The 48146-nt window shown below is 63.5% G+C and carries 47 protein-coding genes and 1 pseudogene (1 of these 48 only partly in view); 25 read left to right on the top strand and 23 right to left on the bottom strand.

Features of this window, described 5'->3' with window-relative positions:
* Nucleotides 1-213: 213 nt before the first annotated feature.
* A pseudogene (locus U1738_RS06470) lies at nt 214-333 on the bottom strand (S-adenosylmethionine:tRNA ribosyltransferase-isomerase); the annotation flags it as partial.
* Between the two features lie 669 nt (nt 334-1002).
* Between U1738_RS06470 and U1738_RS06465 the strand changes: the two are divergent.
* Together U1738_RS06465 and U1738_RS06460 are read left to right on the top strand one after the other, a co-directional pair.
* Nucleotides 1003-2742: a transferrin-binding protein-like solute binding protein gene (locus tag U1738_RS06465; RefSeq protein ID WP_332788180.1), complete on the top strand. Its 1740-nt coding sequence runs from the start codon at nt 1003-1005 to the stop codon at nt 2740-2742.
* Between the two features lie 45 nt (nt 2743-2787).
* Nucleotides 2788-4089, top strand: a complete 1302-nt coding sequence (locus U1738_RS06460; protein WP_443026972.1) for a surface lipoprotein assembly modifier — start codon at nt 2788-2790, stop codon at nt 4087-4089.
* A 154-nt stretch (nt 4090-4243) separates the two neighbouring features.
* Here the strand turns inward: U1738_RS06460 and U1738_RS06455 are convergent, their stop codons facing one another.
* The 6 genes from U1738_RS06455 to U1738_RS06430 all read right to left on the bottom strand — a co-directional run bounded on the left by U1738_RS06455 (nt 4244) and on the right by U1738_RS06430 (nt 9239).
* Nucleotides 4244-4573 carry a barstar family protein gene (locus tag U1738_RS06455; protein ID WP_332788178.1) on the bottom strand — a complete coding sequence of 110 codons (330 nt, stop codon included), beginning with the start codon at nt 4571-4573 and terminating at the stop codon, nt 4244-4246.
* Between the two features lie 724 nt (nt 4574-5297).
* Complete coding sequence (queA, locus tag U1738_RS06450; protein ID WP_332788177.1) at nt 5298-6335, bottom strand: tRNA preQ1(34) S-adenosylmethionine ribosyltransferase-isomerase QueA; 1038 nt, start codon at nt 6333-6335, stop codon at nt 5298-5300.
* 31 nt (nt 6336-6366) lie between these two features.
* Nucleotides 6367-7116 (bottom strand): peptidylprolyl isomerase, encoded by a 750-nt coding sequence (locus tag U1738_RS06445; protein WP_443026986.1) that lies wholly within the window; start codon nt 7114-7116, stop codon nt 6367-6369.
* Nucleotides 7117-7478: 362 nt separating this feature from the next.
* Nucleotides 7479-7985, bottom strand: a complete 507-nt coding sequence (coaD, locus tag U1738_RS06440) for a pantetheine-phosphate adenylyltransferase (protein WP_332788176.1) — start codon at nt 7983-7985, stop codon at nt 7479-7481.
* A gap of 109 nt (nt 7986-8094) precedes the next feature.
* Entirely contained in the window at nt 8095-8994 is a 900-nt protein-coding gene (locus U1738_RS06435; RefSeq protein WP_332788175.1) for a polyprenyl synthetase family protein, read from the bottom strand.
* 5 nt (nt 8995-8999) lie between these two features.
* Entirely contained in the window at nt 9000-9239 is a 240-nt protein-coding gene (locus tag U1738_RS06430; RefSeq protein WP_332788174.1) for an exodeoxyribonuclease VII small subunit, read from the bottom strand.
* Nucleotides 9240-9368: 129 nt separating this feature from the next.
* Here U1738_RS06430 and U1738_RS06425 point away from each other — a divergent pair, with 129 nt between their 5' ends.
* On the top strand, nt 9369-9692 hold the full coding sequence (locus U1738_RS06425) for a hypothetical protein (protein WP_332788173.1): 324 nt from the start codon (nt 9369-9371) through the stop codon (nt 9690-9692).
* Nucleotides 9693-9888: 196 nt separating this feature from the next.
* A complete protein-coding gene (locus tag U1738_RS06420) occupies nt 9889-10656 on the top strand; it encodes a PAS domain S-box protein (protein WP_332788172.1) in 768 nt (255 codons plus the stop codon).
* Here U1738_RS06420 and U1738_RS06415 read toward each other — a convergent pair.
* From U1738_RS06415 to U1738_RS06395, 5 genes are all read right to left on the bottom strand, one after another.
* Nucleotides 10616-12223 (bottom strand): long-chain-fatty-acid--CoA ligase, encoded by a 1608-nt coding sequence (locus U1738_RS06415; protein ID WP_443026985.1) that lies wholly within the window; start codon nt 12221-12223, stop codon nt 10616-10618. The genes U1738_RS06420 and U1738_RS06415 overlap by 41 nt on opposite strands.
* A 153-nt stretch (nt 12224-12376) precedes the next feature.
* Nucleotides 12377-12574, bottom strand: a complete 198-nt coding sequence (locus U1738_RS06410) for a hypothetical protein (RefSeq protein ID WP_332788170.1) — start codon at nt 12572-12574, stop codon at nt 12377-12379.
* 67 nt (nt 12575-12641) lie between these two features.
* A complete protein-coding gene (locus U1738_RS06405; RefSeq protein ID WP_332788169.1) occupies nt 12642-14249 on the bottom strand; it encodes a sensor domain-containing diguanylate cyclase in 1608 nt (535 codons plus the stop codon).
* Between the two features lie 222 nt (nt 14250-14471).
* A complete protein-coding gene (clpA, locus tag U1738_RS06400; RefSeq protein ID WP_332788168.1) occupies nt 14472-16787 on the bottom strand; it encodes an ATP-dependent Clp protease ATP-binding subunit ClpA in 2316 nt (771 codons plus the stop codon).
* A 141-nt stretch (nt 16788-16928) separates the two neighbouring features.
* The gene (locus U1738_RS06395; protein WP_332788167.1) at nt 16929-17126 is read right to left on the bottom strand and encodes a DUF1192 domain-containing protein; all 198 of its coding nucleotides are present in this window, start codon (nt 17124-17126) and stop codon (nt 16929-16931) included.
* Between the two features lie 75 nt (nt 17127-17201).
* On the opposite strand from U1738_RS06395, the gene U1738_RS06390 reads away from it, so the two are divergent.
* The 12 genes from U1738_RS06390 (at nt 17202) to U1738_RS06335 (ending at nt 27656) form a co-directional block, all read left to right on the top strand.
* On the top strand, nt 17202-18203 hold the full coding sequence (locus U1738_RS06390) for an NAD(P)H-quinone oxidoreductase (RefSeq protein ID WP_332788166.1): 1002 nt from the start codon (nt 17202-17204) through the stop codon (nt 18201-18203).
* 74 nt (nt 18204-18277) lie between these two features.
* Nucleotides 18278-18889, top strand: a complete 612-nt coding sequence (locus U1738_RS06385; RefSeq protein WP_332788165.1) for a YqiJ family protein — start codon at nt 18278-18280, stop codon at nt 18887-18889.
* A gap of 5 nt (nt 18890-18894) precedes the next feature.
* Nucleotides 18895-20580, top strand: coding sequence for a flotillin family protein (locus U1738_RS06380; protein ID WP_332788164.1), 1686 nt, complete (start codon nt 18895-18897; stop codon nt 20578-20580).
* Between the two features lie 108 nt (nt 20581-20688).
* Nucleotides 20689-20976 (top strand): GIY-YIG nuclease family protein, encoded by a 288-nt coding sequence (locus U1738_RS06375; RefSeq protein ID WP_332788163.1) that lies wholly within the window; start codon nt 20689-20691, stop codon nt 20974-20976.
* Between the two features lie 232 nt (nt 20977-21208).
* Entirely contained in the window at nt 21209-22099 is an 891-nt protein-coding gene (locus U1738_RS06370) for a UDP-2,3-diacylglucosamine diphosphatase (RefSeq protein WP_332788162.1), read from the top strand.
* 5 nt (nt 22100-22104) lie between these two features.
* The gene (locus U1738_RS06365) at nt 22105-23130 is read left to right on the top strand and encodes a glycosyltransferase family 4 protein (protein ID WP_332788233.1); all 1026 of its coding nucleotides are present in this window, start codon (nt 22105-22107) and stop codon (nt 23128-23130) included.
* Between the two features lie 119 nt (nt 23131-23249).
* Nucleotides 23250-23927, top strand: coding sequence for a cell cycle transcriptional regulator TrcR (locus U1738_RS06360; protein ID WP_332788161.1), 678 nt, complete (start codon nt 23250-23252; stop codon nt 23925-23927).
* A 58-nt stretch (nt 23928-23985) separates the two neighbouring features.
* Nucleotides 23986-24276 carry a GIY-YIG nuclease family protein gene (locus tag U1738_RS06355; RefSeq protein WP_332788160.1) on the top strand — a complete coding sequence of 97 codons (291 nt, stop codon included), beginning with the start codon at nt 23986-23988 and terminating at the stop codon, nt 24274-24276.
* A 142-nt stretch (nt 24277-24418) separates the two neighbouring features.
* Nucleotides 24419-25513 (top strand): MBL fold metallo-hydrolase, encoded by a 1095-nt coding sequence (locus U1738_RS06350; protein ID WP_332788159.1) that lies wholly within the window; start codon nt 24419-24421, stop codon nt 25511-25513.
* Between the two features lie 189 nt (nt 25514-25702).
* Entirely contained in the window at nt 25703-26569 is an 867-nt protein-coding gene (locus U1738_RS06345) for a dienelactone hydrolase family protein (protein WP_332788158.1), read from the top strand.
* A 16-nt stretch (nt 26570-26585) separates the two neighbouring features.
* On the top strand, nt 26586-27209 hold the full coding sequence (locus U1738_RS06340; RefSeq protein WP_332788157.1) for a glutathione S-transferase family protein: 624 nt from the start codon (nt 26586-26588) through the stop codon (nt 27207-27209).
* Nucleotides 27210-27260: 51 nt separating this feature from the next.
* Nucleotides 27261-27656, top strand: coding sequence for a hypothetical protein (locus tag U1738_RS06335; protein ID WP_332788156.1), 396 nt, complete (start codon nt 27261-27263; stop codon nt 27654-27656).
* A gap of 48 nt (nt 27657-27704) precedes the next feature.
* Here the strand turns inward: U1738_RS06335 and U1738_RS06330 are convergent, their stop codons facing one another.
* The 3 genes from U1738_RS06330 to U1738_RS06320 all read right to left on the bottom strand — a co-directional run bounded on the left by U1738_RS06330 (nt 27705) and on the right by U1738_RS06320 (nt 30005).
* Nucleotides 27705-27917, bottom strand: coding sequence for a DUF1289 domain-containing protein (locus U1738_RS06330; RefSeq protein ID WP_332788155.1), 213 nt, complete (start codon nt 27915-27917; stop codon nt 27705-27707).
* Between the two features lie 11 nt (nt 27918-27928).
* Complete coding sequence (locus tag U1738_RS06325) at nt 27929-29428, bottom strand: DEAD/DEAH box helicase (protein ID WP_332788154.1); 1500 nt, start codon at nt 29426-29428, stop codon at nt 27929-27931.
* Between the two features lie 106 nt (nt 29429-29534).
* A complete protein-coding gene (locus tag U1738_RS06320) occupies nt 29535-30005 on the bottom strand; it encodes a hypothetical protein (protein ID WP_332788153.1) in 471 nt (156 codons plus the stop codon).
* 219 nt (nt 30006-30224) lie between these two features.
* Between U1738_RS06320 and U1738_RS06315 the strand changes: the two genes are divergently transcribed.
* From U1738_RS06315 to U1738_RS06305, 3 genes are all read left to right on the top strand, one after another.
* A complete protein-coding gene (locus tag U1738_RS06315) occupies nt 30225-30977 on the top strand; it encodes a PEPxxWA-CTERM sorting domain-containing protein (protein ID WP_332788152.1) in 753 nt (250 codons plus the stop codon).
* Nucleotides 30978-31114: 137 nt separating this feature from the next.
* Nucleotides 31115-32566, top strand: a complete 1452-nt coding sequence (locus tag U1738_RS06310) for an FAD-binding oxidoreductase (protein ID WP_332788151.1) — start codon at nt 31115-31117, stop codon at nt 32564-32566.
* A 65-nt stretch (nt 32567-32631) separates the two neighbouring features.
* The gene (locus tag U1738_RS06305; protein ID WP_332788150.1) at nt 32632-33414 is read left to right on the top strand and encodes a SapC family protein; all 783 of its coding nucleotides are present in this window, start codon (nt 32632-32634) and stop codon (nt 33412-33414) included.
* 320 nt (nt 33415-33734) lie between these two features.
* Here U1738_RS06305 and U1738_RS06300 read toward each other — a convergent pair whose 3' ends face one another.
* The 3 genes from U1738_RS06300 to U1738_RS06290 form a co-directional block, all read right to left on the bottom strand.
* Nucleotides 33735-35846: a TonB-dependent receptor gene (locus U1738_RS06300; RefSeq protein WP_332788149.1), complete on the bottom strand. Its 2112-nt coding sequence runs from the start codon at nt 35844-35846 to the stop codon at nt 33735-33737.
* A 102-nt stretch (nt 35847-35948) separates the two neighbouring features.
* Nucleotides 35949-36731 carry a GIY-YIG nuclease family protein gene (locus U1738_RS06295; RefSeq protein WP_332788148.1) on the bottom strand — a complete coding sequence of 261 codons (783 nt, stop codon included), beginning with the start codon at nt 36729-36731 and terminating at the stop codon, nt 35949-35951.
* A 10-nt stretch (nt 36732-36741) separates the two neighbouring features.
* Nucleotides 36742-37893: a DNA cytosine methyltransferase gene (locus U1738_RS06290; protein WP_332788147.1), complete on the bottom strand. Its 1152-nt coding sequence runs from the start codon at nt 37891-37893 to the stop codon at nt 36742-36744.
* A gap of 123 nt (nt 37894-38016) precedes the next feature.
* On the opposite strand from U1738_RS06290, the gene uvrA reads away from it, so the two are divergent.
* Entirely contained in the window at nt 38017-40899 is a 2883-nt protein-coding gene (gene uvrA / locus U1738_RS06285) for an excinuclease ABC subunit UvrA (RefSeq protein WP_332788146.1), read from the top strand.
* A gap of 6 nt (nt 40900-40905) precedes the next feature.
* On the opposite strand, the gene U1738_RS06280 is transcribed toward uvrA, so the two are convergent.
* The 5 genes from U1738_RS06280 to U1738_RS06260 all read right to left on the bottom strand — a co-directional run bounded on the left by U1738_RS06280 (nt 40906) and on the right by U1738_RS06260 (nt 43621).
* A complete protein-coding gene (locus U1738_RS06280) occupies nt 40906-42006 on the bottom strand; it encodes a hypothetical protein (protein WP_332788145.1) in 1101 nt (366 codons plus the stop codon).
* Between the two features lie 26 nt (nt 42007-42032).
* Entirely contained in the window at nt 42033-42695 is a 663-nt protein-coding gene (locus U1738_RS06275) for a hypothetical protein (RefSeq protein WP_332788144.1), read from the bottom strand.
* Between the two features lie 217 nt (nt 42696-42912).
* Complete coding sequence (locus U1738_RS06270) at nt 42913-43068, bottom strand: hypothetical protein (protein WP_332788143.1); 156 nt, start codon at nt 43066-43068, stop codon at nt 42913-42915.
* The gene (locus U1738_RS06265) at nt 43068-43337 is read right to left on the bottom strand and encodes a DUF5615 family PIN-like protein (protein WP_332788232.1); all 270 of its coding nucleotides are present in this window, start codon (nt 43335-43337) and stop codon (nt 43068-43070) included. Before U1738_RS06265 ends, U1738_RS06270 begins: the two co-directional genes overlap by 1 nt.
* 50 nt (nt 43338-43387) lie before the next feature.
* Nucleotides 43388-43621, bottom strand: a complete 234-nt coding sequence (locus U1738_RS06260) for a DUF433 domain-containing protein (RefSeq protein ID WP_332788142.1) — start codon at nt 43619-43621, stop codon at nt 43388-43390.
* Nucleotides 43622-43836: 215 nt separating this feature from the next.
* On the opposite strand from U1738_RS06260, the gene U1738_RS06255 reads away from it, so the two are divergent.
* The 5 genes from U1738_RS06255 to prfB form a co-directional block, all read left to right on the top strand.
* Entirely contained in the window at nt 43837-44088 is a 252-nt protein-coding gene (locus U1738_RS06255) for a hypothetical protein (protein WP_332788141.1), read from the top strand.
* Between the two features lie 306 nt (nt 44089-44394).
* Complete coding sequence (locus tag U1738_RS06250; RefSeq protein ID WP_332788140.1) at nt 44395-44832, top strand: hypothetical protein; 438 nt, start codon at nt 44395-44397, stop codon at nt 44830-44832.
* A 77-nt stretch (nt 44833-44909) separates the two neighbouring features.
* Nucleotides 44910-45329: a hypothetical protein gene (locus U1738_RS06245; protein ID WP_332788139.1), complete on the top strand. Its 420-nt coding sequence runs from the start codon at nt 44910-44912 to the stop codon at nt 45327-45329.
* Between the two features lie 92 nt (nt 45330-45421).
* A complete protein-coding gene (locus tag U1738_RS06240) occupies nt 45422-47959 on the top strand; it encodes a penicillin-binding protein 1A (RefSeq protein WP_332788138.1) in 2538 nt (845 codons plus the stop codon).
* Nucleotides 47960-48020: 61 nt separating this feature from the next.
* On the top strand, nt 48021-48146 hold the beginning of the coding sequence (gene prfB, locus U1738_RS06235) for a peptide chain release factor 2 (protein ID WP_332788137.1). The gene runs 1002 nt beyond the window's last position; the window shows 126 of its 1128 coding nt (coding positions 1-126); the start codon lies at nt 48021-48023; its stop codon lies beyond the right edge, outside the window.

Genomic DNA, 48146 nt, shown 5'->3' with positions numbered 1-48146 from the left:
ACCGGCCCGCTCATGCTCTATAATACCACCGGGCCGACCACCCGATACGGTAGCTGGGGACAGCACGATTTTACCGGCCAATCCTCTCCAAAGCGCCGCGCCATCATCGACGCGGCCACAAAACGCTGAACATCGGGCGCAAGCCGTGCCATCTTCGGCGGCTCCGGCAGACCGGGCGGGATTGGCCCGGCCGCTGGACCTATTAAGGGCGTTTCAAGGCAAGAGCAGCGACGCGTCCCCGTAGGAGTAGTATCGGTAACCATGCTCAATGGCATGAGCGTAAGCCGCTTGCATCCGCTCCCGTCCCATCAGCGCTGAGACCAACATGAACAGATTTAGAGTAGACTCGGTAATTTCCTATAAAATACATGCGTTAGGTGCTTAAAACGATCGGCGTCGAAAATCTTCACCCACCAAAATCCAAAATTTGGCCGGGATGATCGGCGACGGCGTTTCCTATGCAAAGCGCTTTAGCTCAGTCCAAATCCCGCAACTGGCCTACCATCCGCCACTCGTCTGAATGGTGACCGCCATCCCGATTTGCGTTTAAAATGCATGGATGCGAGAGGGCGGGCGTCCCGGTAGCCACCCTCAGACCCTCGGCGGTTACCTGGGCACCGCTTTACCTTATCGAGCAATCCGGGTGCCGGTTTGAACGCAGCGAAATGTCCGATTGTCGTGGAAAGTGCCGTCAAAGCACCTGATGGCTCATCCCCTCACGCCGCCCGGAATTGTCAGAGATAGACGACAAGCAGACCTGCGGAAAAGATTTCGGTGATCCATAACAATGTCGGGTCTTCAACTCGCAACTCCGAACGTACCGTGCGCGGAAGGCACCAATCGAAAATCCCACCGTGAAAACTATCTTTCCGACCGGCCGAGAGTTAGGTGCGGAGCTTAATTGACGTCGAAAATCAACATGCTATCGCTACAAAAAGCGGAGGGGTCTGTATGCGGTGGGGTCGAATCGAACTTTGGGCGACTGGCGTCGCGTGCCTTGGATTGGCGGCATGTGGCGGGGGCGGCGGTGTTGGCAGCCCATCAAGCATCGCCCCAATTCCGACGCCAACACCCACACCGACCCCGACCCCGACACCCGCCAATTCGACGATCACCAACCTGCAGGCCAATCAGGTCTTTGCGGTAGATGGTGCAAGTGCGACCACGGCCATTGATCTGACCGCGAAGACGATCACCAGCGCAAGGACGACGCCATCCTCGATCCAGGTCAGCTACGATGCATCTGCGCGCAGCTACACCGTGACGACTACCGGACGATCGCAGACATTCCAGCCGACGGACGCTCAGGCCAGCACGACCGTGGGAGAGACGCGCTACATTAAGAATAATGGCACGAGTAACGACTATCTCACGCTGGTGACGACGCCGTATAGCGGCACTACGACGAACCGGTATGCGGGCCTCGGATACTGGCAACGTAATACCTCGTCCGCAGGCATTCAAAACACTACTCTCGACTCTTTCGTCTATGGTTTGGAAACCGCTAGCGGCGCAGTGCCCCGTACCGGTAGTGCAGGATACGTCACCGACAATTTCGGCTTCGTCACTATTCCGGGTAAGGCTCCGCTCGCCTTCACCGGAGCCGGAACCTTTAATATCGATCTGGCGCTCGGTACGTTCGTCAGTTCGGCTTATGTATACGAATATGAATTGACCAGTGCTCGCGCGCAGAGCGGCGGAGGCATTCAGTTGACGGCCGGCGGACATTTGGGAAGCGACAATCACTTCACCGGAAATGTGACCTACAGCGACACCTACGCTACGATGTCGGGCACTATCGCCGGTCGTTTCTACGGTCCTGGCGCGGAGGAGCTCGGGGCGTCGTTCAGCGCCGACAATGGCACCGGAGCCGCCGTGACGGGATCATTCACCGGTCAATCCAGCGGCACCGTTCCTGCGGTCAACGTGTCGATCACCAACTATGTCGCGGACCAACTCTTCTACACCAGCCAAGCGATGCTTTCGATCGCTCCTGCCCGGACGGGCGGCAAGGCGATCAACTACAGCACGTTGATCGGACAAGTTACGCGCCGAAAAGATGGGAGCGTTTCATTCGTTCCGGGCAATTCAAGTTATTCCAATTCGACATTTCTGGCGAGCGATCAGGTCGCCGACGGTCGTGCCAATTACGTCACGTACAGCAAAACCGTGAACGGCACGACGACCACGCTGTCCCTGTTCAAGCCGGGATCGACCAATTCGGAACTGGCATTGACCTATGCCGGGTTCGGCAGCTGGGCCGGTGGTGCGGCATCGGGCTATGATTCGTTCGATGGACGTGTCTATTTCGCTTATGGCATCACCACGCCCCGAGATCTGCTTTCGCGGCGGACCGGAACCGCAAGCTATAGCGGTGTGGCGCATGGGGCCGGGGCGACACCGGACGGCGCATTGTACGATGTTTCCGGGACGTCCCGTTTCGGCGTGGATTTCAGCGCACAGAATTACAATGGATCGCTGCAGTTGACCGCGACGAAGGCTACGGGCGGCACTCGTGACCTAGGAAGTTGGACCTTCGCCGACAGGCTGGCTTATGGGCAGTTGATCACAACCAATCTGTCAGGGCCAGCAGGTTCGGCCGGTGCGTTGGGTTCGATCACACCGCAATTTTACGGACCAGACGGCGAAGAGATCGCGGCGACATTCGCGCTGCAGACCGGCTTGCAAGGGGCGGCGGATACATTGTCCATTGTCGGCGCCACGGTCGCGAAACGGCAGTAGCCACACGGCATGCTATTGCCAATTTCAGTGTCATCGCTTGCTGCGGTGATTTTGCCGATCGCCCTGCAAAGTGCGAGCGTGTGTGACGACACGGCGGTGCAGACGCAAAAATTGCAGGCGGTGGAGGTCTTCGCGCTGGCTGACCGCGCGTTGCGTGAAGATCGCTCGGCCGAAGCCGAAGCGCTCTACCTAGCCCTTACCCGTGATCCGGACCTCGAAATCCGGACCGAGGCGCGCTTTCGTCTGGGCATGATACTCGCCGGTCAAAAGCGTTATCGGGACGCCGCTCTGGTCTTTCGCAAATTGCTCGACGAAAAGCCCGGGGCCGCGCGCGTTCGGCTCGAACTTGCTCGGGCGTTGACACTGATGGGTGATCCCGATGGTGCCCGACGACAGTTGCGACAGGCACAGTCGGCCGGGCTGCCGCAAGACGTCGCGACCGTCGTCGATCAGTTCGCCAATGCGTTGCGCTCGACCAAACATTTCGGGGGTTCAATCGAACTCGCCCTCGCGCCGGACAGCAATATCAACCGGGCGACGAGCGCGAAGACGCTCGACACGGTCATCGCTCCGTTGACGCTGGATCGCGATGCACGAGAGCGATCGGGTCTCGGCGTGAAACTCGGTGGGCAGGGTTATGTTCGGCAGGCGTTGGGCTCAACTATCTCCATGCTCGGCCGCGTCTCGGCCAGCGCCAATTTGTATCAGCAAGGGCGCTTCAACGACGTCTCGGTGTCGTTGGCCGCCGGGCCGGATGTGACGCTCAACACAGGCAAGGATCGCATCCAGCCCGCCGCGATCGCGTCGAACCGGTATTATGGCGGCGCCCTCTATGCGCAGACGCTGGGCGGCACGGTAAACTGGACTCATGCAGTTGGCAGGCGTGGCCAGATACAGGTCGATTTATCGGGCGCGCAGTCGCGTTATGCCCTGAATGATTTACAGAGCGGCGCTCTCTACAATGGCGCGCTCACGGTCGAACGCGCGTTCACGCCGCGCTTCGGAGCGAGCCTGACCCTGTCGGCCGATCGCCAGTCTGCGAACAATCCCGGCTATGCTACGCGGTCGGGAGGAGGCTCGGCCCTGTTGTGGCGCGATTTGGGGCGGGCAACCATTTACGGGACGCTGAGCTATCGCCATCTCGGCTCGGACGAGCGCCTATTTCTCTATCTGCGTTCGAGGACAGACGATTTTGCACGGATCGGAATCGGAGCATCTTTCCGCAAGCTTTCCCTCGCGGGCCTCGCCCCGGTAATGCGCTTGGCCTACGAACATAATCGCTCGACCGTCGGCATCTACGATTATCGGCGCGCTTCAGTTGAATTTGGCGTCACGCGCGCCTTTTGAAAAGAGGATCGATCGGGTGAACGAAAGGCGGCTAACCGGCAAGCACGTCAACACGCTGGAACGGCGACAATTGGGGCGTTTCTGGCCTGTCCGCTTTCGGAAAGGCGGCCGAGCGCACGGAATGTCGCATTGTGGTGGAAAGCTGAACGGCTGCTTAGGGGCGGTCATCAAGGAAAGCGGACACGTTATCGGCAATCTCCAAGGACGCTTGATCGGAAGTGATATGCGTCACGGCTCCATATCGGCAAAGTGCGGAGAACGCCTCGATCAGTTCATCAACGGCCACCTCGCTTGCCTTGTCCAAACCTGTCACCTCGATGCGCAATGGCAATGTTACTTCGTTTATATCTCCGACGATCATGGAGTCGATCAGAGCAGGTATGCTTTCTCCATGCCAGTCCGGAGCCCCCAGCTTCCGTAGGAGAGCGTTGTAAAAATCAGGTGGCGTCTTCCAATGTCGGGCATCGAGTTTGACGACGTTCATAGCTCTCGCTTCCTAGCTTTGGGAACCACCATGCTGGATCAATGCCGGCTTAGGAGCAACTCGCTCCAATGCCTAAACGTCTGGCTTTGGGCGTATTGGAGAAATAGCCTCCGCAACTTGCAACCTTCGCGGCAGCGGCGGCGAGCTCACAGCGCGCTTCCATAACAAGCCTATCAACCAACGACCAGTTAAGTTGGCTGAGAAGTGCTCTCAGTGCAGCTGAAGAGGCAATCGGATTGATCAGCTGCGGCGCTGTACAGCCGTGGCGGGAGAGACTGGCCGCCCGGATCATCTTTCGTCGCTAGTTTCTCGCGGAGACAAGTAAGCGCGAGCACTTCGTAGGCGATCCCAAAGATGCGAGCGACCGGGATGAGGAGCACGGCGTGCCCCAGTGCCACCTGACCGCTACGAAGCACTCCGAGTGCCCGCCGGCCCGTCATTTCTAAATCGAGGCGGCCGCAGGGAGTACCCACGTGGGCTCCCAAACCACAACGACCCTACCTCGATCGCCGCTGGATCCCTTGTGGATATGGCATAAAGAAGTTGGTGCGCTTACAGGTCTCGGAACTGTGACTCCCGCCTTGCGAAGGCGAGGTTAGCGCCAAAGCCACTTTAAGCGGTAAGTCGTGGTCGGCCATTTGAGTTCCCTTCCACCAAGGCACCCACGCGACGCCCACCGGAAACGGCTTTCAAAAGGCTCCCACCTAAACCTACCGAAGGCGCCTTACGGAAGGAGCAGCGACGCGTCCCCGTAAGAGTAAAATCGGTAATGATTTTCAATGGCGTAAGCGTAAGCCGCTTTCATCCTATCCACGCCCATCAGCGCCGAGACCAGCATGAACAGGGTCGATCGCGGCAGGTGGAAATTAGTCATGAGTCCGTCCACGCCCTTGAAGCGGTAGCCGGGCGTGATGAAGATGGCGGTGTCGCCTTCGAAGGGATGAGCCAGTTGATCGTCGCCGGTGGCGCTTTCAATCAGGCGCAGGCTGGTGGTGCCGACGGCGATGACGCGGCCGCCGGCGGCGCGGGTGGCGTTGAGGCGATCGGCGGTGGCGGCGTCGATGCGGCCCCATTCGGCGTGCATCTTGTGCGCGTCGGTATCCTCGACCTTGACCGGCAGGAAGGTGCCCGCGCCAACGTGTAACGTGAGCGTAGCATGGCCGATCCCGGCGGCGTCGAGTGCTGCCATCAACCCCGGCGTGAAGTGCAACGCGGCGGTGGGCGCGGCGACGGCACCCTTTTCCGCCGCGAACATCGTCTGGTAATCCTCGGCGTCCTGCGCGTCGGTCGGGCGCTTGGCGGCGATATAGGGCGGCAGGGGCATGCGGCCGGCACGTTCGAGCAAAAGCTCGACCGGCTCGTCGCCCGCGAAGGTCAGCATGAAGCTGCCATCCTCCGCTTTGTCCGATGCGGTGGCGGAGACTTCATTGCCGAAATCGATCGCGTCACCGTCGCGCAAGCGACGCCCGTTGCGGACGAACGCGCGCCAGCGGCGTGGTCCCTCGCGCTTGTGCAGCGTCGCGCCGATTTTCGCGTCGCCCTTGCGCCCTTCGAGCTGCGCCGGAATCACGCGGGTGTCGTTGAACACGAGCAGATCGCCGCGTCGCAACTGGCCGGGCAGATCGCCGACCGACAGATCGCGTGTGATGCCGTCAGGCCCGGCTCCGTCGAGCACCAGCATGCGCGCGGAATCGCGTGGCGCGGCCGGGCGCAGCGCGATCCGCTCCGGCGGCAGATCGAAATCGAACAGATCGACGTTCATTGCTCAATCCCGCCCCGCGGGGCGGGTCGCCTCACTTCTTCTTCGCGGGCACCGGCTTCGGCGCGAGCTTGGGCTTGATCGGCGTCTTCGAGACCGTCGCCGCACCGGCGCCGGGCAGCTTCGCAGGTCCGCCGAGCGTGGGCAAAGGCGCTGCCGGTGCCGCGACATAGGCCGGGGGCGAATCCGCCGCCACATAAGCGTGCAGGATGCGCGACGGGTTCGCCGGCGGCTCGCCGCGTTCGATCGCATCGACATATTGCATGCCGTCGATCACGCGGCCGAACACGGTGTATTTCTTGTCGAGGCTGAGGCGCGGCTGGAAGACGATGAAGAACTGGCTGTTGGCGCTGTCCTCCTTGTCGGAGCGCGCCGCGGACACCGCGCCGCGCACGTGCGGCAGGTAATTGAACTCGGCCTTCACGTCGGGCAGCGTCGATCCGCCGGTGCCGTCGCCCTTGGGATCGCCGCCCTGCGCCATGAAGCCGTCGATCACGCGGTGGAACAGCAGGCCGTCATAGAAATGCTGGCGGGTGAGGGACTTGATGCGCTCGACCATGTGCGGCGCGACATCGGGCCGCAGCCAGATGATCACGCGCCCGCCGGTCGACAGATCGAGATAGAGCAGGTTTTCGGGATCGGTCGCGGAGGCCGGCGCAAGGCGGGGCGCGAACACGGTCGGGGCCTCGACATGCTCCAGCGGCTTGGCCTTTTCGGGGGCCTTTTGCGCCAGCGCCGGGCCGGCCAGCACGGCAGCGATCAGCGCGCCCGCAAACGCAAACATTCTGGTCATCGAACGCATCATATCCCCGCGAAAATACCGGCAGTGGCGACGCGTCTAGAGCAAATCCGCCGCCCCGCCAACGTGAAGTCGCGGGGACGAAGCGTTAAAGTTATGATCCGCGCCTGGCCCGTCCGCGACGGTCGGTGGTTGGCGATTTAGAGGGCCGGTCATCACGGGAATCGTCGCCCCGGAACAAGTCGGTACTTATTCCATTCAGACCCGTCTTCGTCATTCCCGCGCAGGCGGGAATCCATACTGGCTTACCTCTCGCTTCGTAAACGGCGTCAGAGCTTATGGATCCCCGCCTGCGCGGGGATGACGGTGTTATACGTGCGAAAGGAAGGGGAGAATTGTGACGGTTCCTAGCCGCCCTTGCGGCCGATCTCATTTACTCGCGCGATCACCTCGTCGGACACCAGCGGCGGCACGAACTTGCGAATGTCGCCGCCGTAGAGCGCGATTTCCTTGACCAGCTTGCTGGCGATCGGCTGCAGCGCGACATCGGCCATCAGGAAGACGGTCTCGACGCGCGGATTGATCTGCTGGTTCATACCGGCCATCTGATATTCGTATTCGAAATCGGCAACCGCGCGCAGGCCGCGGACGATCACGCGCGCGCCCTGTGCCTCGGCGAAATCCATCAGCAGCGAATCGAAGCTGACCACCGCAATATCGCCATCCACGCCCGCCACTTCGCGCCGCACTGTCGCCATGCGTTCCTCGATCCCGAACATCGGCGATTTGGAGGCATTGGTGGTGACGCCGACGACCAGCCGATCGACCAGCTTCGCACCGCGCCGGATGATGTCCATATGGCCGAGCGTGATCGGATCGAACGTGCCGGGATAGACGCCGATGCGGGTGGTCATGTCATCTTCTCCCCAAGTCCGTCACCCCGGCGCAGGCCGGGGGCGCTGGGGGGCACGGTCCGTACCCGCCTCATAGCGGCCCCGGCCTGCGCCGGGGTGACGATAGTTATCAATGATCCCGCGCCGTCACGTATCGCGCGATGTCGCGCAGCAGATCGGCTTCGGGGCCATAGCCGGCGAGATGCGCGATCGCCTGATCGACCAGCATGCGGGCCTGTTCACGCGCGCGATCGAGGCCGAGCAGCGACAGGAACGTCTCCTTGCCGGCATTCTCGTCCTTGCGCAGCGCCTTGCCGGCCAGTTCCTCATTGCCCTCGACGTCGAGGATGTCGTCGGCGATCTGGAACGCCAGGCCGAGATCGCGGGCATAGCCGCGCAGGTGGCGGCGGCCCTCGATCGGCAGGCGACCGAGGATCGCTCCGGCCTCGACCGCGGCGGCGATCAGCGCGCCGGTCTTCATCGCCTGCAATTTGGTGACGGTCGGCAGGTCGAAGCTCGATTTCTCGGCCTGCAGATCCATCATCTGCCCGCCGGCCATGCCGTTCGGGCCGGACGCGCGCGACAGATCGGCGAGCAGTTCGACGCGGACGTACGGGTCGGCATGGGTCAGCGGATCGGCCAGCACCTCGAACGCCAGCGCGTGCAGGCAATCGCCGGCCAGAATCGCGGTCGCCTCGTCGAATGCCTTGTGCGTGCTGGGCTTGCCGTGGCGCATGTCGTCATCGTCCATCGCCGGCAGATCGTCGTGGATCAGCGAGTAAACGTGGATGCATTCCAGCGCGAGGCCGGCACGCCCGGCGCAATCGCGATCGACCGCGAAGAGCTGCGCGGTGGCGCTGACCAGCATCGGACGCAGGCGCTTGCCGCCGCCGATCGCGGCGTGGCGCATCGCACGGTACAGATCGGCACGGGGATCGTCCGGCACGGCGAGCAGCGTATCGAAGCGGCGATCGATATCCGCCGCGACCTCGGCGAGGGCGGCCTTCAGCGCGGGGGAGGGGGCAGCCATCGCGCTCAGCCCGCCACGAACGGCTGCGTGCCGGCGGCGCGGCCCTCGGCATCGGTGCGGATCGCCTCGATCCGGGCCTGCGCCGCGTCGAGTCGCTCCTTGCAGCGCAACCGCAGGCGGTCGCCGCGTTCGTACAGGGCAATCGCGCCGTCCAGCGGTTCGTCACCGGATTCGAGGCGGCTGACGATTTGTTCGAGTTCCCGCAGCGCGGCCTCGAACGACAGGTCTTCGACGGGAGGTTCCATGCCTTGCGCTATGGCCTGTGCGGGCGAGGGGGGTCAAGGATAGGTCGCAGCCGTTTTGCGTTAAGTCGCCGACCGAGCGGCCCGAAGATGGTTACGCGTCGTTAACGACGTTCGGGCTAACATGCCGGCATGGAGCCGAACCGCGACGATCAGGCATTGTTGGCCGCCGCACATGCGGAGCAGGCGCGCATGCAGGCGGCGCTGGCGGAGTTGCAACCCGGCGGCACGGTGCGGATCAGCCGCGAACAATTCGTCCGGCTGGCGGGGCTGATCGACAAACTCGCCGAACGCGGTCGCCGCGACGACGCCGAAGCCTTTGATGCGCCGGTCGATGGCATCCGCTTCTGGGTGCCGCTGCCCGAATTCGAACGCACCCGCGCCGAACTCGATGATTTGCGCGCGCAGCATGACGGCATCAGCCTCGATCCGCTGTTGGTGCGCGGGCTTTATTGAACGCCCGGGGTTGGTGATGATCGCGGATCATCGTTTCGACTTGCTTCCGTTATCGTCGCCCCGGCCTTGAGCCGGGGTCCCGCTTCTTCTCGAACGCTGGCAAGAAGCGGGACCCCGGATCAAGTCCGGGGTGACGGGAGAGTAGATCACCCACGACGGGCGCTTTGCATCCGCGCGCCATCGCATTAAACAGGGGGTGCGGGGATGTCTGGGGCGGGCATCGAGGAGCCGGACCATTACGAAATCGAGCGAAATCGGCCATGTCATGCTCGGCCAGCGCGGCGAGATGCTCGGGCTCGATGCGGGATTCTGCACGATCATGCGCGCGGACGCGGAGTCGATGATCGGTCGCGGCGTGCTGGACGTGACCGTGCCGGACGATCGCCCGGCCTGCCTCGCGGGCATGAGCCGGTTGCGGCGGACCGGTCAGCCCTTCACCGTACGCAAGCGCATGCAGCGCGGCGACGGGTCGGTCGTGTGGGTCGAACAGAGCACCACGCAGGTCGAATTTTCCGATGCGACGCCGGCGATCGTCGCGACGTTCCGGCCGATCGCGCATCCGGCGGACGATGTCGATCCCGGCGCATTGCTCGCCCAGGCGCGCTTCCTGTGCGAAACCCGCGCCGAGCGGGAGGACGCGTTCGGCCCGATATTGTTCGCCAACCCGGCCTGGGATCTGCTGCTGAGGGCCTATATCGCCGAGGCGGAGGGCCGCACTTTGGATATCGCGGCGATGGCCCGCGCGGCGCGGATCGCGCCGGCCGCCGCATTGCGTTGGGGGCGGGGGCTGGCGTCCGAGGGGATGTTCGACCTCGAATCCGGCGACGAGGCCGCGCCGGTCTATCGCCTCACCGCCGATGCGCACGGCCGGCTCGAACGGTATCTGTCGCACCGCCTGGCCAAGCTGGCCGGCGTGTGTGCGATCAGCCCGCAGGTGCCATCTCGGCTATCACTTCCGCGATAAGATCCTTGCGGCTCAGCTTGCCGATCATCGTCTTGGGCATGTTCAGGCGGATGACAACTTCGTCCACACGTTCGTGCCGGCCGATTTGCGGGTTGAGCCAGTCGCGCAAGTCCTCGCCCGTCGCATTCATGCCTTCGTTCAGCGTGACATAGGCGCGGGGCTGTTCGCCGCGATAGGCATCGGGCAGGCCGATCACCATCGCCTCCTTCACCGCCGGATGATGGTGAAGAATCGCCTCGATCTGACTCGGAAAGACCTTGAAACCGCTAACCGCGATCATGTCCTTCAGGCGATCGACGATGCGCACGAAGCCGTCGGCGTCGATCGTGCCGACATCGCCGGTGCGCAGCCAGCCATCTACGAACACTTCGTTGTCGGCATCGGGGCGGCCCCAATAACCCTGCATGATCTGCGGCCCCCGGATCACCAGCTCGCCCGGCTCGCCGTCCGGCGCAGGTTGCGTCGGATCGCCCTTGTCGACCAGCCGGATCTCGGTCGCGGGCAGGGGCTGGCCGATTGTGCCGGCCTTGCCTTCCGCCTCGTAGGGGTTGGCCGAGACCACACCGGAGCTTTCCGACAGGCCGTACCCCTCGACCACCGTCGCGCCCGTGACGGCCTCGAACTTCGCCTTCAATTCCGCCGACAGCGGTGCGCCGCCCGAGATGCAGACGCGCAGCGATCCGAAATTGGTGCTCGCCGCCTTGGGATGATCGAGGAGCGCCTGATACATGGTCGGCACGCCGGGCAAGGCGGTGGCCCTGGTCCGCTGCAACGCGGCCAGCACCTGGCCCGCATCGAAGCGCGGCAGCATCACGATGCACCCGCCGTTCAGCACGGTGCGATTGAGCACGCAGGTGTTGGCGAAGACGTGGAACAGCGGCAGCACGCCGAGGATGCGATCCTCCTCGCCGGCATGTGGATCGATGCCCATCACCTGCCGCGCATTGGCGGACAGATTCTGGTGGCTGAGCATCGCGCCCTTGGGCACGCCGGTGGTGCCGCCGGTATATTGGATCAGCGCGATCGTCGCTTCCGGGTCGATCGCGGGCGCGGCGTGCCGGCCGTTATTGGCGATCAGTTTCGAAAAGGCGATGATGCGCGGATCGTCGGGCCGCTCGGCGGTCTCCTTGCGCTTGAACAGGCGGTAGAGCAGCGACTTGGTCGGCGGCAGCGCGCCGGCGACCGATCCGACGATCAGGCGTTCCAGCCCGCTTCTTTCCAGCACCTTCAGCGCGGTCGGCAGCACCGCCTTGGCCGAGACGGTGAACAGCAATTTCGTGCCCGAATCCGCGACCTGATGCGCCAGTTCGTCGACCGTGTAGAGCGGCGAGAAGTTCACCACCGTCGCGCCGAGTTTCAGGATGCCGTAATAGGCCGCGAGGTAATGCGGCACATTGGGCAGGAACAGGCCGATCCGGTCGCCTGGCCCATAGCCCGGCGCCGCCAGCCCCGCCGCGACGCGGTTCGCGCCGTCCAGCGTCTCGGCATAGCTGTAATGCCGTCCGAGGAAATCGATCAGCGGCGCGGTGCCGGCGCGGGCGGCGGCGGTGTCGAACATCTCGACCATCGACAGCGGGGGAAATTCCGTCTGCCACGGGGTGGGGTGGCGATAGGCTTCTGTCCACGCGGAGACGCAGTCGGAAGCGAGAGCAGAGATCGGGTCGGTCATTTACATTCGTGTAAGCAAGCGATCGAACGCCTGCAAGCCGGTGTTTTCGGCTCAAACCAGCCGTTTCGTCCAGGTGACCAGCACCGAAATCGCCACCACGCCCAGATCGATCGCCGCCTGCACCCGGGCCGGCGAACGGTCGTTCGAATCGTGCGTCAGAATGCGGATGTCGGCGCTGGGATGGCGCACCGCCAGCACGACGAACAGGGCGGCGGCGAAGATCAGGCCGGTGATACGACGTTGGCGCACGCCGGCTCCTCGGGTTGGCGTTAAGCCTGTACCGTAACGAATTCGCCGAAGCGCGGCAAGCTTGGGGTCAGGCGGCGATCGCGGATGGAAAAGTCGGGGTATCCTTGCCGCGCACCCGGTCCCGCCCCGCTGCCTTGGCCTCGAACAAGGCGAAATCGGCGGCGCAGTACATCGCCTTCCAGTCCGTCTCGCGCTGCAGGGTGCCGCGATGCAGCCCGACACTCGCCGTCACGGTCAGGTCGTACGGCATGCGCGCGGCGCGCAGGGCGGCGAGGATGTGGTCCGCATCGACCGGCTCGCCCGGCCCCGAAACGATGGCGAATTCCTCGCCGCCGATCCGCGCCACCAGCGCCTGCGGGTGGCTGGCGATGCGCAGGATGCGGGCGACCAGACGCAGCACCTCGTCCCCGCCATCATGGCCGATCGTTTCGTTGACGCCCTTGAAATTGTCGATGTCGAGAATCAGCAATTGCTGTTCGCCTTCGCGCCCGATCGCCTCGCGCAGGAAGGCGCGGCGGTTCATCAGCCCGGTCAGCGGATCGGCATCGGCGAGCAGCCGCGCGGCGATCTCCTGTTCGCGCGCCACGTCGCGCTCGCGGGTGATCAGCAGGATGCGGTAGGCGATGGCGAGACTGGAGAGCAACGCCTCGAAGATCATCGACAGGATCGTCGAATTATCGAGCCAGAAATGATAGCCGATCAGGTTCAGCCCGAACGCGACGCGCATCGCCGCGAGCGCGATCGGCACGCTCCACGCCACGATGAAGAGCCACAGATACTGGCTCTTGCGCAGCCATGCCGAAACGAGGATCGGCACGACCGTGGCGAGCAGCAGCACGAAGCCCAGCATGAAGGCCATGTCGAACGCCCATCTCTGCCACGGCGCGAACAGCGCCACGCCCATCGCCGGCAGCGCGACGGCCAGCGATGCGGCGCGCACCATCCGTCCGAGCCTGGGGGAGATGACGTGCGGTTCGAAGAAGTGGCGCAGGAAATTGATCGCCGCGACGCCCGTCGCCGAGAGAAAGACGTAATTCATGCCGAGCCGCGCATTGTTGTCGATGCCGGGCAGCGCCCAGGCGAGCGCGCCCGAGGACGAGAAGGCGTAGAGCAGCATCCCGACCATCATCAGGCAATAGAAGGGGAAGAACGCCTGCCGCAGCGCGCGCGCCAAGCCGAGATTATAGAGCAACAGCGCGATGCACACGCCGGCGAATCCGGCATAGACGGCGCTCATGATCGTGTTCGACCGCGCCGACTGGCTGCTCGTCGCAATCGTCGGCGCGATGACGATGCCGCGCAAATTCGCCGATCCCTCGACATGCCATAACAGACGCACCGGGCGGGTGTCGCTACGCGGCAACCACCGTTCGACGATCGCGCCGAGTTGCAGATGTCGCGTCGCACCCTTCCCGTCGGTCTCAAGTGAGGCGATCCGGCCGCCGGGATAGAGCGCATGGAGCGTCATTCGCTGCTGCCAGACGCTCGCCTGGCGCACCATCAGGCGATTGTGCGACAAACCCGCAGGCAGGGGATGGCTGATCACCCAATAATCGCCCGGCCCGAATTTCGGCTGCGGTGTGGAGCAATCGAATCCGGCCGGCGTCTTCAGCACGTGCGCCGCCGTCAGGCCCGGCGCGTCGCGCAGCACACAAAGGTGCAGCGGAATCCCCACCGTACCCGCCAGTCCTTGCGCAGACGCGGGTGGCGCGGTGGTGCTCGCGAAGAGACCGCAGATCAGAATCCATAAGCAGATGCGCACCATGCGCTTTGTCTAGATCGCGGTGAACGAAGATTGGGTAAACGCGCACGCAACCATCGCACAGGGTGCGCGTGCCACACAAAAAAGCCGGGGTGGATCGCTCCACCCCAGCCTCTTTATGCCCTGCGTCCAGCGTTATTTGGCGTCGGCGATTTCAGCCTTGCCCTTCTTGCGCGGCTTCTTGGGCGCGGCGGGCGTGATCTCGAACGACAATGCGCCGTCCTTCATCTTCACCGTCACCTCGCCGCCATGGACCAGCTTGCCGAACAGCAATTCCTCGGCCAGCGGCTGCTTGATCTTCTCCTGGATCAGGCGGCCCATCGGCCTCGCGCCATAGAGCTTGTCATAACCCTTGGCGGTGAGCCACGTCTTCGATTCGTCGTCCAGATTGATGTGCACGTTGCGGTCGGCCAGCTGCAGTTCGAGCTGCAGGATGAACTTGTCGACCACGCGGGCGACCACTTCGGTCGGCAGATAACCGAACGGAACGATCGCATCGAGGCGGTTGCGGAATTCCGGCGTGAACATCTTCTGCACCGCCTGCTCGTCCTCGCCCTCGCGGCTGAGCTGCCCGAAGCCCAATGTCTCGCGCGCCATGTCGGATGCGCCGGCATTGGTCGTCATGATCAGGATGACGTTGCGGAAATCCACCGTCTTGCCGTGCTGGTCGGTCAAACGGCCATTGTCCATCACCTGCAACAGGATGTTGAACAGGTCCGGATGCGCCTTCTCGATCTCGTCGAGCAGCAGCACCGAATGCGGCTGCTGGTCGATCGCATCGGTCAGCAACCCGCCCTGATCGAACCCGACATAGCCCGGAGGCGCACCGATCAGCCGGCTGACCGAATGGCGCTCCATATATTCCGACATGTCGAAGCGCTGGAGCGGAATGCCCATGATCGAGGCAAGCTGCTTGGCGACTTCCGTCTTGCCGACACCCGTAGGGCCGGTGAACAGATAGTTGCCGATCGGCTTTTCCGGATCGCGAAGACCGGCACGCGACAGCTTGATCGCCGATGCCAGCTTCTCGATCGCGACATTCTGCCCGAACACGACGCGCTTCAGATCGGTTTCGAGCGATTCCAGCGCCTTCGTGTCGTCGGTCGAAACCGATTTCGGCGGAATGCGCGCCATGGTCGCGATCACCTGTTCGATCTCGCGCGTGGTGATCGTCTTCTTGCGCTTGTTCGGCGGCACCAGCATCTGCATCGCGCCGACCTCGTCGATCACGTCGATCGCCTTGTCCGGCAGCTTGCGGTCGTTGATGTAGCGCGCGCTGAGTTCCACCGCCGACTTGATCGCGTCCGGCGTGTATTTCACCTTGTGATGGTTCTCGAACGCGGAGCGCAAACCGGCCAGGATCTTGATCGTATCCTCGATCGTCGGTTCGTTGACGTCGATCTTCTGGAAGCGCCGCAGCAACGCGCGGTCCTTCTCGAAGTGGTTGCGGAACTCCTTGTAGGTGGTCGAGCCGATGCAACGGATCGTGCCGCCCGACAAAGCGGGCTTCAGCAGGTTCGAGGCATCCATCGCACCGCCGCTGGTCGCGCCAGCGCCGATCACGGTGTGGATCTCGTCGATGAACAGGATCGCGTCGGGCAGCTTTTCGAGTTCGTTGACGACCGCCTTCAGCCGCTCCTCGAAATCGCCGCGATAGCGCGTGCCGGCCAGCAATGCGCCCATGTCGAGCGAATAGATCACCGCCGGCAACAGCACCTCAGGCACATCGCCCTCGATGATCTTGCGCGCCAGGCCCTCCGCGATCGCGGTCTTGCCCACGCCGGGATCGCCGACATATAGCGGATTGTTCTTCGAACGACGGCACAGGATCTGGATCGTGCGATCCACCTCCGGCCCGCGACCGATCAGCGGATCGACCTTGCCGTTCTTGGCCTTCTCGTTGAGATCGACGGTGAACTGCTTGAGCGCGCTTTCGCTCTTGCCCTTCTCCTGCCCCTTGGCCGGCTTCTCTTCCTCGGCACCCTTCACTTCGCGGGTTTCGGGAGCCGCGCCACCCTTGCCGACGCCGTGGCTGATGAAGCTGACGGCATCCAGGCGGCTCATATCCTGCTGCTGCAGGAAATAGACGGCGTAGCTCTCGCGTTCGCTGAACAAAGCGACCAGCACGTTCGCACCGGTCACTTCGTCGCGGCCCGACGATTGCACATGCAGGATCGCGCGCTGCACGACGCGCTGGAAGCCGGAGGTCGGCGACGGATCGGTCGCGGCATCCACCTTCAGGGCTTCCAGCTCGGTATCGAGATAATGGCCGACCGTGGCCTTCAGCTCTTCGAGTTCGACGCCGCAGGAGATCATCACCTTGCTGGCATGTTCGTCGTCGATCAGCGCGAGCAGCAGATGTTCGAGCGTCGCATATTCGTGGCGCCGCGACGATGCGGCTTCGAGCGCCTTGTGGAGCGTGGTTTCCAGCGCGGAGGCGAAAGATGGCATTTCGAAGGTTCTCCAAGCGGGGCCGCAAACGACGAGCGGCCCTTTTTTCCTATGTTGGAAGGCAGGCCGCCCGCATCAAGCACTTGAAAATCGCGACGCCCTTTCCTCCCGGCTGGTCCGGAGCGGCCGACGCGTTCAAGCTTATCTCTTGAATAGGCCGTCTGCGCTTGCGCGGTGATTAACTGCGCGTTCTTTTTTTCCGCGCGTCCGGTCTATCTCGGCCTCCAAGGCCGCAATCCTGGCATCCAATTCCGCCACCGACAGCGGATCGAGATCCTGCCGCACCAGCGTGGCCAGCGGATCATCGGATTTACCGGCGAAGTTCTCGTCCAGATCCATAGTCATGAAAGTTGACCCTGTGGCCTGCGATGTCAATAACGCAACCGCCGGTTTCCGGCCAACCAGGCGGGCATCATGACCGATATTCCCAAAACTATGCGCGCGATCGACCCCGAAGCGCCGGGCGGGCCCGACGTGCTGATCGTGGTGGAGCGCCCGGTGCCGGTGCCAAACGAGGGCGAAGTGCTGGTCCGCGTCGCCGCCGCCGGGGTCAACCGGCCCGAAGTGATGCAGCGCAAGGGCCTGTATCCGCCACCTCCGGGGGCGTCGTCGATCCTGGGCATGGAGATTTCCGGCACCATCGTCGCTGTGGGGGAGGGGGTGATGGCCGAAGTGGTCGGGCAGCCGGTCTGTGCGCTGATCACCGCCGGGGCCTATGCCGATTATGCCGTCGCCCCCTGGGGCCAGTGCCTGCCGGTGCCCGAGGCGCTGAGCATGGTCGAGGCGGCGGCGATGCCCGAGACATTGTTCACCGTGTGGACCAATCTGTTCGAGCGCGGTTACGCGGCGGAGGGCGATACGGTGCTGGTCCATGGCGGCACCAGCGGCATCGGCACGATGGCGATCGGCCTGTGCAACCTGTTCGGCGTGACCGTGATCGTGACGGCGGGCAGCGACGACAAATGCGCGGCGGCGAAGACGATCGGCGCGGATCACGCGATCAACTACAAGAGCGAGGATTTCGTCGCCCGTGTAAAGGAGATCACGGGTGGCAAGGGCGTGCAGGTCGTGCTCGACATGGTCGGCGGGGAGTATGTGCCGCGCAACCTGCAATGCCTGGCCGAGGATGGCCGCCACGTCTCGATCGCGGTGCAGGGCGGGATGACCGCGACGATCCCGCTGTTCGAGATCATGCGCCGCCGCCTGACCCTGACCGGATCGACGCTCCGCCCGCGCGACACCGCCTTCAAATCTCTCGTCGCCGACGAACTCGCCCGCACCGTCTGGCCGCACGTCGAAGCCGGTCGCCTGAAACCGGTGATCGACCACACCTTCCCGCTGGCTGAGGCGCCCGCGGCGCATGCGCGGATGGAGGCGGGCGACCATGTCGGCAAGATCGTGCTGGTGATGGAGTAGATTCGGGCACCGTCGGCTGATTCAACTAGACCCCGCGCCGCATCGCTCTATCCTATCGGCATGGGTCTGGGGGCATGATCGCATTTCTGATGGCGGCGGAGAATTTCGCCTTCGTCTCGGCGCTGTTGTTGATGGTGCTGATCGGTGTTGTGCAGGTCATCGGCCTGGGCATCGATACGCATGTCGATGCGCATCTCGATTCCCACCCCGATCTGCTGTCCTGGCTCGGCGTCGGGCGGCTGCCGCTGCTGATGCTGCTGGTCGTGTTCCTCGCGATCTTCGGCATGATCGGCCTGATCGGGCAGCAGGCGATCCATGACGCGACTGGCGATCTGCTCGCGCCGCTCCTTGCTATTCCCGCCGCAGCGGCGGCATCGCTGCCGCTAACCGGTTTCGCTGCGCGCGTGCTGGCGCGCATCCTGCCGCACGATCATACGACGGCGATAGACCTCGACGATCTGGTCGGTGAGGCTGCACGCATCGTCACGGGTCGCGCCGCCACCGGATCGCCGGCGCGTGCGCGGGTCGAGGATCGGCATGGCCAGGCGCATTACGTGATGGTCGAGCCCAACAATCCGGCCGAAATATTCGACGAAGGTGAGACGATCTTAATCGTCCGCCGCGAAGGTCAACTCTTCCGCGCCATCTCCCGTGGCGACCATCGCCTGCCGCAAATCGGAGTCTAAACTTCATGACCGAAGTCGCCACGCAGACCGGATCGGTCATGCCCTATCTCATCTATTCGGGTAGCGCTTTGGTCGCCTTGCTCGTGCTCGGCCTGATCCTTGCCAAGCTCTACAAGCGGGCGTCGAAAGAGGTCGGGTTCGTGCGCACCGGCTTCGGTGGCGAGAAGGTCGTGATCAACGGTGGCGCGCTCGTCCTGCCGGTGTTTCACGAGACGATGCCGGTGAACATGAACACCGTGCGGCTCGCGGTGGAGCGCAAGAACACCGATGCGCTGATCACGCTCGATCGCCTGCGCATCGACGTGAAGGCCGAATTCTACGTCCGCGTTCGTCCCGATGCGCAGGCGATCGCCACTGCCGCACAGACGCTCGGCATGCGCACGATGCACCCGGATGCGCTGAAGGAGCTGGTCGAGGGCAAGTTCGTCGATGCGTTGCGTTCTGTCGCGGCCGGCATGACGATGAACCAGTTGCACGAACAGCGCGCCGATTTCGTCCAGAAGGTGCAGCAGGTGTCGTCCGCCGATCTGGCGATGAACGGTCTGGAACTGGAATCCGTCTCGCTCACCGGGCTGGATCAGACGTCGATCGAGCATTTCAACGCCAACAACGCCTTCGACGCCGAGGGCCTGACCAAGCTGACCGAGCAGATCCAGCTGCGCAAGAAGGCGCGTAACGATATCGAGCAGGATACGCGCATCCAGATGGAAACGAAGAATCTGGAGGCCGAACGGCAATCCTTCCTGATCGGGCGCGACACCGAATTTGCCCGGCTGGAACAGGAACGCGAGATCGAACTGAAGCGGGCAGGGCAGGCGTCCGAGGTCGCGCGCGAACAGGCGCTGCGCACGCGCGAGGCGGATCAGGCGCGGATCGAGGCCAAGCAGCAGGTCGATAGTTCGCAGATCCAGGCCGACCGCGCCGTGAAGGAAGCGCAGATTGCCCAGGAACAGGCGTTGGAACTCGCGCGGCAGGAGCAGGAGATCGCAGTTCAGAACAAGAGCCGCGAGGAAAGCCAGGCCCGCGCCGAGGCGGACAAGGCCCGCGCCAGCGCGGTCGCCGCCGAGGAACAGGTCGGCACCGCGCGTGAGACCGAGATCGCCGAGCGCCAGAAGCGCATCGAGCTGATCGACGCCTCGCGCGAGGCGGAGCGCGCCGCGATCGGCATCAAGGTGCAGGCCGAAGCGGAGAAGCAGGCCGCTACCGATCGCGCGGAGGCGGTGCTGGAAACCGCGCGCGGCGAGGCGGAAGCGGCCAAGCTGAAGGCCGATGCCGACCGCGTCCGCTTCGAGGTCGAGGCGGCGGGCCAGCGCGCGGTGAACGAGGCGTCGAACATCCTGTCGTCCGATCAGGTGTCGCTGACCACCAAGCTGGCGCTGCTCAAGGTGCTGCCGGAATTGATCCGCGAGGCGGCCAAGCCGATGGAATCGATCGACAGCATCCGTATCGTGCAGGTCGACGGCATCACCGGCGGCGGTGGCGCATCGGGCGGGTCGGTTGAGGGTGGCGGCGACGGCAACCTCGCCAATTCCGCCGTCTCGGCCGCGCTGAAATATCGCGCGCAGGCACCGTTGATCGACGGGCTGATGAAGGAACTCGGGCTGGACGGCTCCTCGCTCGATACGCTGGTGCGATCGGGCACGGTTGTCATGCCGAAGGTGCCGCCGGTGGCGACGGCGAAGGCGGGCTAAGCAAGGGCGAGCTGGAAGAAGCGATGGTGCAAAACCCCTCCGTCATCCCCGCGAAGGCGGGGATCCCGCTTCTTCTTCCTTCCTTCGGTATCGTGACCCCGCAATAAGATGCGAAAAGGCGGCTGGGTCTACATACTCGCCGACCGTTACCGTGGTACAATCTATACCGGCGTCACCGCCAACATCGAAGCCCGCAGCTTCCAGCATGCGACCGCAACTGGCTCCGAATTCTGCAAGAAGTACGGCATCACCCGGCTCGTCTACGCCGATTTCGCCGAAGACATCACCGATGCGATCGCGCGCGAAAAGGCGATGAAGAAATGGCGCCGCGCGTGGAAGATCAGGCTGATCGAGCAGGCCAATCCGGATTGGCGCGACCTGTTCGACACGCTCTGACCGCCGAGCAGAAGCGGGATCCCCGCTTTCGCGGGGATGACGGGGGTGGTTCATGTGCTCTCGTAATCCCCGCGAAGGCGGGGATCCCGCTGCCTAGCCCCGCATTCCGAAGAGAAGCGTGACCTTCCCACGAGCGATCCCGCTACAGAACTGCAACATCCCCGCGATGCTGCTGTAACAATCCGCGCGCATAGCTCGTCACCGTTGGGGTAACCTGAACGGGGCAAGCGGCATGAACGTCGTCACCAGTATTTCCGCCACCGCGATCGCCGGGGCGTCGCTCGGCGACTTCGCCGATTTCGCCAATTCCGCGCCGGCCATTCCGGAGCGGCTGGTCGGCGGGCGGCCGCAGTTCCGGACGATCTGGATCTCCGACATCCATCTCGGCACGCGTGGCTGCAATGCCGATATGCTGATCGACTTCCTCGATCATGTGGACAGCGAGACGATGTATCTGGTCGGCGACATAGTCGATGGCTGGCGGCTGAAGAAGAAGTTCTACTGGCCGACCGCGCACAACGACGTCGTCTGGCGGCTGCTGAAGCGCGCGCGGCGCGGCACGCGCGTGGTCTATATCCCCGGCAATCATGACGAGGTGTTCCGCCAGTTCACCGGGCTCGATTTCGGCGGCGTGGAGATCGTGCGCCAGGCGATCCACGAGACCGCCGACGGTCGCCGCCTGCTCGTGTTGCATGGCGATGAATTCGACGCGATCACGCTGGCGCATCGCTGGCTCGCGCATGTCGGAGACGTCGCGTACAATCTGCTGATGGCGCTCAATCGCGCCCTGAATGCGTATCGCCGCGTCTTCAACCTGCCCTATTGGTCGCTCAGCAAGCACGCCAAGGCCAAGGTCAAGAAATCGGTCGAGTTCATCTCGAACTATGAAGAGGTCGTGGCGCAGGCGGCGGCGCATCGCGGCGTGGACGGCGTGGTCTGCGGCCACATCCACACCGCCGAATATCGCGAGATCGGCGGCATCCAATATTATAATGATGGCGATTGGGTCGAGGGCTGCACCGCTCTGGTCGAGCATTTCGACGGGCAGATGGAAATCCTCCACTGGGCCGACGAAATCGCCGCGAGGGAAAGCGACGCGCCCGCCCAATTGCTCGCGGCTTGAGCGGCGTGCGCATCGCCATCGTCACCGACGCGTGGAGCCCGCAGGTCAACGGCGTCGTGCGCACGTTGCAGGCGGTGAGCGGGGAATTGCGGCGGCAGGGGCATGAGGTGCTGGTCGTCTCGCCCGATCTGTTCCATTCGATCCCGTGCCCGACCTACCCGGAGATCCGCCTCGCCTTCGCGCGCACCGGCGCGGTGGCGCGATTGCTGGAGGATTTTGGGCCGCACGCGATCCATCTCGCGACCGAAGGGCCGGTGTGCATCGCCGCGCGGCGCTGGTGCCTGGCGCGCGCCTTTCCGTTCACCACCGCCTATCACACGCAATTCCCCGATTATATCGCGGCGCGGACCGGGCTGAACCCGGAATGGATCTGGCGCTACATCCGCTGGTTCCATGATCCGGCCCAGGCGATTCTGGCCTCCACCGCCTCGATCGCCGCCACCCTGGGCACGCACGGCCTGCACCATACGCGGCATTGGGGCCGGGGCGTGGACCTCGCGCAATTTCACCCCGGCGTCGTGCCCGATCCGCAGATCGCCGCGCTGCCCGGCCCGGTGCAGCTCTATGTCGGGCGCATCGCGGTGGAAAAGAATATCGAGGCGTTTCTCGACAGCGCGCATCCCGGCAGCAAGGTGGTGGTCGGCGACGGCCCGGCCCGCGCCGCGCTGGCGGCGAAATATCCGGACGCACATTTCCTCGGCCCCCGCTACGGCGCGGACCTGGCCGCCGCTTATGCCGCCGCCGACGTGTTCGTCTTCCCCAGCCGCACCGACACGTTCGGGCTGGTGATGATCGAGGCGTTGGCCTGCGGCACGCCGGTCGCGGCCTATCCCGTCACCGGGCCGGTCGACGTGTTGACCGAACGGACCGGCGCGATGGACGAGGATCTCGATATGGCGATCGCCCGCGCGCTGACGCTCAACCGCACGGCGTGCGCGCGCTACGGATCGGGCTTCACCTGGGCGGCGAGCGCGCGCCAGTTCCTCGACGCGCTGGTCCCGGCGTTCGAACGCGAGACGCTGGCTGCCTGAGGGTCAGTAGACGTACCCCCGATACTTACCTTGCCACTGGCCGTCATTGGCCCTAGATCAGGGGCTACACGCGGCCGCTCCGAAAGGGGCGGCCCTTATTGTTTCTAAGGAGTTTCTCCGTGGCCCAGCCGCTCATGCCGCATGCGACCGCTTCCTGGCTGGTCGACAACACCGCGCTCTCGTTCGAACAGATCGCAGAATTCTGCGGCCTGCACATCCTCGAGATCCAGGCAATCGCCGACGATACCGCCGCGACGAAGCTGACCGGTCGCGATCCGATCCGCGCGCATGAACTGACGCAGGACGAGATCGACAAGGGCCAGGCCGATCCCGATTACACGCTGAAGATCATCAAGGGCCCCGAGCAGGTCCGCCGCACCAAGGGCCCGCGCTACACGCCGGTGTCTAAGCGTTCGGACAAGCCGGACGGCATCTCGTGGATCATCCGCAACCACCCGGAAATCACCGACGGCGCGATCGGCAACCTGATCGGCACCACGCGCACGACGATCGCCGCGATCCGTGACCGCAGCCACTGGAACATCGCCAACATCACCCCGAAGGATCCGGTCACGCTGGGCCTGACGACGCAGCGCGAGCTGGACGCGGCAGTGGCCAAGGCCGGCAAGGCGGCGGGCCTCGAACCGGTGGTCGACACCCGCCTCGACGGCGACCGCGAGGCGCTGATCGCCGAACTCCGCCAGCAGCGCGCGCAGGCCGCGATCGACGCGGAAGCGGTGGAAGCCGGCGAAAGCGCGCCGGTGGAGCGGACCGCGGAGAATTTGTTCAAGAGCTGAGCGTCTTCGCTATACTGTTCCCCGGCGCAGGCCGGGGTCCAGTCGCGAAGGTCGTGGAATGGAGAAGAGCGGCTTCGTCTATATAATGGCGAACGCGCGTAACGGCACGATCTACCTCGGCGTCACCAGCGATCTGCCACGCCGCGTATGCGAACATCGCACCGATGCGGTTCCCGGTTTCACGCGCAAATACCGATGCCATATGCTCGTCTGGTACGAAGCCTATGATGGCATCGAGGAAGCCCGGCAGCGCGAACTTCGTATGAAGGATTGGCGAAGGGCGTGGAAGATTCGAGAAATCGAAGGCATGAACCCCGACTGGGCCGACCTGTACGATAGTATCGTTTAGTTCCCCGGCGAAGGCCGGGGTCCAGTAGCGAAACAGTCGATTGTCGTCGTTGCGCCCGGTTTACTTCGGCCTTCGCCACTGGACCCCGGCCTTCGCCGGGGAACAAGTTGGCTTCCGTCTATTCCGTTGCTACTCGCAACCGATGTCAACGAAAACCGACGCCGCCTTCGTCCCCGACGACAGCTTCACCGCCACCAGCCATAAAGGCCTGACCTATCCCTTCGGCGGTGCGGAGCCGGCGGATGGCGACATCATGGCGATCGTCCCGGGCCTTGATTGGGTGCGCCTGCGCGTTCCGGGGCCGCTCAAGCACGTCAATTGCTGGCTGCTCGCGGATGCGGACGCGCGGGGCGAGGGCGTCGCGCTGATCGATACCGGCATGAACACCGATGAGGCGCGCGCGGCGTGGAAGGCGGTGTTCAAGGGGTCGATGTCGGGCGTCCGCGTCACGAAGATGATCGGCACGCATTTCCATCCCGATCATATCGGACTGGCGGGCTGGATGTGCGACCATCACGATGCGCCGCTGCTGATGACGCGCGGCGAGTGGCTGACGGCGCGGATGCTGGTCGCCGATGCGCGTGACGGGGTGCCCGACGATATGCTCGCCTTCTGGCGCGCCGCCGGTTGGGATGACGGGCAGATCGCGCATGCCAAGGAACGCGGCTGGGCCGGGTTCCGCCGCATCGTCACGCCACTGCCGCTCGGCTTCACCCGTTTGATCGAGGGCGATACGCTGAGCATCGGCGGGCAGGATTGGCGCATCGTGGTCGGTTCCGGCCACAGCCCGGAACATGCGTGCCTGCTGAACGAGGCGGCGGGTATCCTGATCGCCGGCGATCAGGTGTTGCCACGGATCAGCCCGAACGTGTCGCTGGGCGTGACCGAGCCGAACGCCGATCCGCTGGGCGAATGGTTCGCCTCGATCGCGAAGCTGAAGACGTTGCCGGACAGCCTGCTAGTCTTGCCCGGTCATGGCGATCCGTTCACCGGCCTGCACACGCGGCTCGATGCGATGGACCGCGAGCATCGCGAACGGCTCGACGAGCTTCATGCATTCCTGGGAGACGGCAAGCGCGGCATCGACGTGTTCGGTCGCCTGTTCCGCCGCGCCATTGGCCCGGACATGCTCGGCATGGCGACCGGCGAGGCGCTCGCGCATCTGCGTCGGCTGGAGGTCGAAGGGCGGGCGGTGAAGGATGCGCGCGACGGGGTGTGGTGGTATCGGGCGGTGTGATCTCAACTATCTGTTCCCCGGCGAAGGCCGGGGTCCAGTTACGAGAGTGGACATTACGAATGGCAGAACTCCATTACATCGACCTTCGCGACTGGACCCCGGCCTACGCCGGGGAACGGCTTGGGTTCTGTGTCGCGACACGCTAGCCTTGGCCCCAACGCCGCCAGGCGAATCATCAGGAGAGTCCGAATGTGCGACGAGCATACCGCCGAGGATAACGAAGCCTTCCTTTCGGGCCTCTCCCGCCGCCAGTTCGGTGCCGCCGCCGGCGCGGTCGGCCTCGCGATGCTGCTGCCCAGCCCGGCCAATGCCGCCACCGTCAGCGGCAGGAACGTCTCGATCAAGACGCCCGACGGCGTCGCCGATTGCTGGTTCGTCGCTCCCACCACCGGCAAGCATCCCGCTGTGCTCGTCTGGCCCGACATCATGGGCCTGCGCCCGGCCTTCCAGCAGATGGGCAAGCGGCTCGCCGAATCCGGTTATGCCGTGCTGGTCGTCAACCAATTCTACCGCAGCACGAAAGCGCCGTTCCTCAAACCCGGCGAAAGCTTCGACCAGCCCGAGATCCGCGCCAAGATCATGCCGTGGCGCACGCCGCTGACCACCGAGGCGACGACGCGCGATGCGCGTGCCTTCACCGATTTCCTCGACAAGCAGAAATCGGTCGATACGAAGCGCGGCATGGCCAGCACCGGCTATTGCATGGGCGGGCCGATGACGATGATCACCGCCGCGCTGCGCCCGGATCGCATCCGCGCCGGGGCCTCGTTCCACGGCGGCGGCCTCGTCACCGACAAGCCGGACAGCCCGCATCTGATGGTGCCCAAGATGAAGGCGTCGTATCTGTTCGCCATCGCCGAGAATGACGATGCCCGCGCCCCGGCCGACAAGGAAAAGCTGCGCGAGGCGTTCAAGGAAGCCAAGCTGCCGGCCGAGATCGAGGTCTATACCGGCACGATGCACGGCTGGTGCCCGCCCGACAGCAAGGTCTACAATGCCGCGCAGGCCGACAAGGCGTGGGGCCGGATGCTCGCTCTGTTCGAAAAATCGCTCTGATCAGGAGGATCGCACGATGGCTCTCACCTTCTACACCAATCCGATGTCGCGTGGCCGCATCGCGCGCTGGATGATCGAGGAAACCGGCGCCGAATACGACACGGTGATCCTCGATTACGCCGCCAGCATGAAGGGCGCGGACTATCTTGCGATCAACCCAATGGGCAAGGTTCCGGCGATCGTTCACGACGGCAAGGTGGTGACGGAGGGCGCGGCGATCTGCGCCTATCTGGCGGACGCTTTCCCGGATGCCGGCCTCGCCCCGCCGACGCACGATCGCGCCGATTATTACCGCTGGCTGTTCTTCGCGGCCGGGCCGACCGAACAGGCGATCACCGACAAGTCGATGGGCTTCGCGCCGACGGCGGATCAGGGCCGCATGGCCGGCTATGGCAATTTCGACCTGATGGTCGACGTGCTGGAAAAGGCGGTGTCGGCGCACGATTACATCGCCGGCGATCGCTTCACCGCAGCGGACGTCTATGTCGGCTCGCAGGTCGCCTGGGGCCTGATGTTCGGCAGCCTGCCCAAGCGCGATGCCTTCACCGCCTATGTCGCGCGGCTGACGGCGCGGCCGGCCTATAAGCGTGCCTCGGAGATCGACGATGAATTGATCCCCGCGCCCGCACCGACCGCATGAAGCCGTAACTCCGCAACGGTTTTTTAGCATTGCGGGCGCATGCTTTTTCTCATGGAAGACATGTACACGCTGGCGATCGATCGCAGCCGCCATTTGATCCAGATCGCACTGACCGGTTTCTGGCGCCCGGAGGCGACCGAGGCGTTTTGCGACGAAGTGCGTCATCAGATCGCTGCGCTCGGCACCGGCGCGGGTCAGCAGATGCTGCTATGCGATCTGACCAATGCGAACGTCGCGCCGGCCGAGACGATCGCCGTACTCGCGCACATCCTGGCCAACCCGTCGTTTGCTGGGATCAAGGTGCAGCGGATCGCCTTCTACACGCCGTCCGCATTGCTCAGGATGCAGATGGGCCGGGTGACCGGCGCGCGCAAAGGGGTTGCCGTGTTCGAAACCCGCGAGCTCGCGGAGACATGGTTGATGGAAGGAAGAGCAGTGGCGGCTTAATCGCCGCGCCACAATCTCCCCCCGCCTTCGCGGGGATGACGGAAAATTTCAGTCTTCGAGCAAAGCCGCCCGCCGCGCCGGCAGGTCCGCCATCACCGCCGCGCGCCATTCCGGTGTGCCCGAACTCCATGCGCCGATCTCGTCGATCGTGCGTGCGCATCCCAGGCAGAGGTCGCGCTCCTCGTCCAGCTCGCACACATTCACGCACGGACTGACGATCGCGACCACCGGTACGGCCTCGAAGCTGTCGTCGTCGCCCACGCGGAAGACGATCAGTCGACGGTCAGCTTGGCGTTCAGGAAGTTCGGCAGCGGGCCGTTCCAGCCGCCGTCATCGGGCGCATCCTGCTGCGGAATGCGGGCAGGGCGGACGGGCCGGTCGTCGCGAGGTTCGTTTCTCGCCGGGCGGCTGTCGCGCGGCGGCCGGACTGCGCGCTCCTCGCGAGCCGGGCGCTCCTCGCGCGCAGGCCGTTCGGCGCGTGCCGGCCGCTCTTCACGAGCGGGTCGGGCCTCACGCGGCGCACGCGGTGCGTCTTCGACCGGCGTGGCCGTCTCGACCGGCGCGGCCTTGGACACGGCCGGCTTGCGCCCACGGCGCGGTGCGCGCTCCTCGCGCGCCGCCGGGGCAGCGTCCGCCTCATCGTCCACCGCCACGGCATCGCTGGCGCCGTAGCGCTCGATCTTCATGCCGGTCAGCTTTTCGATATTCTGGATATTCTCGGCATCGTCCGGCGTCACGAAGGTGAAGGCGATGCCGGTCGCGCCCGCGCGGCCGGTGCGGCCGATGCGGTGGACGTAATCGTCCGGATGCCACGGCGCGTCATAGTTGAACACGTGGCTGACGCCCTTGATGTCGATTCCGCGCGCCGCGACGTCGGAGGCGACCAGCAGATTGATGTCGCCCTTCTTGAACCGCTCCAGTTCGGCGATGCGCTGCGATTGCTCCATGTCGCCGTGGATTTCGCCCGAGGCGAAGCCCGCGCGTTGCAGCGCCTTGTTCAGGTCGCGCACCGTGGTCTTGCGGTTGGAGAAGATGATCCCGGTCTTGACCTGTTCGGCGCGCAGCAGCGCCATCAATTTGTCGCGCTTCTTGGCACCCGATACCGGCACGACCCATTGCGTGATGTTGACGTTGGCCGTCGCGGGCCGCGCGACTTCGATCGTCTTGGGATTGTTCAGGAACTTGTCGGCGAGCTTCTTGATCGGCGGCGGCATCGTCGCGGAGAACAGCAGGGTCTGGCGGCTCTTGGGCAGCTTGGTGCAGATTTCCTCGATATCGGGAATGAAGCCCATGTCGAGCATCCGGTCCGCCTCGTCGATCACCAGCAGGTCGCAGCCGGTGAGCAGGATCTTGCCGCGCTGGAACAGGTCCATCAGCCGGCCCGGCGTTGCGATCAGCACGTCGACGCCCTTTTCCAGCGCCTTCTGCTGGTCGCCCATCGATACGCCGCCGATCAGCAGCGCCATCGAAAGCTTGTGATACTTGCCGTATTTCTCGAAATTCTCCGCCACCTGCGCGGCGAGTTCGCGCGTCGGCTCGAGGATCAACGAGCGCGGCATGCGCGCGCGGCTGCGGCCTTCGCCCAATATGTCGATCATCGGCAGCACGAAGGCGGCGGTCTTGCCCGTGCCGGTCTGCGCGATGGCGACCAGATCCTTCATCATCAGCACGGACGGAATCGCGCTCGCCTGAATCGGGGTAGGCTCGGTATAGCCGGATTCGCCGATGGCTTTCAAAAGCTGGTCGGAAAGGCCGAGATCGGCAAAAGTCATGCGGTGTCCGGAAATAAGGGCCTGGGCAACGCCGCCGGGCCAGCCGCCACGCGCTTGCGCAGGTACGCGCAAATGTCAAGTTTTACCGCCATGCAGCGGGTAGTATTCAGCGTTTAAGCTTCAGCTTCTTGAACGACGAAATCATGCAGGCCCGGCCGGATCGCGCCCGGATCACGTCGCGCTTGGCGCACATGCTGCCATCCGGCGCGGGCTTCAGATAGACGCCGGCATAGAAATCCAGCGCCGGGCAATCGTCGTCCAGCTTGGCGCGCAGCAACTGCCCGTCGATCAGCGCCAGGTCCACGCTGTCCTTGCGCGCGACGCCCGATCCGGCGAGCGTATCGAGCGCGACGCAGCGCGGCCCCTTATGCTCCTCCATCGCCGGCCGCACCGGCCGCGGCATCGGCATCGGCGCGCGGCTCATCGGCACCGGGATGCGGATCACGATGCGCTGGTGAACCGTCAACTGCGCCAGTTGCAGCCCGTCCATATCCTCCGACGGCCCGATCTCGCCGGGCAAGGCGGAACCGGGCAATGCGAGCAGCAGCAGCAGGGAGGGGATGAGGGGATTCGGCATGAACTTCCCATCGATACCCGAATTGCTTGAACGGCGGATGAATTATGGCGGGCTCTGCCACAATTGGCGGCATGGGAAGTGCGCCGGACCTGTCGCCGCCGCTTACACCCACGCAAGTAACGCGGAAGAAAAAGTCAAATTTCCGCGGTTGGCACGCTTCATGCTGAAGACGTCGCTAGCAATGAACCGTTTATGGGTTCTGACCGAGGGGACAATTTCATGCGCTTTTCCACTATGCTTTCCGCTACCGCCGCTGCGGCGGTCCTGTCCGTCACCGCGACCGCTGCTCAGGCCGCGATCCTGTTCGACAACGGCCCGGTCGTCACCGGCGGCGTGTCGATCCTCACCACGCCGGCCACGACGCTCGGCTTCGGGTCCAATGCTAGCGCGACGCTCGCCGATAACTTCACCATCAGCGGCGCCAGCTGGAACATCAGCTCGCTCGATTTCTACGGCTATCAGACGAACGCTGGCGGCTTCACTTTCACCAACGTGACGTGGAGCATCGTTTCCGGCACGAACGTGAACACCGGCACCGTGCTCGCTTCGGGCACTACCGCCGTAACCAATGCCGGTCTGGTCGGCTATCGTGCATCGAGCACGACGCCGACGGATCAGACGCGCGCCATCTACCGTATTAATGCCGACATCACCGACATCACTCTGGGTGCCGGCAACTACTTCGTCACCTGGGCATTGGCCGGCACGGCCGCGTCCGGTCCGTTCGTACCGCCGGTTGTGGGGTCGCAGGGCACGGGCAATGCGCTGCAGTCGCTGAGCGGCGCGGCCTACACGACGTTGACGGACGCCGGCAGCGGCCAGACGCTCGATGTTCCGTTCACGATCAACGGCACGGTCGCGGCATCGGCCGTGCCCGAGCCCGCCACCTGGGCGATGATGATCGGCGGTTTCGGCATGGTCGGCGGCGCGATGCGCAGCCGTCGCCGCAAGACCACGATCAGCTTCGCCTGATCCGCGCGACACGTTGGAATGCGAAAGCCGCCGGCCGGAAGGCTGGCGGCTTTTTACTGTGATGTTCGTCGCGCGTGCTGTGGCAGCGCGTCGGCCATCATGATATCGCGCGCGCTATGACCCCAGCGCAATCCCGCATGATCGAGGCCGTCCGCTCCGCGCTCGGCCCCAAGGCCGTCATCACCGATCCCGCCGCGATCGAGCCGTGGCAGAACGACTGGCGCGGACGCTATCACGGCACGACGCCCGCGATCCTCGCCCCCGATGACACCGCCGGCGTCGCCACTATCGTGCGGCTCGCCGCCGAACACCGCGTCGCTTTGGTGCCGCAGGGGGGCAACACCTCGATGGTCGGCGGCGCCACTCCGCCGGCGGATGGCAGCGCGCTGATCCTGTCGCTGCGCCGCCTGAACCGCATCCGCATGATCGATGCCGATAACAACCTCGCCATCGCGGACGCCGGGGTGATCCTGTCCGATCTGCACGATGCCGCGGTGGCCGCCGGCCGGCGCTTCCCGCTGACGCTGGGGGCGAAGGGCAGCGCGACGATCGGCGGCCTCGCCTCAACCAATGCCGGCGGCACGCAGGTGCTGCGCTTCGGCACGATGCGCGGGCTGATCGCTGGGGTCGAGGCGGTGCTGCCCGATGGCCTGATCCACGACGGTCTGTCGGCGCTCAAGAAGGATAATCGCGGCTACGATCTCAATCAGTTGCTGATCGGTGCGGAGGGGACGCTCGGCATCATCACCGCCGTCACGCTGCGCCTCGTCCCCGCCATCGCCGCGCGCGCCGTCGCCTGGGTCGGCCTCGCCAGCCCGGCCGATGCGCTCACTCTGCTGCGCCTGCTCGAAAGCCGGACGCAGGGAATCGAAAGCTTCGAACTCCTGCCCGACGATTCCCTCGCCGCCGTCCTGCGTCACGTGCCGCAGACCCGCGCACCGCTCGCCGGCCAACACCCCTGGCATGTCCTGATCGAAGCCGTCGCCACGGACCGCCACGACGAGCCACCCGCCACCCTGCTCGAACGCTTGCTCGCCCCCGCGCTCGAAACCGGCCTCATCGCCGACGCCACGATCGCCGCGAGCGAGGCGCAGGCCGAGGCGTTCTGGCGCATCCGCGATTCGATCTCCGAATCCGAACGCGCCACCGGCCCCGCCGCGCAGCACGACATCTCCGTGCCGGTCGCCGCCATGCCGCGCTTCATGGTCGAGGCGGCGGCGGCCTGCGACGCGCGCTTCCCCGGCACGCACGCCAGCGGCTTCGGCCATCTCGGCGACGGCAACGTGCATTTCCACGTCCGCGCGCCTTCCGGGGCGGATCCCGCCCGCTGGTACGCCGATCAGGCGCCGGACGTGACCCGCTTCGTCCACGATCTGGTCGTCGCGGCGGGCGGGTCGATCTCGGCCGAACACGGCATCGGGCAGATGAAGCTGAAGGAACTCGAACGCCTGTCCGCGCCGGCCCGGCTCGCGGCGTTGCGCGCGATCAAGGCGGGGCTCGACCCGCACGGTCTGATGAACCCGGGCAAGCTCATCTCCGTCCCCGTCCAAGACCTCGGCGCACTTGCGCCGGACGCCCCCACGCCATAGAGCCGAAGCCATTCGTCGCGGGGAGGGCCACGCGGCGCGAAAAAGATTTCGAGTGGAGAATATCGATGGCCAGCGCGCCGCAGCAGTCCCAGCTTCCGCTTTTCTATCAGGCGCTCGAGCCGCTTTCGTCCGATGCACATGCCAGTTTCAAGCTGCGCGCCGCCGACAAGGCGGCATTCGTCGTCGGCAACCATGCCATTCCGCTGACCGTGGATGAATTCACGCTGGTGCAGCGCACGATGCCGATCGTCTTCACCGTGGACGAAAACCCCGTGCCGATCGCGCTGATGGGCCTGAATGAGGGCGTCAACGTGTTCGTCGCCGACGACGGCAAGTTCGCGGAAAATACCGGCTACGTTCCGGCCTATATCCGCCGTTATCCCTTCATGCTCGCCAAGCTGCACCCCGATGCGCAGGAATTGTCGTTGTGCTTCGATCCGACCACCGACATCATCGGTGCGTTCGAAGAGGGCGAGCCGCTGTTCGACGCGGGCAAGCCGAGCGAAATCACCACCAACATCCTGAAGTTCAACGAAACCTTCGAGGAAGCCGGCGCGCGCACCAACAATTTCATGCAGGATCTGAAGGAACTCGGCCTGTTGATGGACGGTGAGGTCAGCATCCAGCCCGACGGCGCCGAGCAGCCCTTCGTCTATCGCGGCTTCCAGATGGTCAACGAGGAAAAGCTCAACGATCTACGCGGCGATCAGCTGCGCAAGATCCAGAAGAACGGCATGCTGCCGTTGCTCTATGCCCACCTCTTCTCGCTGTCGCTGATGCGCGAGATCTTCGGTATGCAGGTGTCGCAGGGCAAGATGCCGGTGCCGGAACTTCAGCTTCAGGCGTAAGATTCTTCTCAAGCCCCTCTCCTGAAGGGGAGGGGCTGAAGCTGGCTGGTGCCCACGCACCCCATCCACAACCCCCCGTCATGCTGAACTCGTTTCAGCATCCATCGCGCCGCAACGGCTATCCGCGCCTGTGGAGAAATGGATCCTGACCTTCGTCAGGATGACGGTGCGGGCGCACGGCACCTTATCTAAAGCCCCTCCCCTTCAGGGGAGGGGTTGGGGTGGGGCAGTCCCGTCTCGAAGAGACTGGCACCCGAATGTGCGGCACGGCCCCACCCCAACCCCTCCCCTGAAGGGGAGGGGCTTAGGGCTTGATTACCTTACCCCAACGTCCGCTTGAACGTCAGCAGCGGCACCACATGGCTGTTGCGCTCACGAGTTTCGATCGAGGATGCCGCCGGGTTGCGCCGGTCGGGCGTGTAGAAGGTGCGCACGCGCCTGCCCGCCACGCTGGTCAGATTGTCCACGCTCAGGTTTACGGTCGTGCGCGCATCCGGCCGCCATTCGCCGAACGCCGTCACGCGCGGCACGTCGCGGAAACCGCGATCGGTTTCGTCCAGCCGGTAGAAAGTGCCCGCCGTGCTGCCACTCAGCCCGAAACCCCAGGCGAATTTCTTGAAGTCCTGCCTGAAATTCGCCTCGCCGAAGAACAGCGAATTGCCCGAAAAAGGCCGCGCGCGCAGCGTGTACGGGTCGATCACCGAGGTCGAGACATAGGATCCGTACAAGGTCAGCCGTCCGCCCTGGATGCCGAACTTGCCGAGCGGCGCATCCAGCCGGTTGCGGAGGATGAAGACATGCCCGTCGCCCAGATTGCCCGGCGCGTCGAACCCCTCCGGTGTGGGCACCCGGTCCTGCACCAGCGAAACGCGATTATATCCCAGCTCCAGCTTGTACAGCCCGTCGCCGAGCAACTTGCGTTCCACCGTCACCAAAGTTTCCCACGCGCGCTGCGGCAACAGGTCGACATTGCCGCCATTGACGCGGTTGTTCGACAGTTCGGCGCCGCTGATGAAATCCTCGAACTGCAACTGCGCCACCGTGCGCTGCACCGAAAGCTGCGCACGCCAAAGCGACGATGGGCGCCAGTCCAATGTCGCCTTGGGTTTCAAAAAGCTTAGCGATCGTTCGGCCTGCGCGTCGCCGGTCACGGTGATGCGCGACATTTCCTGCGTCACGCCCAGGTCGATGCGCAGCCGGGAATCGATCGGTCGCCCGGCATTGACGAACGCCTCGCCACGCACCTCCTTCACCACCGCATCGTCCACCGGCAGCGCGATCGGCGTCGCCATGCCGGTGCCGTCGATCCCCGACAGGTCGACCTTGCTGGCCAGCCGGTTGATCACGCCCTCCGCGCCCACCTCGACATTCCAACCGAGCAGTTTCGGGCGGCTCCACACCGCCCGCACCAAATTCTCCGTCAGGCGGTCCTTCAGTTGCTGCGTGAAACCGCCGATCGTGTCCGTCCCGACGCGGTTGTAGGATTCATCGTTGCTCAGCCGGTCGCGCCGCGTCGCCAGCCCGATCAGCTTCAGCCCGCCGCCGGCCAGCGGGCGGGTCACGTCGCCGCCCAGTTCGTACGTGTCGTAATGCAGCCGCTGGGTCAGCACGTCGTCGCGCACCGGCCCGGTCTCCGGCGTCACCGCATTGGCCTGGTTCAGCCGGAACCGGTCGATGAAGACGCGCGCGTTCAGGTGCGCGGTGCGGTTGGTGCCGTCGGCATATTCCCACGACGTGGCCACCGCGACGCTGGGCTCGTCGGCGAAGTTCACCTTGCGGCGGAATTCCAGCAGCCGTCCGTCCGGCACGCTCACCACCCGGTCGGTGCCCTCCTCGGTCGTCTGGCTGTTCTCGACGGTGACCGAGGCGTTGAAGGTCGATTTGCCGCGCTTGATCAGCGCGGAGGCGCTGCCGGTCGGGCGGATCTTGCCGGTATAGTCGCGCGATGCCGATGCTTGTACCGTGCCCGCCAGCCCGCCGCCCGCCGACAGCACCAGGTTCAGTACCTGCGACTTGCCGGTATAGTCCGCGCCGAACAGGTCGCCGGGCGCGACCTCGATCCGCGCCACCCGGCTTGCCGGGATGCGCGACAGCAGGGTTTGCAACGTCTCGCCCTTGGCGCTCGGTCGCTGCCCGTTGATCACCACATTGCCCGCCGTCTGCCCGAATCCGCGCACGGAAGGATCAACGCTCTCGATCACGAACCCCGGCACGCGCTCGACCATCTGCAGCGCGGTCGCCGGCGCATATTTGGCGAAATACGGCGCATCGTAGGTCTGCCGTCCGTTGGTCGGGCCGGGCAGGGCAGCCTCCTGCGACGGCTGTTCGGCCCGCACCGGAACCCCGGTCACCTGCCCCATCGCCGGTGCGACAAACACCCCCATCCCACCCAGCGCAACGCCAAGCGCAGCCACTACATCCTGCCTGTCCACGCCACCCACTCCCACACGACTACTGTTGTAGTCGATCGGTGTGTTAATTCGGCAATACGCCCTTGGCAAGGGGGTATTTGGCGATCTCGCGCAGAGTATGGATCATGCGTTGCCGTCGTCGTCTGTGAGGTCGTCGACTTCCCGTTCTTCGACCGCGGCTTCCCCACCTAGCGCGAGGAACCGCTCGTTTGCTAACCATGCCAACCGATCGGCCTGTGTCGCCAGCGCGCGGCGCAAGCCAGCCTGGACGTCTCGTCCAGCTATTATCTGCGCCAGCCTGGCGATGGTCTGTGTGCGTCGTGCAATTCTCAGATCAGGATGTTGGCGAATTTTCAGAACGTCAGGACCGACGATCTCACCCTCGATGACGGGAGGAAGATCGCAGCACGGTACGTCGGGCGGATCCTTTTCGTTAAGGATGCGCCCGAAATCGCTTTCCTCCACCAGCTTCATAAAGACGCTGCGTTCAAGGGAGTTCAGATGATCGGCCGCCTCGCGCGCCGCCTGCACCCTTTTAGGATCGCCTTTGACGTCCTGATATTGTGGCAACAGCCACACTTTGATTTTTCGGACCTCGAACGGATCGAGCACCGACATCGCGACGGCATCGGTCCGCTGATTGGTTAGGTGACGACCAATTCTTCCGCCTACCGTCTCACGCGTTTGGCCGACATAGATCGGCTCGTCGTCATAGTCGAAGAACGCGTAAACCCCCCATTTGACGGCACCGACAGTGATCGAAGTGCCAGTCCTGGTCAGAGGTACGTTTCCGAAATGATCTGACAATTTACGTCGCTTAAATTTTTCTAGCGCGCTCCGAAGCTCAATCGTCTCATTCGGCGCACTTTTTGTGTCGATGTCGGCGACACGCCGCGTCCCACGCAATTTGGGGCCTTTAGGCTGAGGCAATGGACAGTCCTGATCTCATCAGCGCCGGCTCCAGAATCGACTGCGCAATATGCCGTACGACCGGCACGGCCACGCCGTCTCCCGTCAAATGATAAGCATCGGTATAACGATCCGGCAGCTTATACTCTTCGGGCAATCCCATCAGCCGCGCCGTTTCGCGTGCCGAGATCAGCCGGGACCGCACTTTCCCGCCCTCGATCGCGACAATCGTCTGCCTGCTGGACCCGCCGGCCGGAGTACGAAGACATCCCGCCATATCGAACCGGACTTCGGCACGCTGCACCTTCACACCTTTTTCAATGCGGGTGCGTTTGTACACCGCTCCGATCGACCGCCCGGTGTTCGCCGCCATCATCTCGATCTTGGCTCGGTTCAGCCGGGTCATCATCGTCAGCAATGCAGCCGTTTCCGACAGGCTGTGCCACGCAACGTCTTTTGGTTCGTCTTCGACTATATCTGCCAAGCTTAAATTACGTTTTGCCGGGGTCGGCGCAGTGAACCAAAGCCAGCGCGCTCTCAGTCGTTCGGGCAACGCGGCCTGTGCTTGGCGCAGCCGCTCAGGATGCCAACGGTCGATGGCGAACGGGCTGAATATCCGACCAGGCACTTCCTGATCCATATCCAGCGCGATCACGAACAGCCGGGGTCGCGATTGCGGCACGAAATACTGCGCGTCGATTACCATCGCGCCCAGCCAATATCCCGCATCGCCGACGGCCTCGCACAATGCGGCGAAATCCGCTCCATTATGCGATGTCAGAAGCCCGCAGACATTTTCCAGCACGATCGCGCGGGGTTTCCGCCCTTCGCCACGCAGCGATTCGACCAGCTTCCAAAATGGCCAGAATGTCCCGGATCGCGCGCCCTTCAGTCCAGCTCCCGCGCCCGCCAACGATAAATCCTGACAGGGGAATGATGCCCATACCAAGTCGGCGCGACTTTGCAGTTGCGATGTTTCTACCCGGCCGACATCGCCGATATGCAGACCCTGAGGTCCCCAATTTTCCGAATAGGTCGCGGCCTTTTTTACATCGAAATCATTGGCGAACAGGCATTGCCACCCACTGCCCAGGCCGGCCCGCGCCATGCCACCGCCGGCGAAGAATTCGTAAAAGCCCGGTCGGTCGTCCATCGTCATTACCATGCCCATTAGTCCGACCGACGCAAGCCCAACGCTTGTCGATCCGGCGCTTCAGTCCCATGTGCGACTTTGGCCTACCGCCAATTGCGTTTCAAGAACAAATATGGAACACGCGACCACATGAGTCTGACCCACATCTCCGTGCGCGGCGCGCGTGAACATAACCTCAAGGATGTCAGCATCGACATCCCCCGCGACACCCTCACGGTGATCACCGGCCTGTCCGGCTCTGGCAAGTCCAGCCTCGCGTTCGACACGATCTATGCCGAGGGCCAGCGCCGTTACGTCGAATCGCTCAGCGCCTATGCTCGCCAGTTTCTGGAGCTGATGCAGAAGCCCGACGTCGATCATATCGAGGGTCTGTCGCCCGCCATCTCGATCGAGCAGAAGACCACGTCGCGCAACCCGCGCTCGACCGTGGCGACCGTCACCGAGATCTACGATTACATGCGCCTGCTCTGGGCGCGCGTCGGCATTCCGTACAGCCCCACCACCGGCCTGCCGATCGCCGCGCAGACGGTGAGCCAGATGGTCGATCGCGTCATGGCCCTGCCCGAGGGCACGCGGCTGTACCTGCTCGCCCCCGTCGTGCGCGGGCGGAAGGGCGAGTATCGCAAGGAACTGGCCGAATGGCAGAAGGCTGGCTTCACCCGCGTGCGTATCGACGGCACGATCCACGAGATCGACGAGGCCCCCGCGCTCGACAAGAAGTACAAGCACGACATCGAAGTGGTGGTCGATCGCCTGGTGGTAGGGCAGGGCGTCGCCACCCGCCTCGCCGAAAGCTTCGAGGCCGCGCTGAAGCTCGCGGAAGGGCTGGCATACGTCGATCCCGCCGACCCGGTCGAACCCCACACCCCCAAGGCCGAGATCCTCGGCGACAACGCCCCCCCCGGCCGCATCGTCTTCAGCGAGAAGTTCGCCTGCCCGGTCAGCGGCTTCACCATCGCCGAGATCGAACCGCGCCTGTTCTCCTTCAACGCCCCGCAAGGCGCATGCCCGGCCTGCGATGGCCTCGGCGAGAAGATGCTGTTCGACGCCGATCTCGTCGTCCCCAACCACGCGCTCAGCATCAAGAAGGGCGCGGTCTTCCCCTGGGCCAAGTCCAACCCGCCCAGCCCCTATTACATGCAGGTCCTCGGCAGCCTCGCGCGCGAATTCGGCTTCAGCCTCGATACGCCCTGGTCGGACCTGCCCGGCGAAGTGCAACTCGTCATCCTCTACGGCACCGGCGGCAAGCCCGTCACGCTCACCTTCATCGACGGCCGCAAGTCGTACGACGTGAAGAAGCCGTTCGAAGGCGTCATCGGCAACCTCAACCGCCGCCTGATGCAGACCGAATCCGCCTGGATGCGCGAGGAACTGAGCAAGTACCAATCCTCCGCCCCGTGCGAGGTGTGCCACGGCGCGCGCCTCAAGCCCGAGGCGCTGGCGGTGAAGATCGGCATGCGCGACATCTCGTCCGTCACGCGCCTCTCGGTGGTCGATGCGCTGACGTGGTTCCAGAACGTGCCTGCCGATCTCGGCGATCAGCAGAACGCCATCGCCGAACGCATCCTCAAGGAAATCCTCGAGAGGCTGGGCTTCCTCAACAATGTCGGCCTGGATTACCTCAACCTCGATCGCACCAGCGGCACGCTGTCGGGCGGCGAGAGCCAGCGCATCCGCCTCGCCTCACAGATCGGCTCCGGCCTCTCCGGCGTGCTCTACGTGCTCGACGAACCGAGCATCGGCCTGCACCAGCGCGACAACGACATGCTGCTGAAAACGCTCCGGCGTCTCCGCGATCTCGGCAACACCGTTCTGGTGGTCGAACATGACGAGGACGCGATCCGCACCGCCGATTACGTCATCGACATGGGGCCGGGTGCCGGCGTCCACGGCGGCGAGATCGTCGCCAAGGGCACGTTGAAACAGGTGCTCAAGACCAAGGGCAGCATCACCGCCGATTACCTCAACGGCACGCGCGAGGTGCCCGTGCCGGCCAAGCGCCGCAAGGGCAACGGCAAGAAGCTCACCGTCTACAATGCCACCGCCAACAACCTGCGCGGCGTCACGGCCAGCCTGCCGCTCGGCACCTTCACCTGCATCACCGGCGTCTCCGGCTCGGGCAAGTCGAGCTTCACGATCGACACGCTCTACGCCGCCGCCGCGCGCGAGCTGAACGGCGCGCGCATCGTGCAGGGCAAGCACGACAAGATCACCGGCCTGCAATATCTCGACAAGGTGATCGACATCGATCAGTCGCCGATCGGCCGCACCCCGCGCAGCAACCCCGCCACCTATACCGGCGCCTTCACCCAGATCCGCGACTGGTTCGCCGGCCTGCCCGAAAGCGCCGCGCGCGGCTACAAGCCCGGCCGCTTCAGCTTCAACGTCAAGGGCGGCCGCTGCGAGGCGTGCCAGGGCGACGGCCTGCTCAAGATCGAGATGCACTTCCTCCCCGACGTCTACGTCACCTGCGACGTGTGCCACGGCGCGCGCTACAATCGCGAGACGCTGGAGGTGAAGTTCAAGGGCAAGAGCATCGCCGACGTGCTCGACATGACGGTCGAGGACGCGGTCGAATTCTTCAAGGCCGTGCCGCCCATTCGCGACAAGATGGCGATGCTGGTCGAGGTGGGCCTCGGCTACGTCAAGGTCGGCCAGCAGGCCACCACTTTGTCCGGCGGCGAGGCGCAACGCGTGAAGCTCGCCAAGGAACTGTCGCGCCGCGCCACCGGCCAGACGCTCTACATCCTCGACGAACCCACCACCGGCCTGCATTTCGAGGACGTCCGCAAGCTGCTCGAAGTGCTCCACCAACTGGTCGAACAGGGCAACACCGTCGTCGTCATCGAACACAATCTGGACGTCATCAAGACCGCCGACTGGGTGCTGGACCTCGGCCCGGAAGGCGGCGTGAAGGGCGGCGAGATCGTCGCACAGGGCGTGCCGGAGGACGTGGTGAAGGTCGCGGCGAGCTTTACGGGGCGGTATTTGAAGGGGTTGTTGGGGAAGTAGCTCTCGTCATCCGACGCGGGTGAGAAGGTAGGTTGCCACAGAACCTATAACTGACCCTATTACACCACCAACTATCCCTGCTGCTATTGCGGCGGCGTTGCCGATCATTTTTTGCCTGCGCTCCTCAAAGAAATTTGCGACACTTGAAAAGCGCTGCCATGTTTCTTCAGCCGCTATCGATCTGTATTCATCGAAAAACCTATTCATTTTAGAATTAACGCCTGTTATTTCCTGTCTATCGCTGTCAGCTAAAGCTTGTGTGATATTTAATCTAAGAAGCATTTCTTTGAATATGTTGCTATTCAAGTGGTCTACAGATTCCGACTGACTACGGAAAGCCCTTATTTTATTCATTAAGTTATTTGGATTTTTACCTTCAAGGAGATTTCTGGAATTCTCAAGGATAATATATTGAGCATTAATTGCTCTAGAGCGTAATTCGCTGAGATGGTAAAACGCCGAAAAAATCGTATCGAGGTTTAAAGATCGTATCGTTTCCATTAAATTGCTGTCGCTAGATGAGTTTAGCTCGAAATTCGCATATCCTAAATAGTTCTCTGATGTATCTTCTATCGATGGTATTTCAGTCAATTCGCTTTCTATCATAGAAAAATTTGCATGGAACGGGCTAGGGCCGACGGAGCCGCAGATCAAATCTGTACCAGACATTTTCTTCTCAAGAAATTTTCTCAGAACCGCGACGGCCATCGATGGTTGCGCATCCCCTTCTTCGTCAGGCCAGTCGTATGATACGACAATCAAGGGCATTTCGTATCCGTAAGTAATATCTATATGCATTGTTTCCACGTCGCAGCGGGATATCAACTGCTCTTGAACGCGAAAAGGAATAAATGCATCGAATTGTATTCTTGTATCGTTTCTTGATACTGGAACCGTTATCTCTTTGTCATTATGTTCAATCGAAATAAATGCGCCATATTCATCATAATTAGTGTTATAGAATCTGACTTCAGATATGTTTTCTATTTCTTCGAGTAGGCGCTTGAGAGTTTCGAAGTAAATATTTTGATTATAAAATTCTGATGGATCATCTTCATTTGTTTGAATGAAGCCGAAATAAACGCATCCTATACCAAATACTTTCACGAGCTTAGCTCCGAAAAATTAAAATATTAATACTCTTGACGTAGAAGACTCCATTCATCAATGGCGGCTATATATCTTCGGAAAAATATCTCCTGCTCATTGCCTAGAAGAGAATTTCTTTCCAAAGAAAATGATTTGCCACGAATAACATCAAGAATTCTAAATTCGCTTGGCGGGATATTTGGAAGCGCTTGCATTAAAATCCAAAGGCCTATTCTAGCAGCCTCATCGTGAAGCTCAGGTTCCGGTGAAAAATAAGGATACACGAAGTGATCTTCATTTTGTGAATCCCGAACAGATAAAATATTGTCAATTTTTACTATTGAGTTTAAATCTGGAATCAAAAATCGAGATTTTAGATTGTCCGCTGGTCGAAATGGTTCATTTGTCCATCGGCGTCGCTCATTCCACCATAATAGAAAACCATCTCTGAGCCTCGGATATAGATTGCTACGCCCCTTGTTTGCATCAATTCGCGCTTTGGTCGATGTATGAAGATCGGCGATACTGAAAACATGGTCTTTAGCGTCGCGCCAAAATGGACCATAAAAATCACCGCCCCCGTCGTTTGGGCCGAGTTCACGCGCAATGTCCTCGCGGATATCGCTTCTCATAGCAGAAACACGACGATTCTGATCGGAATACAGAATTTTCAGTAATTTCCGAAGATGAATTGATTGAAGTGACATCTAAATTCCTCCGATGTCACTTAAGCTTACATCGACGTGGTTGAGAAGTCGAAAAGCGCAGCGGGAGTTTAGGGGTGTGATCGCAAGAGAGGGAGCGTTTTCGTAGTACGAGAATCACTCGTCATGCCGCGTAATCGTCAAGCGATGGATTTCGATCCGCCAGTGCGTGTTTTCCTCCTTCTCCTTAACGCTTCACAACTCGACCGGAGGCAGAATTTCAGCCGGCTTCGGAATCGTCCATCAGGTAATTGAACAGTTTGGCCTCTTCAGGGACTTCAGCGTTGAGAATGGCCTCAAGGGTTTCGTCATCCAAATCTTCCGTCCGGATAACCTGACGATCGCCCAGCCTCAGCCACTTACCTTTCTCATTCATCACCGCACCTCCACGAACCGCTCGCCCAGCCCAATCAACGCAACAACTTCGTCCCATCGCGGCTCCAGCCACAGCAATAGCGCCCTGTTCGTAGCGTTCCCACATCTTAGCCAGATGAAGGCAAACCGGTCGGGCAACCTCATGAAAACGAAATCTTCGTCCTTGCTGATCAGCACCATCCCGTTAGCCTCGGCATGAGCTGCGATTGCGGTATCGCTTGCTGCACCAAGGCCGATCTCGCTCACATGAACTGCTTCATCGCCGCGCATCTTCAACCACCGGCACAAGGCAGGCGGAAGTTGTGCATCGATTAGGAAAATCATTCGGCGGCGAGGACGACGGGATGGTCGGCGGCGGCGGCGGCATAGGCCAGTGCCGCCAGCACATCGGCCTCGGCGAGATACGGGAAGTCCTCCACGATTTCCGCTATATTCGCGCCGCCCGCCAGCATTTCCAGAATATCAGTCACGCGCACTCGTGTGCCCGCCACGATTGGTCGTCCCCCGCAGACCGCAGGGTCGATGGCGATGCGAGGATGGCCGGGCAAGGTCATGCCGGGAGGATGTCTCAAAGTTGCGATTATCGCAAGGCGGGGAGGGGGCAGCGCCGCGGCAAAGCCGCGTCGTCGGTCGTCGCTTGGGCGACGCCGGCCGGCCCCGCCTAGTTCGCTCGCAATTTGCTCCGCAAATTTCTTCGCCGGCGGGGCTGTCCTACAAGCCTCGATCCGGCATATCTAATCCGCCTCCTTGTCGAACCCGGAGGCCGACCATGCCAGACCATCCCGACGAAACCGCCCACGCCGCGCGCCCGCTCGATGCGCGGCATGCCTCCGTCCTATGCGCGCCGCTCGGCGATGATCATGAGGCCAATCTGCATTGGCAGACGCTGCTCGACGCCGGACTGATCGGCACCGCGCAACCCGCGTCACCGGGGATCGTCGCGCAGCGCGAAGCGAACGATGCGTTGTTCCGCCGCATCGCCGCCGATCGCCGCGCCGCCCGTCAGGCGCGCTCCGCGTGAGCCGAGCGGTGCGCTTTGCCCATGGCGGGCGATCGCTACGGCCCGCCTAGCCGTTCGCCCGCATCGCGGCGCCAGAATGCCTGACGGAACATCGTGTAGGGTGTGACCTTAGTGTGAACTTAGCGGCCCCCGCCACGCCGATGAAGCACCGCATAGTGTATGAACTTCCGTGAACTTCGCGACCTCGGCCATGCTAATGCAACACCGCAAAGTGTGTGAACTTCCGTGACTTTCGCGGCCCGCGCCGGAACGCCAGCGCGTGCCGCTTGTTACCCGGTGAGACCCTCATCACCGGAGCCCCGTCTTATGGCCACCACCCCCGCCAAATCCACGCCTGCCAAATCCACCTCCACCAAAGCTGCCCCCGCCAAACCTGCCCGCGCCAAGCCGGCCGCAAAGCCCGCCCGTCGCGCACCCCGCCGCAAGCCCGTCGCGAAGGGCAATCGCGCGCTCTCCGCCGGGGCCGCGATTCTCGCGCTTGGCGCGGGCATCGCCGGCTTCCTCGCCCGGCGACAGATCGCCGCCTGGGCCTTTCCCGGTTCGGCCGAACATGATGCGCCCGATCTCGCGCTGGACCAGCCACGGCCCGGCACCGATGGCCGCGCTCCGGTCGATTTCCGCCCCGATATCGACGCGCCGATGTCCGCCGCCGAACGCGAGGCTCTGCGCCCCGCCACCGGTCCCGCGCCGTCGCTGGTGAGCGAAGCCGGCACGATGAACGCGCAGACCGGGGCCTCGAACTGAAGCGACGCACTGGCTGCGCAACGAAATCGCCCGCTCAAGCATTGGGCATGCATCCAGTGACAACAGGGAGATCTACTATGCGCGCTTTCACACTCGGCCTCTTGGCCGTTTCCACCGCCCTTGCCGGGTGCAGCACCTACGATAATGGCGGCCGCCCCGGTTATGCCGGCGATTACAGCCGCTACGATTACAACAACCCGGATCCCGCCTACGGCGGCTACGATGCCGGGCGCTATTACCGCGAGGACAACCGCCGCTACCGCGAGCGTCGCCTGTCGTCCAACGACCGCGTCTATCGCGGCAATGACGGTCGTTATTATTGCCGCCGCAACGACGGCACGACCGGCCTGATCGTCGGCGGTGTCGCCGGCGGGGCACTGGGTGCGGCGATCGCACCGGGCGGCTCGGGCCTGCTCGGCGCGCTGATCGGTGGTGCCGCCGGCGCACTCGGCGGCCAGGCGATCGACAAGAGCAACAACAACACCCGTTGCCGTTAAGCGTTTGAGGGGAGGGCGGTGCGCCGGTCGCACCGCCCGCTCCATTCCCCTGCTGGCAAGCCCCGCGAAACTTGCTAGAGGCTGGGGCCTGTATGGCCGAACCCGACTCCCCCAATTTCGAATTCCGCATTCGCCGTGACGAGGAAGCCGGTTTCCTGAAGCGGCTGTGGCGACGCTGGTGGGTGAAGGGGATCGCGATCCTGCTCGCCTTGTTCGTCGTCGGCATCTTCCTGATCTGGCTGTTGTTCGCCCGCGATCTGCCCTCGGTCGACAAGCTCCGCTCGTACGAACCGCCGCTGCCGACCAACGTCCGTGGTGTGGATGGCGCCCCGATCTATTCCTATGCCCGCGAACGTCGCGTCGAGTTGAGCTACGAGGAATATCCCAAGCAGCTCGTCCACGCGTTTCTGGCCGCCGAGGACAAGACGTTCTTCGAACATCACGGGGTCGATTATCCCGGCATCGTCGGTGCCGCGATCAACAATTTCCGCAGCGGCAAACGCCCCGCCGGCGCCTCGACCATCACGCAACAGGTCGCCAAGAATCTGCTGATCGGCAACGCCCCGAACTACAGCCGCAAGCTCAAGGAAGCGATCCTCGCCTATCGCATCGAAGATACGCTGACCAAGCCGCAGATCCTCGAACTGTACCTCAACCAGATCGCCTTGGGTCGCAACGCCTTCGGGGTCGAGGCGGCCAGCTACGCCTATTTCGGCAAGGAACTGAAGCAGCTCGATCTGGCGCAGATGGCGTATCTGGCGATCCTGCCCAAGGGCCCGTCCAATTACGATCCGATCCGCCACACCCAGCGCGCCCTGGATCGGCGATCCTATGTGCTGCGGGAAATGTTGAAGAACAACTTCATCAACCAAGCCCAGTTCAACGAAGCCAACGCCGAACCGCTCGGCACCGTGCCGCGTCAGGCGTCCAAGGCCGAAGTGGCCGGCTCGGGCTATTTCGTCGAGGAGGTCCGCCGCCAGTTGATCGAGAAGTTCGGCGAGAATTCCGATGACGGCCGCAATCCGTTCAGCGTCTATGGCGGCGGGCTGTGGGTGCGCACCTCGTTCGACGGCAAGCAGCAGGAATATGCGCAGGAAGCGTTGCAGGACGGCCTGCTCCGCTTCGATCGCGGTCGCGGCTGGACCGGGCCGCTACGCCATGTCGAGATCGACGGCGAGAATTGGCAGTCGGCGCTGCTCAATACCAATATCGGGCTCGACTATAAGGATTGGCGCGCCGCGATCGTCATCGCACTCGACGGCTCCGGCGCGAAAATCGGCTTCTCCAACGGCCAGACGGCGGACCTGCCGCGCTGGGCGGCGCAGATGCCGGTGCGCGGGGGAGGGGGCAATGCGTTCAACGCCTTCAAGGTCGGCGACATCCTGGCCGTCGCACCGGAAAGCGGCGCATTCTCGCTGAGGAGTATCCCGAAGATCTCCGGCGGCTTCGTGGTCGAGGAACCGGCGACCGGTCGCGTCTTCGCGATGCAGGGCGGGTTCGATCCGCGCATCAATTCGTTCAACCGCGCCACGCAGGCACAACGCCAGCCCGGCTCCACGATCAAGCCGATCGTCTACACCGCCGCGCTGGCCGGTGGGATGACGCCGGCATCGAGCATCGTCGATGGCCCGTTCTGCGTCTATCAGGGCGCTCGGCTCGGCCAGAAATGCTTCCGCAATTTCGGCGGCGGCGGCGGATCCGGCGCGCACACGATGCGCTGGGGCGTCGAACAATCGCGCAATCTGATGACGGTGCGCGCCGCCAGCCAGACCGGCATGGACAAGGTCGTCTCGCTGATGGACCGCATCGGCGTCGGCAAATATCCGCCCTATCTGTCGTTTGCTTTGGGTGCGGGCGAGACGACCGTATCGCGCATGGTCAATGCCTATGCGATCCTAGCGAATCAGGGCCGCGCGCATCCGTCCACGCTGATCGATTTCGTGCAGGATCGCCACGGCAAGGTCGTCTGGCCGGAGAACTGGCGCGCCTGTGACAATTGCAACGCGGCAGACTGGAACGGCAAGGCGATGCCGCGCCCGGTGATCCGGGGCAAGCAGGTGGTCGATGCGATCAGCGCGTATCAGATGATTCACATCGCGGAGGGCGTGATCCAGCGCGGCACCGCGACCGTGCTGCGCGATCTCGATCGCCCGATGTTCGGGAAGACCGGCACCAATACCGGGCCGACCGACGTGTGGTTCATCGGCGGTACGCCGCAGATGATCGCCGGCGTCTATATCGGCTATGATGCGCCGCGCTCGCTCGGCGGCTATGCGCAGGGTGGCACGATCGCCGCGCCGATCTTCAAGCAATGGGCGATCAAGGCTTATGAAGGGATGGACAAGCTGCCGTTCCGCGCGCCGCTCGGCGTGCGCATGGTGCGGATCGATCGCCAGAGCGGCAAGCCGGTGTTCGGCACCTGGCCGACCGCCGATCCCAAGGCGGCGGTGATCTGGGAAGCATTCAAGCCCGAGAGCGAACCGCGCCGCACGATCCGCCGCCCCGGTGTACTCGCCGATCCAGCCGCTGCCGTCGCCGCCGCGAAAGCGCGCGAGGAAAAGGCCGCGGCCGCCCGTACCGAACAGCGCCGCGACAGCGATTTCTTGCAGAGAGAGGGCGGAATCTACTAGTTCGCCCCCATATATCTCACCCGGGCTCGCCCGGATCGTCCTCATTACCGGAGTTACCCCCATGCGCGCCGAAGCGCAGGCACACGTAGATACGATCAACGAGGCACTGGCATTGCTGCGCCGCTTCCTCGATTGGGACCGCGCGCTCCGCCGCCTGGACGAACTCAACGCGCGCGTCGAGGATCAG

Origin of the sequence: Parasphingomonas caseinilytica (genome assembly GCF_036663755.1) — a bacterium.
Taxonomy (GTDB): domain Bacteria; phylum Pseudomonadota; class Alphaproteobacteria; order Sphingomonadales; family Sphingomonadaceae; genus Sphingomonas.
This window is presented reverse-complemented; position numbering and strand designations above follow the sequence as displayed.

Bases quoted from the DNA above. Each gene is read 5' to 3' on its own strand.
- U1738_RS06455 (WP_332788178.1), bottom strand. From the start codon at position 4,573: ATGAACGTCGTCAAACTCGATGCCCGACATTGGAAGACGCCACCTGAT.
- U1738_RS06335 (WP_332788156.1), top strand. From the start codon at position 27,261: ATGGAAGACATGTACACGCTGGCGATCGATCGCAGCCGCCATTTGATC.
- U1738_RS06415 (WP_443026985.1), bottom strand. From the start codon at position 12,223: ATGGTCGAGATGTTCGACACCGCCGCCGCCCGCGCCGGCACCGCGCCG.
- U1738_RS06310 (WP_332788151.1), top strand. From the start codon at position 31,115: ATGATCGAGGCCGTCCGCTCCGCGCTCGGCCCCAAGGCCGTCATCACC.
- U1738_RS06255 (WP_332788141.1), top strand. From the start codon at position 43,837: ATGCCAGACCATCCCGACGAAACCGCCCACGCCGCGCGCCCGCTCGAT.
- U1738_RS06355 (WP_332788160.1), top strand. From the start codon at position 23,986: ATGGAGAAGAGCGGCTTCGTCTATATAATGGCGAACGCGCGTAACGGC.
- U1738_RS06390 (WP_332788166.1), top strand. From the start codon at position 17,202: ATGACCGATATTCCCAAAACTATGCGCGCGATCGACCCCGAAGCGCCG.
- U1738_RS06350 (WP_332788159.1), top strand. From the start codon at position 24,419: ATGTCAACGAAAACCGACGCCGCCTTCGTCCCCGACGACAGCTTCACC.
- clpA (WP_332788168.1), bottom strand. From the start codon at position 16,787: ATGCCATCTTTCGCCTCCGCGCTGGAAACCACGCTCCACAAGGCGCTC.
- coaD (WP_332788176.1), bottom strand. From the start codon at position 7,985: ATGACCACCCGCATCGGCGTCTATCCCGGCACGTTCGATCCGATCACG.
- U1738_RS06305 (WP_332788150.1), top strand. From the start codon at position 32,632: ATGGCCAGCGCGCCGCAGCAGTCCCAGCTTCCGCTTTTCTATCAGGCG.
- U1738_RS06370 (WP_332788162.1), top strand. From the start codon at position 21,209: ATGAACGTCGTCACCAGTATTTCCGCCACCGCGATCGCCGGGGCGTCG.
- U1738_RS06425 (WP_332788173.1), top strand. From the start codon at position 9,369: ATGGAGCCGAACCGCGACGATCAGGCATTGTTGGCCGCCGCACATGCG.
- U1738_RS06380 (WP_332788164.1), top strand. From the start codon at position 18,895: ATGACCGAAGTCGCCACGCAGACCGGATCGGTCATGCCCTATCTCATC.
- U1738_RS06270 (WP_332788143.1), bottom strand. From the start codon at position 43,068: ATGAATGAGAAAGGTAAGTGGCTGAGGCTGGGCGATCGTCAGGTTATC.
- U1738_RS06320 (WP_332788153.1), bottom strand. From the start codon at position 30,005: ATGCCGAATCCCCTCATCCCCTCCCTGCTGCTGCTGCTCGCATTGCCC.
- U1738_RS06315 (WP_332788152.1), top strand. From the start codon at position 30,225: ATGCGCTTTTCCACTATGCTTTCCGCTACCGCCGCTGCGGCGGTCCTG.
- U1738_RS06435 (WP_332788175.1), bottom strand. From the start codon at position 8,994: ATGGCTGCCCCCTCCCCCGCGCTGAAGGCCGCCCTCGCCGAGGTCGCG.
- uvrA (WP_332788146.1), top strand. From the start codon at position 38,017: ATGAGTCTGACCCACATCTCCGTGCGCGGCGCGCGTGAACATAACCTC.
- U1738_RS06430 (WP_332788174.1), bottom strand. From the start codon at position 9,239: ATGGAACCTCCCGTCGAAGACCTGTCGTTCGAGGCCGCGCTGCGGGAA.
- U1738_RS06245 (WP_332788139.1), top strand. From the start codon at position 44,910: ATGCGCGCTTTCACACTCGGCCTCTTGGCCGTTTCCACCGCCCTTGCC.
- U1738_RS06445 (WP_443026986.1), bottom strand. From the start codon at position 7,116: ATGTTTGCGTTTGCGGGCGCGCTGATCGCTGCCGTGCTGGCCGGCCCG.
- U1738_RS06340 (WP_332788157.1), top strand. From the start codon at position 26,586: ATGGCTCTCACCTTCTACACCAATCCGATGTCGCGTGGCCGCATCGCG.
- queA (WP_332788177.1), bottom strand. From the start codon at position 6,335: ATGAACGTCGATCTGTTCGATTTCGATCTGCCGCCGGAGCGGATCGCG.
- U1738_RS06250 (WP_332788140.1), top strand. From the start codon at position 44,395: ATGGCCACCACCCCCGCCAAATCCACGCCTGCCAAATCCACCTCCACC.
- U1738_RS06395 (WP_332788167.1), bottom strand. From the start codon at position 17,126: ATGGATCTGGACGAGAACTTCGCCGGTAAATCCGATGATCCGCTGGCC.
- U1738_RS06265 (WP_332788232.1), bottom strand. From the start codon at position 43,337: ATGCGCGGCGATGAAGCAGTTCATGTGAGCGAGATCGGCCTTGGTGCA.
- U1738_RS06375 (WP_332788163.1), top strand. From the start codon at position 20,689: ATGCGAAAAGGCGGCTGGGTCTACATACTCGCCGACCGTTACCGTGGT.
- U1738_RS06260 (WP_332788142.1), bottom strand. From the start codon at position 43,621: ATGACCTTGCCCGGCCATCCTCGCATCGCCATCGACCCTGCGGTCTGC.
- U1738_RS06290 (WP_332788147.1), bottom strand. From the start codon at position 37,893: ATGACGATGGACGACCGACCGGGCTTTTACGAATTCTTCGCCGGCGGT.
- U1738_RS06345 (WP_332788158.1), top strand. From the start codon at position 25,703: ATGTGCGACGAGCATACCGCCGAGGATAACGAAGCCTTCCTTTCGGGC.
- U1738_RS06325 (WP_332788154.1), bottom strand. From the start codon at position 29,428: ATGACTTTTGCCGATCTCGGCCTTTCCGACCAGCTTTTGAAAGCCATC.
- U1738_RS06240 (WP_332788138.1), top strand. From the start codon at position 45,422: ATGGCCGAACCCGACTCCCCCAATTTCGAATTCCGCATTCGCCGTGAC.
- U1738_RS06275 (WP_332788144.1), bottom strand. From the start codon at position 42,695: ATGTCACTTCAATCAATTCATCTTCGGAAATTACTGAAAATTCTGTAT.
- U1738_RS06385 (WP_332788165.1), top strand. From the start codon at position 18,278: ATGATCGCATTTCTGATGGCGGCGGAGAATTTCGCCTTCGTCTCGGCG.